Genomic DNA, 57157 nt, shown 5'->3' with positions numbered 1-57157 from the left:
GCGCCTCTGGCGGGTCCGGCGGAACCCGCGGGACCCGCAGGAACAGCGCCGCCGCAGGACCGCAGGACCAGCGCGGCCGGCAGATCCCGCGGAAGACCCTCAGGAACCGTACGACTCGCACGACACCCCGGAGCCCAGCGTGCAGACGAACACCCTCATCACCCGACTCCTGGTCGCTCTCGGGGGCTGCGCCGTGGCGTTCTTCGTCATCCTGGGGGTGATGGCGGTGCTGCCCCGCGCCATTCAGGACTCCCTCCCGCCCGGTGTCCTCGGCGGAGCCGTCGTGGTGCTGGGGGTGGCGGCCGCGCGCCGCTTCACCCGGCGGGCGCGTTAGCCTCGACCGATGACGTCCGAACGGCCGGAGGCCCCCACCATGGCGCAGATCCCCACCTCACTCGTGGCCGCAGCCGGCCTCGTCGGCGGCTACGCCACCGCCCGCTGGACCGGCAGGCGCCCCCTCGGCGGCGTGGTCCTCGCAGCCGCCGGCACCATCGCCGCCCGCGAATGGCACCGCCGCACGGCCCCGACGACGACGGCCCTCCTCGGCGCGGCCTACATCGCCGCCTTCGCGGCCTCCCACCCCCTGGCCAAGAAGATCGGCCCCTGGCCCGCGGTCTTCACAGCCGCCACCACGATGGCCGCAGCCGCCCACACCACAGCCGACCGCTAGCCCACCAACCATGGCTTCGACCTCGCCGAAGCACAGACCGTTCTGTCAGAGGGCGGCGCAAGAATGATGGCGTGAAGCCCTTGGAGACGACGCCCGCCATCCGTGCCCGGATGAGCCTGCAGAAGAGCCGGGACACCCAGGTGGAGGTCGCGCTGCGGCGCGCTCTCCATGCTGCGGGTCTGCGATACCGCGTACATCGGCGCCCTGTGAAGGGTGTACGTCGGGAGGCCGACATCGTCTTCGGCCCGGCCCGCGTCGCGGTCTTTGTCGACGGGTGCTTCTGGCACGGTTGCCCGGAGCACGCGACGTGGCCGAAACGCAATGCGGAGTTCTGGCGGTCCAAGATCGAGGGTAATCGCGGCCGGGACGTCGACACAGACGCCAAGTTGGCCGAGGCCGGTTGGCTCGCGGTTCGGGTATGGGAGCACGAGAGCGCCGAAGAGGCCGCTGCCAGGGTTCAGGAGATCGTGCGGAGGCGGCGGACCACTGGCTGAGGCGAGCGGGTGGGGCGGGTACCGCAGGGTGCGCCCGCCCCACGCTCGAATCGGGCCGACGAAGCGGCCGGGTACGGCCGGAAGAGGCTCCTGGGTCGGGCGAAGCCGTCGATAGGCCCGGCTCACGCCCCGCCTATCGCCCCTCGCCGTGACATTCCGCGTACGGCTTGCCCGAGGTGCACCAGCAGGGGTTGGTGGGGGTGGGGGGCCAGGGGGTGGCTTTGCCGCGGGCGGCGAGGGTGGTGGCGTATTCGGCCAGCAGGGACGGGGAGGCCGGGGAGGTTTTCTCCGAGGCCGCGAAGGCCTCGTAGGAGGGGACGCTCGCGGTGACGATGCCGAGGTTCGTGGTGCCCGAGGCGGCCAGGGCGCGCAGCGAGGTCTCGATCTCCCTCAGGTGGGCCTCGTGCGAGGCGTACTCCGTGGCGAGGGTGGGGTACGAGGTGAGGAGCTCGGCCAGTTCGCGTGCGGGCCAGTGGAGGATCGCCACCGGGAACGGGCGGGAGAGGGCCGCGCGGCGGTCGCCCAGTTCGGCGCGCAGGCGGGCGATCTCGGCGCGCAGTTCGGCGGGGTCGTCGGAGCCGAGCGCCCAGATGCGCTTCGGGTCGTGGAGCTCGTCCAGGGGGATCGGGCCGATGTGACGGGTGTCGGCGACCATGTCCCAGTCGTCGTGCGGGCGCCCGAGGAGGCGGCGTACCCGGTGGCGGCCGGTCAGGAGGGCGGTGGTGCCCCGGGTGAGGGGGTCGTCCTCCGTGATGAGGAGGGTCGCCGCTTCGGTGAAGCACTCGTGCGAGGCCTCCAACTCGTCGTGGGCCTCCAGGGCTTCGGCGATGACCTCCCACGGCGCCGGGTCCTTGGGCGAGGCGGCGCGGATGCCCTGGATGAGGGCGCGGGCCTCCGGCTCGTGGCCGTACTCCCAGAGGTTCGCCGCCTGCAGGGCCTTGATCAGGTGGGGGTCGGAAGGCGAGGAGGACAGGAGTTGGTCGTAGAGGGCGCTCGCCCGGTCGCGTGCGTCGGCCAGTTCGAGGTGGGCCGCGGCCTGGAGGAGCAAGGGCTCCTGGTCCTCGGGGTAGCGGGTCGCCGTGCGGATGAGGCGCTCGGCTTCGGCGATGTGCTCGGCAGGCGTGTCGGGGCGCATGGTTCACACCGTACTGCCGCTGGTCAGTTGACGGGGGAGGACTTAAGGTGCCGCCCGTGCGGGATCACATACCTGTGGTGGTTCAGGGGAGCGGCCGGCGGGCGCGCCGGGCCGGTCTCGTGGGGGTGCTGTGGGCGGCCGCCGAGCTGACCGTCACCGTGGGCGTGGTGGTGTTGTTGCTGGTGGTGTACCAGGTGTGGTGGACCAACCGGCAGGCCGCGGCCGCCGCGCAGGATCGGGTCCAGGCACTGGAGCGGGACTGGGGGCAGCATCCCGCATCCGACCCGTCTGACCCGTCCGATGCCTCTGAGGCACCTGACGCACCCCGCGCACCTGATCTTCCGGAGTCCGCCGCGAGCGTTCCCGGACCTGTGGCGGGTCCTGTCCCCGTACCCGGCCCCGCCGGGCCGCCCCGGTCCGCCGCCGCGCCGCCGCGGGACCGGGCGTACGCCGTCCTGCGCATCCCGCGCCTGGGGCTCGTCGTCCCCATCGCGCAGGGGATCGACAAGCGGACCGTCCTCGACAAGGGATACGTCGGGCAGTACCCCGGGACCGCCGGGCCCGGGGAGCGGGGGAACTTCGCGCTGGCCGGCCACCGCAACACCCACGGTGAGCCCTTCCGGTACGTCAACCGGCTGCGGGCGGGCGACGAGCTGATCGTCGAAGTACGGGGGCGCAGGTTCACGTACGTGGTCGGGAAGACGCTGGGCGAGACGACCGAGCGGGACACCGGGGTGATCGCGCCCGTGCCGCGGAGCGTGGTCAAGCCGGACCAGGGGTACGCAGAGCCCGGCTCGTACATCACCCTCACCACCTGCACGCCCGAGTACAGCTCCAAGTACCGGCTGGTGGTCTGGGGGACCCTCAAGCCGGCCTGACCCCCAAGGTCGTCCCTGACCCGTTCCGTTGTCAGTGGGGCCGGTTACCATCGAACGCGTACGTGAACGCGCGTGCCGGAGTCGGTTGAGTGGAGAGGGGGAGGTCCGTATGGCCAACGTGTTCGCCCGGGCCTCGCGAGCCCTCGCCGTGCTGCTCCCGCTCGTGCTGCTCGGGGGAGTCATCGGGCTGTTCGCCGGCGAGAGCGGGCTGGGCGCCGTCGTGGTGGCCCTCGCGGCCACCGTCGCCGTGGGCACCGAGGCCCTGGCCGCCGCCACGCGGCTCGTGCGGCCCGTGCCGCCGCACCGCATACGCACCGCGATACGTGATCGCGAGCAGCGCACGGCGTTCCTGCCGCAGCGCGATCCCGACGCCTCGGGCCGGTCCCGGCCCCGGGCACCCGGCCGTGCCCTTCCGACGGCCGCGTAGGGGCGCGCAGTACATCCTGTTGTCGTGCTTGTTCTCGCCTTCTGCTGACTGATCACTGTTGTCGCCCCTCGCGGGTCGTCACGCCGAAATGCACCTCTTTCGACGTTCGACGAGACCCTTCGGAGGGCCCACGTGTCCGTTTTCACCCACCTTGTTGCTGAGCTGGGCCGGCTTCTGGAGCCGGTACTGGCCCAGTCCGCGACCGCTGCCGCGATCGTGCTGTTCACCGTGCTCGTACGGCTCGCCCTGCACCCGCTGAGCCGGGCCGCCTTCCGCGGGGCGACCCCGGCGGCGGGGTGCCTGCCGCTGCTGCTCCAGCTGCCCGTGTTCTTCGTGATGTACCAGGCGTTCTCCTCCTCGAAGGTCGGCGGCGAGGCCAACGAGCTCCTCGGACACCGGCTGTTCGCCGCGCCGCTGGGCTCGCGGTGGACCGAGGCGCTGGGGGAGGGCGGCCCGTTCGGGGCGCAGGGTCTGGTGTTCCTCGGGCTGTTCGCGGCGATCGCGGTGGTCGCCGCCTGGAGCGCGGTACGGGGCCGCAAGGCGGCGGCCGTGGCCGCTGCCGCTGCCTCCACCGCGACACCGGCCGGCCGCGGCAAGGCCAAGCCGGGGGCGGCGAAGGCCAACGCGGGCGCCAAGCCGGGGGCGAAGTCGGGCGCCAAGGCGCGCGCCAACGCGGGCGCCAAGGCGGGGGCCAGGGCCGGGGTCGTGGCCGAGGTGACCGCCGAGCAGCAGGAGGTCATGCGCAAGCTGGGCGGCGTACTGCCCCTGCTCTCGTTCGGGACGCTGATCACGGCCGCCGTGGTGCCGCTGGCCGCCGGGCTGTACCTGCTGACCACCACCGCGTGGTCGGTCGCGGAGCGCGTCTGGCTGCAGCACCGCAAGGAGCGGGCCGAGCGCGCGGAGCAGGCCGGCCAGGCGGCACAGGTGGAGCAGATGGCGTAGGCGGCGTAGGCGGCGTCGGTGGAGAGGCGGAGCAGGTGGAGCAGGTGGAGCGGGGGCGGCGGCCGGTGGAGGGGTGCGTTCCAGTCCGTGAACAGGGTCTTGCGGATTGGGTGGACTTCTTGGAGGATCAACCAATCCTCCGATGGCCGCAACCCATCGGCCGGCCTGCGGCAGCCCGTGGGCCGACCACCCACGACCACGGGAGAATGCCCATGAAGCTGCTGCGTGTCGGACCCGTCGGGTCGGAACGCCCCGCGCTGCTCGACCAGGACGGGACCCTGCGCGACCTCTCCGGCCTGATCACGGATGTGGACGGCGGCCTGCTGGCCGACGACTCCGTGTTGTCCCGGGTGCGGGACGCGGCCGGGTCCGGTGAGCTTCCGGTGCTGGGCGCCGAAGGGCTCCGGATCGGTGCGCCCGTCGGCCGCATCGGCAAGGTCGTGGGCATCGGCCTCAACTACTTCGGCCACGCGGCCGAGATCGGCGCGGAGCCGCCGGCCGAGCCGATCCTGTTCCTCAAGGCCCCGGACACCGTGGTCGGCCCCGACGACACCGTGCTGATCCCGCGCGGCAGCGTGAAGACCGACTGGGAGGCCGAACTCGGCGTCGTCATCGGCAGCACCGCCCGCTACCTGTCCTCCGCCGAGGAGGGCCTCGCCCACGTCGGCGGCTACGTGCTGGTCAACGACGTCTCGGAGCGCGAGTTCCAGATCGAGCGCGGGGGCACCTGGGACAAGGGCAAGAACTGCGAGACCTTCACCCCGCTCGGCCCCTGGCTGGTCACGGCCGACGAGGTCCCGGACCCGCAGGTCCTGGACGTGAAGCTGTGGGTCAACGGCGAGCTGAAGCAGGACGGCAACACCTCGGACCAGATCTTCCCTGTCGGCGAGGTCGTCCGGTACCTGAGCCAGTTCATGACCCTCTACCCCGGCGACGTCATCGTCACGGGTACGCCGGGCGGCGTGGCCATGGGCCAGCCGGAGCCGAAGCCGTACCTGCGGGCCGGTGACGTCGTGGAGGTGGCGATCGAGGGCCTGGGCCGTCAGCGCCAGGAGTTCAAGAACGCCTAGAAGCACCCGAAACGGGGGGCGGGACTGCCATCGGCGGTCCCGCCCCCCTTTCGCTGGCGCGGGGTCCTTCACTCCGAACCGGACGGTGCGGCGGGAATCTCCACCACCACACCCTCGAGGGACGACTTGCGCGCTGCCTCCAGTACGTCGAGACAGTGCGCGGCCTCGTGCGCCGTGACCGGGGCCGGCCCGCCCGTGCGCAGCGCGGCCGCCACCGCCGCGTAGTACGCCGGGTAGTCGCCCGGCTCGGTCGGCAGCGGGGTCCCGCCGCCGGTCAGCGGGGACTCCCCGGAACCCACCCGCCCCCACAGGTGCGGAGGCTCCTCGCCCCAGGGCGTCTCGCCGTCCGGCCGCAGCCCCTCGCGCAGGGCGCCTTCCTGCGGGTCGAGTCCGTACTTCACGTAGCCGGCCCGCGAACCCAGCACCCGGAACCGCGGTCCCAGCTGGGCGGTGGTGGCGCTGACGTAGAAGTGGGAGCGGACCCCGTTCGCGTGCGTGACGGCGATGAAGGTGTCGTCGTCGGTCTCGGCGCCCGGGCGGCGCGCGTCGGTCTCCGCGTAGACCCGTACGGCCGGACCGAAGAGCACGAGCGCCTGGTCCACGACGTGGCTGCCCAGGTCGTACAGCAGGCCGCCGATCTCCTCCGGGGCGCCCGACTCGCGCCAGCCGCCCTTCAGCTGCGGGCGCCAGCGCTCGAAACGGGACTCGAAGCGCTGGACGTCGCCGAGCTCGCCCTCCGCGAGGAGGCGCTGGAGCGTGAGGAAGTCGTTGTCCCAGCGGCGGTTCTGGAAGACGGAGAGGAAGGTCCCGCTGCGGTCCGCGAGGGCGGCCAGCGCGCGGGCCTCGGCGGCGGTGGCGGCGAGCGGCTTGTCCACGACCACCGGGATCCCGGCTTCGAGGGCGGTGGTGGCGAGCGGGACGTGCGTCCGGTTGGGGGAGGCGACCACGACGAGGTCGAGGTCCCGGTCCCACAACTCGTCGGCGCCGGCGGCGATGTGGACGTCGGGGAACTCCGCGCGGGCCTGGGCCTGGCGGCCCGGGTCGGAGGTGACGACGGTGTCGAGGGCGAGTCCGTCCGTGGCGGCCACGAGGGGGGCGTGGAAGACGGAGCCGGCGAGTCCGTAGCCGATGAGGCCGACGCGGAGGGGTGCGGGGGAGGCGGGGGAGGTGGGGGAGGTGGGGGAGGAAGGGGAGGCGGGGTTGCTCATGGAACCACTTTGGCAACAGTGTTGTAGAAGTGCAAGGAAGGTGGACAATGGGCTCGTGAACAGGGCGAGCGGTGACGGGCGCGGCGGGGTGAACCTGCCGGCGCTGCGCGGGTACAACGAGGCGCTGATGCTGGATCTGCTGCGCGGCGCGGGCCCGGCAGGCCTGGGCCGCGCCGAGCTCGCGGCCCGTACGGGACTGACCCCGCAGGCCGTCAGCAAGATCACGGCCCGGCTCGGCGCGGACGGGCTGGTGGCCGAGGCCGGGCGAGCCGCGTCCACCGGCGGCAAACCGCGCACCCTGCTCCGGCTGGTGCCGGACGTCCATCACGCCGCCGGAGTGCACCTGGACCGCGACGAGCTCCGGGCGGTACGGGTGGACCTGGCGGGCCGCGTCGTGGCCGAGAGCGGTGGCCCGCTGGACTTCGGGGCCGGCCCGGAGGCGGTGGTGGAGGCCGTCGTACGGGCGGTCGCGCGGGTCGGAGACCCGGCCGGCCTGCCGCTCCTGGGCGTCGGGGTGGCCGCACCGGGGCCGCTCGACCACCGGGCCGGGACGATGGGGCGGGTGACGGGGTTCCCGAGCTGGAAGGGGTTTCCGCTGCGGGGGGTGCTGGAGCGGCGCCTGGGCCTGCCGGTGCTGCTGGACAAGGACACGAACGCCGGCGCGGCCGCGGCTGCCGGGGCGTGGCTCAGGGCCGCCTGGCCGGGTGCGGGTGCCGGTGCCGGGCGTGGCGCGGGGGCCGGGGGTGGCGGGCTCGGCGCGGACGCCGCGCCGGATGGGTATGCGTACGCGTATCCGTTCGCCGACCAAGGGCCCCGCACCTGCGTGTACCTGCACTTCGGCACCGGGCTCGGCGCAGGGTTGTGGCTGGGAGGCGAGGTCTACCGCGGTGAACGCTCGGCGGCGGGGGAATTTGGGCACCAGGTGCTCCTGCTGGACGGCCCGCCGTGCCGGTGCGGGGCGCGCGGCTGTGTGGAGGCGCTGTGCCTGGAGGCGGTGGCCCGAGGCGATCTTCCCGAGGCGGCCCGGATCCTCGGCGAGGCTGCGGCCAATCTGGTCGCGCTGCTGGATGTGGACCGGGTGCTGCTCGGCGGGCGTGTGGTGGAGGCGACGCCGGGGATCTTCCTGGAGAGGGTGCGGTCGGCGATGGCCCTCCGAGGGTGGGGGGCGGGAGTCTTCGTCGCGCTCGCGGAGGTGGGGGTGGCGGAGGGGGCGGCGGAGCTGGTGCTGGGCCCTGTGTTCGGGCGAACGTAGCGGATCGCGGACCGTGGACCGTGGCCTGGTCCCGCTATGGATGGCCGGGGTCAAAGATCGGGGGCTCAAGCGCCGACGGGGCTGGACCGGTGCGGGGTGGCTGCGCCGCTCGGGCGGGGCTTTGGGCGGGGTCGGGCTTCGGGTGGGGGTCGGTTGGGGTGGGGGCGGGCGCGCGCCGGGGCGTCTCCTCGGGCGCCGAACGTGACGAGGGGTCGGACAGCTCGGCGGCAGTGCGTTCGACGCCCTGCGGGGATCACCCCGACACACACCCACCCCCACCCCAACCGCCCCGGCTGCTACCCGCACCCCTGCACCCTTCGGCTTCGCCGCACCATCCAGCCTCCGCCACACAAATTCAGCCCTAGCCGCACCCATTCAGCCTCGCCGGCGATTGAGGCGCGGGGTCCGGGGCGGAGCCCCGATCTTTGAGCCGCACTGGCCAGCCGCGCCGCAGCACGGCCTTGGCCGTATCTTGCGCAAGTTCAGCCTCGCCGGCGTTTGAGGCGCGGGGGCTGGGGCGGAGCCATGCGCGGGTGGAGCGGGCAAAGGGCCGTGCCCCCGGGATTTCGGGGGCACGGCCCTTTGGCGTGGTGCGGCTGCGGTCGGGTTCAGACCGTGGTGATGACCTCGTCGAACGACAGGCGCGGGGAGCGCGGGAACCCGGCGTCCTCGCCCGGCTTGCCGATGTTGACGACCATCAGCGGGGTGTGGTCGGCGTCCAGGAACTCCTTCTGGATGCCACCGAAGTCCGCGCCGGTCATCGGACCCGCGGCCAGACCGGCGGCGCGCACGCCGACGATGAAGTACGCGGCCTGCAGGGCGGCGTTCAGCAGCGCGGACTGCTCGCGGACCGGGCGCTCGGCGAAGAAGAGGTCCTTGGCCTGCGGGAAGTGCGGCAGCAGCTGCGGGAGCTCCTCGTGGAACTCGTTGTCCGCGGAGAGGATCGCGACCAGCGGCGCGGCGGCGGTCTTCGCCGCGTTGCCCTCGGCCATGTGCTTCACGAGGCGCTCGCGGGCCTCGGGGGAGCGGACCAGCGTGATGCGCAGCGGCGTCTGGTTGAACGCGGTGGGGCCGAACTTCACCAGGTCGTAGATCGCCTGGACCTGCTCCTCGGTGACCGGCTCGTCCGAGAACGAGTTGGCCGTGCGGGCCTCGCGGAACAGCAGGTCCTGCGCGGCGGAGTCAAGAACGAGAGACATCGGAAAGCCTTCTTCCATACGGAGGTGAAGCGATGTCCCCGACTCTACGGCCGAAGTAGATGAATTTTCAACTAAATGACCCTGAGGGTGACCGGGATCACTCCTCCTCGGCCGGCTCGCGCGCCGCCAGCGCCGAGTCCAGCCGGGCCCGGGCGCCCTCCAGCCAGTGCCGGCAGACCTTCGCCAGCTCCTCGCCGCGCTCCCAGAGCGCCAGCGAGTCCTCCAGCGAGGTCCCGCCCGCCTCCAGCTTGCGGACGACCTCAATGAGCTCGTCGCGGGCCTGCTCGTATCCCAGCGCCGTCTCGGCCTCTGCCATTCCCTTTTCCACCCTATGTGTGTAGTGCAACCAGTTCGTTGCGGCCGTGTGTCGTCTTTCCGGGTGCCCGCTGCCCGCTGCCCGCCGCCCGCTACTCGGGTGGGGCGACCCGTACGGAGAAGGTGCCCTCCGCCACCCGCGCCCGCAGCACCTCGTCCGCCGCGAGCTCCTGCGGGGAGCGCACCACATGGCCGTCGGCCCGCTGCAGTACGGCGTACCCGCGCTCCAGGGTCGCGGCCGGGGACAGCGCCACCACCCGGGCGAGGGTGTGGGCGAGCTCCGAGTCGGCCCGGTCCAGCAGGTGCCCGAGCGTGCGCCGGCTGCGCGCCAGCAGCGCGTCCAGCTCGTCCTCCCGGATCTCCACCATCCGCTGCGGGTGGACGAAGACCGGCCGGGCGAGGGCGTGGGCGAGCCCCCGCTCCTCCCTGTCGAGCAGCCCGGTCACCGCACGCAGCCCCCGGGCCTGCAGCTGGCGTACGCGCTCCAGTTCCTCGCCCACGTCCGGGACCACCTTCTTCGCGGCGTCCGTGGGCGTGGAGGCCCGTACGTCCGCGACCAGGTCCAGCAGTGGGGAGTCCGGCTCGTGGCCGATCGCCGAGACGACGGGCGTGCGGGCCGCCGCGACGGCGCGGACGAGCTCCTCGTCGGAGAAGGGCAGCAGGTCCTCGACGCTGCCGCCGCCGCGCGCCACGATGATCACGTCGACCTCGTCCAGGTCGTCGAGCTCCTTGACCGCCTGGACCACCTGCGGCACCGCGTGCACGCCCTGGACGGCCACGTTCCGCACCTCGAAGCGGACCGCGGGCCACCGGCGGCGGGCGTTCTCCAGTACGTCGCGCTCGGCGGCCGAGGCCCGGCCGACCACCAGCCCGATCAGCTGCGGCAGGAAGGGCAGCGGCTTCTTGCGCTCCAGCGCGAAGAGCCCCTCGGAGGCCAGCGACCGCTTGAGCCGCTCCAGCCGGGCGAGGAGCTCCCCGATGCCGACGGGCCGTATCTCCGTGGCCCGCAGGGACAGCTGCCCGCGCGGGGCGTACCACTCGGGCTTGGCCAGCAGAACGACCCGCGCACCCTCCGAGACCACGTCCGCGACCTCGTCGAAGACCTGGCGGAAGCAGGTCACGCTGACCGAGATGTCGTGCGAGGGGTCGCGCAGCGTCAGGAAGACGACCCCCGCTCCCGGCCGCCGTGAGAGCTGCGTGATCTGCCCCTCCACCCACACCTGACCGAGCCGCTCGATCCAGCCCCCGATGAGCCGCGACACCTGGCCTACCGGCAGCGGCGCCTCGGCCGACGTATTCAGACCCATGCACGCAGGCTAACGGGCGCCGCTGACAGCGTCTCAGGCCCGGGGCGGGTGTCGGACCCCGGCCCCGCGCAATCCCGCGCTCCGCCGGGCGCCCTTGGGACACCGGGTGCGCTTGAGTCACCGGGTACGCACGAGGCACGGCGCGCCGAGTCGGCCGAGCCCGGGCCGGGCCCCGGGGCCACGCCGCCGGCACCGGCCGGCGCGGGTTCGCTCGGCGCGATCCGGTGGGGCCTTGGGCTCGGGCGCGGCGGGTGCGGGCCGGGGGCCCGCAGGTCCGCGATGCACGGCACCGGGCGGCGGGGGCGCGCCCTGCGAGATGCGTGCGGCCTGGCCTTGGGTGCGGGCTGGGTGCCTCCAGAGCCCGCGACGCACGGCACCCGCCGGCGCGGGTTCGCCCGGCGCGATCCGGTCGGGCCTTGGGCTCGGGCGCGGCGGGTGCGGGCCGGGTGCCCCCCAGGCCCGCGATGCACGGCACCGGCCGGCGGGGGCGCGCCCGGCGAGCTCCGCGCGAGCCGGGCTAGGCCTCGGGCGTGCGCGAGGCGTCGGGTGAACCGGGTCCGCCCGGCCCACCCCCGTCCCGTTCGGCACCCGTATCCGGCGCTCCCGCACCAGCACTCGCACCCGACGCTCCGGCACCGGCACCGGCACCCGCATCCGGCGCTCCCGCACCGGCACCCGCATCCGGCACACCCGCACCCGGCACACCCGCACCCGCCCCGGCACCCGCACCCGGCACACCCGCACCCGCCCCGGCACCCGCACCCGGCACACCCGCACCCGCCCCGGCACCCGCACCCGGCGCACCCGGTCCGCGTCGGCGGCCGCGTTGGGTGAGGAGGAGGCACAGGCCTGCCGTCAGCCACGCCGCGCCCACCACCTGCGCCGTCCTGGAGGCCTCCACGATCACCGCGACGGTCACCGCCGCGCCGAGCACCGGCATCACCAGGTGCTTCCACCACACCGGCGGGCCCTCCCGCCGCTTCACCACGAACCACCCCACCACCGACGCGTGCAGCAGGGTGAACGCCACCAGCGCCCCGACGTCCACGACGGACACCAGGTGGTCCAGCCCGTCGTCGCGCCGGGCCGCCCACACGGCGGCGACCAGCGTGACGGCGGCCGCCACCAGCAGGGCCGGCCGCGGGGTGCCGTCCGAGGTCCGCGCGAGAGCCCGCGGCAGTCGCCGCTCCCGGGCCATCGCGAACACCAGCCGCCCGGCCGCCGCCTGCCCCGCCAGCGCCGCGAAGGCCGCTCCGATCGCCTTGCTGGCCGCCACGAGGTCGTGCAGCCAGGTGCCGACCGAGGACTCCACCGCGTCGTAGAAGGCCGGGCCCTGCTGTCCCGGATCGGCCGCGAGCTCCGCCGCGGAGACGGGCATGAGCAGGGCCGCCAAATAGCTCTGCGCGACGAACAGCAGCCCCGCCAGCGCCAGGCAGAAGAGCACCGCCCGCGCCACGCGCTCCGAGCCCCCCGTCACCTCCTCGGCGAAGGAGGCGACCGCGTCGAAGCCGAGGTAGGACAGGACCGCCACCGACACCGCGCCCAGGACCGCCGTCAGGGAGAACCCCAGGGAACCGTCCCCGGTCAGCGGCGAGAGCCAGCCGCGCTGCGCCCCGCCCCGGGCCAGCACCGTCACCGCGGCCACCACGAACACCAGCAGCACCGCGATCTCCAGGGCCAGCACGGCGAAGCCCACGCGCGCGGCCGCCCGTACGCCCCACAGGTTGAGCAGGGTGGTGATGACGACGGCCAGGGCCGTCCACACCCACCGGGAGACCTCCGGCACCAGCGCATTCATCGCGATCCCCGAGAAGAGGTACGCGACCGCCGGGATCAGCAGGTAGTCGAGCATCGCCATCCATCCGGCGATCAGCCCCGGCCCCTCGCCCAGGCCCTTGCGGGCGTAGGTGAAGACCGAGCCGGCCTGCGGGGCCACCCGCACCATCTGCGCGTACGAGAACGCCGTGAAGGCCATCGCGACGGTCGCGGCGAGGTAGACGAGGGCGACGGCGCCGTGCGACTTGGCGTCCAGGGTGCCGAAGACCCCGACGGGGGCCATGGGGGCGATGAAGAGCAGCCCGTAGACGACCAGGTCCCGGAAGCCGAGGCTGCGCCGCAGGGGTCCGCCGGGGGCCCGCTCCGGGACCGGCGGCGCCGTACTGGGATCCGTACCCGACACCATCGGCCCTCCGGGGGGACGCCGTGAACACGCTTGCGATCAAGTGTGGGGCGGACGGGGGACGAACGGCCTGCTGGGGACCCCCGTACGATGGAGGGCATGACTGCTGCCGCTTCCCGCCGTGTCCTGCTCGCCGCCCCGCGCGGCTACTGCGCGGGCGTCGACCGAGCCGTGATCGCTGTCGAGAAGGCTCTCGAGCAGTACGGCGCGCCGGTCTACGTCCGCCACGAGATCGTGCACAACAAGTACGTCGTCCAGACGCTGGAGAAGAAGGGCGCCATCTTCGTCGAGCGGACGGAGGAGGTGCCCGAGGGCTCCATCGTGATGTTCTCCGCGCACGGCGTGGCCCCGGTGGTGCACGAGGAGGCGGCGCGCGGCAAGCTCGCGACGATCGACGCCACCTGCCCGCTGGTCACCAAGGTGCACAAGGAAGCCATCCGGTACGCGAACGAGGACTTCGACATCCTCCTCATCGGCCACGAGGGCCACGAGGAGGTCATCGGCACCTCCGGCGAGGCCCCGGACCACATCACGATCGTCGACGGCCCGGACGACGTGGCCAACGTCGAGGTGCGGGACGAGTCGAAGGTCGTCTGGCTGTCGCAGACCACCCTCTCGGTCGACGAGACGATGGAGACGGTCGACGCGCTGAAGACGAAGTTCCCGCTGCTCGTCTCGCCGCCCAGCGACGACATCTGCTACGCCACCTCGAACCGGCAGGCCGCAGTCAAGGTCATGGGCGCCGACTCCGACCTGGTCATCGTGGTCGGCTCGAAGAACTCCTCGAACTCCATCCGGCTGGTCGAGGTCGCGCTCGACGCGGGCGCGGGCGCCGCGTACCTCGTCGACTTCGCGAGCGAGATCGACGAGGCCTGGCTGGAGGGCGTCACCACCGTCGGCCTCACCTCGGGCGCCTCGGTGCCGGAGGTCCTGGTCGAGGAGGTCCTGGAGTGGCTGGCGGCGCGCGGTTACGCGGACGTGGAGATCGTCAAGACCGCCGAGGAGTCGATCGTCTTCTCGCTGCCCAAGGAACTGCGCCGCGATCTGCGGGCCGAGGCTGCCGAACTGGTCGCCGACAAGTAACTCCTTTCGTACGGTATGTCCATGCAGATCTTCGGCGTGGACATCGGCGGATCCGGGATCAAGGGCGCTCCCGTGGACCTGGACCGTGGCGACCTGGCGCAAGAGCGCCACAAAGTACTGACACCGCAGCCGGCCACCCCCGACGGGGTGGCCGGCTGCGTCGTCGAGGTGGTGCGCCACTTCGACTGGGGCGGCCCGGTGGGGGTCACCTTCCCCGGGGTGGTCACGGGCGGCCTCATCCGCACCGCGGCCAACATGGACAAGGGGTGGGTCGGCGTCGAGGCGGCGGACCTCCTCTCGCAGCGTCTGGACGGCAGGCCGGTCACGGTCCTCAACGACGCGGACGCGGCGGGGATCGCGGAGATGGCGTACGGGGCCGGGAAGGGGCGCGACGGCACGGTCATCGTGCTCACGCTGGGCACCGGCATCGGGAGCGCCCTGTTCCGGGACGGCCGGCTGGTGCCGAACACGGAGCTCGGCCACCTGGAGCTGAAGGGCCACGACGCGGAGACGCGGGCGTCGGTGAAGGCCAAGGAGGACCACGAGCTGACCTGGGAGCGCTGGGCGCACCGGGTGCAGAAGTACCTGGAGCACGTGGAGATGCTCTTCTCCCCCGACCTCTTCATCATCGGCGGCGGCGTCAGCCGCAAGCCGGAGAAGTTCCTGCCGCTGATCGAGGACGTCCGGGCCGAGATCGTGCCGGCGAAGCTGCAGAACAACGCGGGGATCGTGGGCGCGGCGATGGCGGCGAAGGGCCGCTAGCGGGGACTGGTCGGGTTAGGAGGTTAGGAGGTGGAGGCGGTCCGGCGGGGGAGCCGCCTCTTCCCGATCAGTACGGCCTTGCGCACGACGACGATCAGCGCGGCGACCAGCGTGCCCGCGTACAGCCAGCCGGCGTGCAGCGACAGGGCGGACACCAGGCCCATCAGCTGCCCGCCGAAGCCGCCGGAGCCGCCCGAGATGGGCCACACCCCGGCGGCGAAGGCGATGGGGGCGCTGATCGGCGCGGTGATCAGGTCGGCGGGCCGGACCCAGAGCGCGGCGGCGGCCGCGACGGGCACGAAGAGCAGCCCGTAGACGAACAGCGAGGAGCCGAAGACCAGCCAGCAGATCCCGGCGACGAGCACCATGGCCGCGCACGCGAACAGTCCGCCCCCGAGCCCGGTCAGCCGGGGCCGGGGCATCCGCACCGCGGCGGGCCGGCGGTCGCCGCCCTGGGCGGGCACGCCCGTCGGCGGCCGTCGGCGCTGGGCCGGGGGTCGCTGGGGGTGAGGGGCCGGTCGCGTCCTGTATTGCTCCACCCCACCAAACTAGGCGGGGAGGGCGCCGGATCGGCTCCTGGACACGCGTACATCCACCGCCACTCATCGGAAAGTAAACTGTCCGGTGGCCCACCTCCGGGCCGCCGCCCCCTCCAGCTACGGGAAGTCGCCAACGTGTCGCTCACGATCGGAATCGTCGGCCTGCCGAATGTCGGCAAGTCGACCCTGTTCAACGCCCTGACCAAGAACGACGTGCTGGCGGCCAACTACCCGTTCGCCACGATCGAGCCGAACGTCGGCGTCGTCGGCGTCCCGGACCAGCGCCTCGGCGTGCTGGCCGGCATCTTCGGCTCGCAGCGGATCCTCCCGGCGACGGTCGACTTCGTCGACATCGCGGGCATCGTCCGCGGCGCCTCGGAGGGCGAGGGCCTCGGCAACAAGTTCCTCGCGAACATCCGCGAGTCGGACGCCATCTGCCAGGTCATCCGCGCCTTCAAGGACGAGAACGTCGTCCACGTCGACGGCAAGGTCTCGCCGAAGGACGACATCGAGACGATCAACACCGAGCTGATCCTCGCCGACCTCCAGTCCATCGAGAAGGCGGTGCCGCGCCTGACGAAGGAGTCCCGTCTCCAGAAGGAGAAGGTCGCGGTCCTGGCCGCCGTCGAGAAGGCCCAGAAGATCCTGGAGGAGGGCCACACCCTCTTCTCCCGCGGCATCACCAAGGGCACGGAGCAGGGCGACCTCCTCCACGAGCTCCACCTCCTCACCACGAAGCCCTTCCTCTACGTCTTCAACGTGGACGAGGACGAGCTGACGGACGAGGCGTTCAAGGCGGAGCAGTCCGCCCTGGTCGCCCCGGCGGAGGCGATCTTCCTGAACGCCAAGCTGGAGGCGGACCTGGTCGAGCTGGACGACGAGGAAGCCCTCGAACTCCTCCAGTCGGTCGGCCAGGAAGAGCCCGGCATGGCCACCCTCGGCCGCGTCGGCTTCGCCACCCTGGGCCTGCAGACCTACCTGACGGCCGGCCCGAAGGAAACCCGCGCCTGGACGATCAAGCAGGGCGCCACCGCCCCCGAGGCCGCCGGCGTGATCCACACCGACTTCCAGCGCGGCTTCATCAAGGCCGAGGTCATCTCCTTCGAGGACCTGGTCGCCTGCGGCTCGGTCGCCGAGGCCCGCTCCAAGGGCAAGGCCCGCATGGAGGGCAAGGACTACGTCATGCAGGACGGCGACGTGGTCGAATTCCGCTTCAACGTCTGATACGTCCGGCGAAAGGCCGTCTGACCTGCGACGGAGTGGGTTGGGCGGCCTTTGCTGTCCGCGCAGAGTCCGCAGCGCCGCTACCGATGTGCTGCGGCTGCGTCCTGACTGCGGCCCCAGACGGCCACCGTCGCCTGGGAGCTGCGGCGGGGCGGCATCGGCCTGGGTAGGAGCTGGCTGGTCGGTCTCGTCGTCGGGCTGCCGTCGGCGCTGCGCGCCTCGCGGCTGGCCGGCGGCGGGGTGCTGTTCATGCTGCATGGGCCCCGCCGCTCCTGCTGCTGCCCGGACTGCCGTACGCCGTCGCCGACGCGCGCGCCGCGAGGCGCCGCCGCCGCAAGGCCGAGGCCGGAGCCGGAGAACCCGAGTGGGGCTGAGTCCGGCCGCCGCCGTGCTCAGAGGCCGCGGACCGCGGCGACCGTGAAGGTGGTGGGGGTGCCCTCGCCGGGGTTCATGGGGCCGCCCTTGTCGAACTGCGAGCGGACCACCAGGGTGCGGCCCGGGGTGTGGGCGAGGGTGGTGGGGATCTGCAGCGACGGGTCCGTGATCGTACGGCTCAGCCGGGCGCGGGTGCCGTCCGCGGAAGTCTGCCAGCGGGTCAGGGTGTTGGTGGTGTTGTGCGCCACCCGCAGGGTGCCGTCGGGGGAGAGGTCCAGGCCGTCGGCGGCCTTCAGGTCGCCGCCGGTGAGGGCGACCCGGCTGAGGGCGCCGGTGCGCAGGTCGATGCGGAAGAGCTCGCCCTCGACCATGTCGACGGTGAGCAGGTAGCGGCCCGCGCGGTCGGAGACGATGCCGTTGAGGCTGAAGCCGCCCGCCGGCCGGGGGCGCAGCACCGGGGTGAGGTCGTAGGCCTCGGTCAGCACGCCGCTGCCGGCGGCCAGCTGGTCCGGGGTCACGCGGTAGACCACCCCGCGCACGCTGTCGGTCAGGTACGCGGTGCCGTCCGGGGTGAGGGTCAGGTCGTTGACGAAGCGGGCGGAAGCCCCCGGGGACACCTCGAAGTGGGCGAGGCGCGCCCCGGTGGCGGTGTCGTAGACCGACACGCCCGCGGTGGAGTCCGTCACCCAGAGGCGGCCGCGGCCGTCGACGCGCAGGCCGTTCGCCGTGTGCCGCCCGTCGGTGCCGGAGGGCAGGAACACCTCCGCCTCGGGCCGGCCGGGGCGGGCCCGGTAGACGGTGCCGTCCGCGTACGAGCCGACGTAGACCGTGCGGGTGCGCGGATCCGTGGCGATGCCCTCCGGGTACACCTTCGCGCCGGGCAGGACGAAGGCCGTGGATATCCGGCCGTCGGTCGCCTGCGCGGGTGCCGCGCCGACGGTGAGGGTCGCGGCCAGGGCCGTGGTGAGGGCCAGGGCCGTGGTGGGCGGGAACTTCTTCTGCGGTGCGCGCATGGAAGGGTGTCCTCTTCTTGATGTGTGAGGACGAAGATAAATTAGAGGTCTAATGCATGCAAGGGTCGTAGGATGCGGGAATGACCTCCATGCCCCCCGAGGAGCGCATCGGCGCGCACATCAAGCGCGCCGAGCAGGCACTTCTCGCGGCGAAGAACGTTGCGTGCAAGCCGGCCGCAGTAACGGTTCCGCAGTACGCCGCGCTGCTCTGGCTGGCCGAGAAGCCCGGCATCTCCGCGGCCGCGCTCGCCCGGCTGTGCGGGGTGACGCCGCCGACCATGAACACCGTTCTGAAGAACCTCCAAGAGCGCGGCCTCATCGAGCGGACCCCGCACGAATGGCACCGCAACGTGCTGGAGACCCGGCTCACCGACGAGGGGCGGGCGGTGATGGAGCTGGCGGACACCGGCGCGGTACGGGTGGAGCGGGCGCTCGCGGCCGCGTTCAGCGCGCAGGAGCGGGAGTTGCTCATCGGGCTGCTCGGGCGGTGCGCGGAAGTGCTCGACGCCCAGCGCTGAGCGCCGTGGTTCCACCGAGATCCCCGCCGCGATTTTGCTCGGATTTGGAACTGTGCTGGGGTTGCGCGCATCAGCACTAGGGGATGCCCAGCCGTTCTGCCCTCGGGGGCAGGCAAGACCGTTCGGAGCGAAGTTCGTGCACCAGTACCCGCAGCACCAGGGCTACCAGGGCTACCAGGGCTACGAGGGCGACGAGGAGCATCAGGAGCAGCAGGCGTACGCGCAGCCCAAGCGCTCCCGGCGCCGAATATGGATCGCCGCGGTGGTCGCCCTCGCGCTCCTGCTCGGCGGCGGCGGGTTCGCCGCCTGGAAGCTCGACTGGTTCTCCGGCAACGGCGAGGCGGTGAGCTTCGGCAAGAACCCGCCCCCGCCACCGGCCGCGGAGAAGTCCGAGCCGGGCGCGCCGGCCACTCCGGCCAAGCCCTCCGGCGACCCGGACGTGCTCATGCCCACCGGCCCGAAGTCCGATTTCAAGCAGACGACCAGGCTCGACGACGGCACGATCATCGCCAGGACCCGCCTCGCGGGCGCGAAGTCCGGCTTCGAGGGCGACGTATGGGTGTGGGCGCCCAAGGAGTACGACGACCCCAAGTACGCCAAGAGCGGCTTCCCGGTCCTCATCGCGCTCCCCGGCGGCAACGGCTTCCCCGCCAACTACTGGTCCGACCGCAGCCTCGGCCTCCAGAAGGCCATCAGCGAGGGCGTCCGGGCCGGTACCAGCCTGCCGTTCGTCGTGATCATGCCGGTGCTCAACCCCGACGCCAAGTACTACTACGACGGCTCCGACATCCCCGGCCAGGCCAAGATGGGCACGTGGATGGCCGAGGACGTCCCGGACTTCGCCAAGGCCAACTTCCGTACGTACAAGTCCCGCGACGGCTGGGCCTTCATGGGCTCCTCCTCCGGCGCCTTCGTCGGCATGAAGACGGTCCTGCAGTACCCGGACCGGTTCAAGGCCGTGATCGCCAGCGGCGGCGAGATCGTGCCCGATTCCCCGCTGTGGAAGGGCCACCAGGCGGAGATGGACGCGAACAACCCCGAGAAGCTCGCGAAGAAGCTGATCGACGGCAACGGCCCCGAGGTCTACATCAACTTCCAGATCGGTACGAAGGAGAGCGGGAAGGAGCGGATGGCGAAGTTCCAGCAGCAGTACGGCAAGGGACCCGTCAAGATCACCATCCGTGACATCCAGAACGGTGAGCACAACGGCTGGCACTACGTCCGGGGCATGAAGGAAGGTTCCCTGGAATGGGTCAGCAAGGTGTTGAAGGGCCCGAAGCCCGAAGCCGGCTGACCCCCGCCCCGGCCCCTCCGCACACCCCCGCCCCGGCCCCCGCCCCGCCCCTCCGGCGACCCTCGCCCCGGCCCCCGCCGCGCCCCCACCGCGGGCGCCGCGCGGGCGCCGCGCGGCCGCCGTTCGAACGCCCCGTGGTGCTCACCACGTCCCGCCCGTCCCAGGCAACCCATCCCGTCGTTCATACCTCTGTAAAGGGTGTAAGGGGGACCGATCGGTCCGACCCGCGCTCCGAGGCGAGCGCCGGAGAAGGAACGGGACAACAACCGTGCAGCATGACCAGCAAGGCGACGGCAGCCCCATGACCAAGGGCAACAGCCGCCGCCCCCACCGCCTGCGCCTGATTCTGATCAGCAGCGGACTCGCGTTCACCCTCGTCGGGGGCGCGGCCGCGTACAAGTTCGGCCTCTTCTCCGACATAGGGGATCCGGTCTCCTTCGGGAAGGTCCAGGCGACGGCGGCGGCCGCCGCCTCCGACGTTCCCCCGGAGGTACGCATGCCCACCGGGCCTGCGGCCCAGTTCGTGCGCACCTACCGGCTGCCCGACGGCACGCAGATCGCCCGGACCACCCTCACCGGCAAGAAGTCCGGCTTCACCGGCGACGTGTGGGTGTGGGTGCCCAAGGAGTACGACGACCCGCGGTACGCCAAGAGCGGCTTCCCGGTCCTGATCTCCCTGCCCGGCGGCCGCGGCTACCCCACGAACTACTGGGGCACCGGTCCCGGCCTCGGCCTGCAGAAGGCCGTGAGCGACGGGGCCAAGGCCGGCAAGAGCCTGCCCTTCATCCTCGTCATGCCGGTGCACAACGCCGACACCAAGCACCACTTCGACGCCTCGGACATCCCCGGAGAGCCCAAGATGGGCACCTGGATGGTCGAAGACGTCCCCGATTTCACGAAGGCCAATTTCCGGACCTTCACCTCCCGCGACGGCTGGGCCTTCATGGGTTCCTCCGCCGGCGGGTTCGGCGCCTTCAAGCACGTTCTGAAGTACCCGGACCGGTTCAAGGCCGCCATCGCCAGCGGGGTCGACATCGTCCCCGACTCCCCGCTGTGGAAGGGGAACACGCAGGCCATGGACGAGAACAACCCCGAGAAGCTCGCCGAGAAGCTGATCAGTGCGGGCGGTCCGGACGTCTACATCAACTTCCAGATCGGCACCGCGGAGAGCGGCCGCGAGAAGGCCGAGAAGTTCATGAACGACTACGGGAGGGGCCCCGTGCACACCCGGCTGCAGGTGATCCAGGATGGTGAGCACAACGGGAAGTCGTACGTGCGCGGTATGAGGGAGGGCGCTCTGGAGTGGATCAGCAAGGTGATGAAGGGACCGACACCCGAGCCCGCCGTGCAATGAGCACGGTGGTGAAGGGCGCCTCCGCGGCCGCCGCCGCGGGAATCGCGACGGTGTGCGCCGTCGCGTTCCTCAAGGCGCCCGGGGAGCGGCCCGTGCTGCCCTTCCCCTCCGTCGGCGTCCTCATGGCGGGCGGCGAGCACTGGTGCACGGCGAGCGTCGTCGACAGCCCGAAGGGCAACGTCGTCGCCACCGCCGCCCACTGCGTGGCCCCCGCCGGCGAGGACGGCCGGCCGGGCGAGGTCGCCCACGACGGCCTCGCCATCGGCGAGCTCTCCTTCGCCCCCGCCTTCTCCGGCGAGGGCGCCGGCACCCAGCCCCTCGGGGTGTGGAAGGTCCGCTCGATCCACGTGGACGACCGCTGGACGAAGTGGGGCGAGGACACCGCCGACTTCGCCTTCCTCACCATCGCGCCGGACGGCGACGGGCGCAGCGTCCAGGACGCGGTCGGCGGCCGCGCCGAGGCCCCGAAGCCCGAATGGACCTCCGGATACGAGCGCGACGTGACCGTCGTCGGCTATCCGGAATCCGAGCACAACCCGCAGAACAAGCCCGTCTCCTGCACGACGCAGACGCGCCACGACGACGACGATCCCGACATGCTCTACATGAGCTGCGCCGGGTTCTGGACGGGGACGAGCGGCAGCCCCTGGATCGCCGACCGGGGCGGGGCCGACCGCGCCGGGCGGCTGATCGGGGTGCTGAGCGGCGGGGACACGGACGTGGACTCCACGGCCGCGCTGTTCGACGAGCACGCGAAGGCCCTGTACGAGAGGGCGGCGCGGGGCTGAGCGGTGCCCGTGCCCGTGCCGGTGCTCGCGCCGGTGCCCGTGCCCGTGCCGGTGATCGTGCTCGCTACTTCTGGCGCTCCGTGCTGACGATCACGCCCACCGCCGCCACGACGATCGCACCGCCGACCACGATCGGCCAGGTCAGGACCTCGCCGAGGATCAGCGCGCCGAGCGCGACGGCCACGACCGGATTGACGTACGCGTACGTGGCCACCAGCGACAGCGGCGCCGCCCGGAGCAGCCACACGTACGAGGTGAAACCGACGAGCGAGCCGAAGAGCACCAGGTAACCCAGGCCCAGCCAGGAGGCGGTGGAGTACGACGCCGGGTCCAGACCGTGGTGCTCGCCGCGCGCCAGGCCGACGAGCACCCCGCCCACCCCGCCGGCGAGCATCTGGTACGCGCTGCCGGTGAAGGGGTTCTCCGGCAGCGTCAGCTTCGACGCCGAGAACGAGCCCAGCGACCACAGGACGGACGCCGCCAGCACCAGCAGCACCCCCGACAGCCGTACCGTCCCGCTGAGGCCCGGACTGGTCAGCACCGCGAGCCCGGCCAGGCCGACGAGGACCCCGCCCAGCGTGCGCAGCGGAGGCCGGTCACCGGTGCTCGCCCGCAGCACCACCAGCCACATCGGCACCGCCGCGATCAGCAGGGCGGCCAGGCCGGACGGCACGGAGGTCTCGGCGAGCACGACCAGGCCGTTGCCGCCGAGGACCAGCAGCAGGCCGACCAGGACCGCCGAGCCGAGCTGCGCGCGGGTGACCTTGAGGGCGCCCGGACCGTACCGCCAGGCGACGGCGCCGGCCAGCAGCAGACCGGCCGTGATGAACCGCGCCCCGGCGGAGAGGAAGGGCGGCATGGTCTCGACGACGATCCGGATGCCGAGGTAGGTCGAGCCCCAGACGACGTAGACGAGGGTGAGGGCGATCCAGACCGCGCCGCTCGTCTTGCCGCGCGCCGCGGCCGTGGCCGCCTTGCCGTCCACCGGAGTCGATGTGCTCATGACCGGATCCTATGGTCGTTGCCCCATGCAGGCTTCCGGATGTCTCAGCCCTTGAGCAGCGCGTTCAGATCGCCGTACGGGAGGGAGTGCGCGAGGGCTCCGTACGTCCCCTCGGAGAGCAGTTCCCCGGCGGCGCGGCGGACCACGGCGTACGCGGCTTCGGCGACCCAGGAGCCGAGGCTGACGCGGGACACGCCGAGCGCGCCGAGCTCGGCGACGGCCGGGGCGTCGGGGCCGAGGAGGACGTTGAGCGGGGCGTCGATGCCCTTGGCGAGCTCGGTGACGGTGGCGGGGTCGAGCACGCCGGGCACGAAGACGCCGGTGGCTCCGGCGCGGAGGTAGGCGGCGGCGCGGGCCAGGGTCTCGTCGAGGCGGGTGGCCGGGTCGCCGAGGCCCCGGAGGTAGGTGTCGACGCGGGCGTTGATGTAGAGGGGGACCCCGGCGGCGTCGGCCGCGGCCCGGGCGGCGGCCAGGCGCTCGGCCATCTCCGCGGGGGTGCGGTGGGGGCCGTCCTCGATGTTGATGCCGACCGCACCGGCGGCGAGCACGCCGGCGACGGTCTCGCCCACGGCGGCGGCGTCGGCGCCGAAGCCGCCCTCGATGTCGGCGGTGACGGGGACGGAGACGGCGGAGACCACGCGGGCGACGAGGTCGAGGGCCCGGTCACGGGCGAGCGCGTCGCCGTCGGGCGAGCCGAGGGACCAGGCGACGCCGGCGCTGGTGGTGGCGACGGCGGGGGCGCCGGTCGCCTCGACGATCCGGGCGCTGGCGACGTCCCAGGCGTTGGCGAGGGCGAGGGGCTTCGCGGGGGTGTGCAGGGCCGCGAACGCGGTGGCCTTGGCGGTGAGGTCGGTCTTCGTGGTCATGGGCCCACTCCACCAGACCGGGCGCGCCCGGGCCCGCGGTTTTCCGACATCAAGGCCGGGCCCGGGGGAACGGGGTTCGGCCCCGCACCCCCTACGGCGCTCCGCGCCCGCGCCTCAAACGCCGGCGGGGCTGAAAGATCGGGGCTCCGCCCCGGGCCCCGGTCCTCAAACGCCGGACGGGCTGAAAGATCGCCGGTGGGGCTGTGCTTCGGCCTACCGGGCCAGGCCCGTTTTCGCGCCCGCGCCGCAGAGGGGGATGACCGCGGTGCGGCCCTGCAGGGGGTCGGAGGGGGCGCCCGGGCCGACCGCCGCCCAGCACGCCGCCGCCGTCGGTTCGACGAAGAGCCCGCGCCGGGCCAGGTCCCGCTGGGCCTCGCGGAGGCGGTCGTCCGGGACCGTCAGGAAGGTGCCGCCGGACTTGCGGACCGCGGCCAGGATCTGCCGGGCGCGCGGCGGGGCGGGGATCGCGATCCCCTCGGCCAGGGTCGGCAGCTGCGGAACCGGATCCGCGTCCTCGGCGCCGGCCGCGAAGGCCGTGGCCAGCGGGGCCACCGCCGCGGCCTGCACCGCGACCAGCGCCGGCGGCCGCACCCCGCGCCTGGCCAGTTCCTCCACGGCCAGCGCGGCCCCCAGCAGCAGGGTCCCGTTGCCGACCGGCAGGACCAGGACCTCCGGCAGTCGCCCGCCCAGCTCCTCCCACACCTCGTACACGTACGTCTTGGTCCCGTGCAGGAAGTACGGGTTGAAGACGTGGCTCGCGTAGAAGACCCCGGGCGCGTCCGCCGCCGTACGCGCGGCCTGCGCGGCGGCCTCGCGCCCGCCGGGGATCACGCGCACGGCCGCCCCGTGCGCCCGCATCTGTTCCGTTTTCTTCTCGGACGTCCCCTCGGGCACGTGGATTTCACAATTGAGCCCGGCCCGGGCGCAGTAGGCCGCGATCGAGGTCCCCGCGTTGCCGCTGCTGTCCGCCACGACGCGTTCCGGAGCCAGCCGCCGGGCCAGCTCCACGAGCATCACGGCGCCCCGGTCCTTGAAGGAGAGCGTCGGCATCAGGAAGTCGAGCTTGGCGTGAACCCGCTCTGCCAGCGGGACCAGCGGAGTGTGACCCTCCGCCAGCGACAGTGAGAACGCCCCCGGCAGGGGCAGGGCGGACCCGTACCGCCACAGCGAATTCGGTCCGGAGGCGGGCTCCAGCGGCGCGGCCGGATCCGGCGTGAAATCGAGGTCCCAGGGCCCGCCGCAGACGGGGCACCCCCAAGGCGCAGTCCGTACGTCCGCGCGTGTACCGTCCTCGGAGCAGACGTAACCGGGGGTTGCGTGCGTCATGTGCGGATCGCCTTCGCTCGATCATGGCCGCTGTATGGCACGGATGTTACGCATCCGTTGTCCTCTTGTGGGTCGCGCCGGGGCTGGGTCAACCTTTCGAAGGCGGCAGCCCGTTGGGCCATCTGCGTTGTCATGGCCACGCTTGCGCGGTGCCGCTCCACCCCCCGCAACGCACCACCTATGAGGAGGACCCGTCACATGCCCGTGATGCGTCACACGAGCCGGAAAATCGCCGGCATCAGCGCGACCGCCGTGGTGGCCCTCGCGCTCGGCTCGGCCGCCGCGCTGCCCGCCTCGGCCGCCGACATCGGCGTGCCGGGCGTGATCCAGAACGCCGGAGCCCCCGGATCCGTCCCCGGCAGCTACATCGTGACCCTGAACGACACCGCCGCCCGCTCGACGGACGCGAGCGGCAAGGCCGTCGCGAAGCGCTACGGGGCGAAGATCGACAAGACGTACCGCGCGGCCCTCAACGGGTACTCCGTCGAGGTCTCCGAGGCGCAGGCCAAGAAGCTCGCCGGTGACCCGGCGGTCAAGTCGGTCGTGCAGAACCGTACCTTCACGGTCAGCGCCACCCAGCCCAACCCGCCGTCCTGGGGTCTGGACCGCGTCGACCAGCGCGCGCTGCCGCTCAACCAGAGCTACACCTACCCGGACCAGGCGGGCGGGGGCGTCACCGCGTACATCATCGACACCGGTGTCCGCATCACGCACCAGGACTTCGGCGGCCGCGCCTCCTACGGCTACGACGCCATCGACAACGACAACACCGCCCAGGACGGCAACGGCCACGGCACGCACGTCGCGGGCACCGTCGCGGGCGGCACGTACGGCGTGGCCAAGAAGGCCAAGATCGTCGGCGTGCGCGTGCTCGACAACAGCGGCTCCGGTACGACGGCCCAGGTCGTCGCGGGCATCGACTGGGTGACCCAGAACGCCGTCAAGCCGGCCGTGGCCAACATGTCCCTCGGCGGCGGCGCGGACTCCGCGCTCGACGCGGCCGTGCGCAACTCCATAGCCTCCGGCATCACCTACGCCGTGGCCGCGGGCAACGAGTCGAGCAACGCCTCCACCAAGTCCCCGGCGCGTGTCACCGAGGCCATCACGGTCGGCGCCACCACCAGCACCGACGCCAAGGCGAGCTACTCCAACTACGGCTCCGTCCTGGACGTCTTCGCGCCGGGCTCCTCCATCACCTCCGCGTGGGGTACGGGCGACACCGCCACCAACACCATCAACGGCACCTCGATGGCCACCCCGCACGTCACGGGCGCGGCCGCCGTCTACCTCTCGCAAAACCCGGCCAGCACCCCGGCCCAGGTGGCCACGGCCCTCGTCAACTCGGCCACCCCGGACCTGGTGACCGGACCGGGCACCGGCTCCCCGAACCGCCTGCTGTACGTCGGCGCCCAGGGCCCCGTCCCGCCGGGCAAGCGCTTCGAGAACACCGCAGACTTCGCGATCAACGACCACGCGACGGTCGAGTCCCCGATCACCGTCAGCGGTGTCACCGGCAACGCCCCGGCGACGCTGAAGGTCCCGGTCGACATCAAGCACACGTACATCGGTGACCTCAAGGTGGACCTGGTCGCGCCCGACGGCACCGTCTACACCCTGCACAACCGTGCCAACGGCGGGGCCGACAACATCGTCAGGACCTTCACCGTGAACGCCTCGGCGGAGACGGCGAACGGTGTCTGGAAGCTGCGCGTGAACGACAACGCGACGGGCGACACCGGGAAGATCGACTCCTGGGCGCTCCAGTTCTGAGCGGTATCCGAGCGCAGTGCGAGCAGTATCCGGGCAGGAGGGGCGGCGGGCACTGACCGCTCCCTGACCAACCGCGGGGGCGACCGGCATGCCGGTCGCCCCCGCTGCGTACTATTCGCGCATTCGTTCGCGCGCATCGTTCGCGCGTGACGCCCCATGCGATGGAGTCCGACCCCGTGAGCACCCCGCCGAGTCCTCCTCCCGGACCGGGCCACTCCTGGCCCCCGCCGTCCCCGCAGCCCGCCTGGGGCCCACCGCCCGGATACGGGCAGCCGCAGCACCCCCCGCCGCTCAACGGTTTCGCGCTCGCCTCCTTCCTGTCCGGGCTGCTGTGCTTCGCGCCGCTCGGCATCGCCTTCGGCATCGCGGCCCTCGTGCAGATCTCGAAGCGGCGCGAGCGCGGCAAGGTCCTCGCGATCACGGGCCTGGCGCTGTCCGTGCTGATGACCGGAGTGCTGGTCTTCGCCGCCGACCGGATCGCCACGGCGGTCGGGGACCGTTTCGACGGACTGGGTGACTACACCGAGGTCGAGGGCGAGCTCACGGACGTCGACGCGCTGCGGGCGGGCGACTGCTTCAACGTCCAGGACGGTGAACTGCTCGACGAGCACCCGCTGATGTACCGGATCGACTGCGCGGAGAAGCACCACGGCGAGGTCACCGCGAAGAAGCGGCTCGACGGGGTGGACGCCCCCGGCTCGGCCGCGGCCGTCCGCGCCTCCGAGGACGCGTGCTGGCAGGCCCAGGACGAGTACGCGATGGACACGTGGGCGCTGCCCGACCACGCGGAGATGTTCTACTACGCGCCGTCGCGCCAGTCCTGGTACCAGGGGGACCGGATGCTGCTCTGCGTGATCGGCACGACCGAGCCGGAGGGGCGCGGCAGCCTGCGCCAGGACTCCGGCAGGCTGGGGCCCGAGCAGGTGGACTTCCTGCGCGCCGCCAACGCCGTCGAGTTCGCCCTGAGCCGGCCCCCCGAGGAGGAGGTCGACGAGGCGCTGGGCGAGCACCAGGCGTGGGCGCGCCGGATCCACGCGGCGCTGGGCGAGGAGGCGAAGGTACTCCGGGGCCACACGGGCCGGCCGGGGCTGGAGAAGGCGGTCCCCGCGCAGCTCAAGGAGATCGAGGCGGCCCGCGCGGAGTGGCTGCGCGCCTCGCAGGCGAGGACGCCGGGGGAGTTCGACAAGCAGTGGGCCCGGGCGCTGGCCTCCCTGTCGTTGGAGACGGAGCAGGCGCTGCGCGGCGCGTACGGGCTTTCGATGGCGGTCCCGCAGTGGCTGGAGGACAGCCAGGAAGGCCCGGAGGACCCGGACGGCGGGCCCGGCCGGGGGCCCTCGACGGAGGCGGCGTGACGTCGTTCCGGTAACGCGCGGTAACGGGTTTGAGTGACCTGGCTTCATCACTTCGGGTGAAACTCTGGCCCTTGCTTGCGGTCTTCAACCGTCGGTTGCCAGGGTGTAGCTGTCTGTCAACCTGATGGGAGTGGCCAGTGACTTTCGGTGAGCAGCCGGCCTATCTACGCGTGGCCGGGGATCTTCGACGGAAGATCGTCGACGGTTCTCTGCCCCCGCACGCCCGGCTCCCCTCCCAGGCCCGCATCCGCGAGGAGTACGGGGTCTCCGACACCGTGGCCCTGGAGGCGCGCAAGGTCCTCATGGCGGAGGGGCTGGTCGAGGGCCGGTCCGGCTCCGGTACGTACGTACGGGAACAGCCGGTCCCGCGGCGGGTGGCCCGCTCCGGCTACCGCACGGGCGGCACGTCGACGCCGTTCCGGCAGGAGCAGGCGGACGCCGGGGCGCGCGGCACGTGGGAGTCGAGCAGCGAACAGGCGGGCGCGCCCGCCGAGATCGCGAAGCGGCTCGGCATCGAGCCGGGGGAGCGGGTGATGCGGACGCGGTACGTCTTCCGCGACGCGGGGGAGGCGATGATGCTGTCGACCTCCTGGGAGCCGCTCGCCGTGACCGGCCGGACCCCGGTGATGCTGCCGGAGGAGGGCCCCCTGGGCGGCTCCGGGGTGGTGGACCGGATGGCCGCGATCGACGTCGTCGTGGACAACGTCGTGGAGGAGGTCGGCGCGCGGCCGGGCCTGGCGGAGGAGCTCGTACAGCTGGGCGGGGTGCCGGGGCACGTGGTGCTGGTGATCGGCCGCACGTACTTCGCCTCCGGGCGCGCGGTGGAAACGGCCGATGTGGTGGTCCCCGCGGACCGCTACCGCCTGTCGTACCACCTCCCGGTCCGCTAGTGCCGTGGCCGGAAAGCGGACACGGGTGTGCGGGGGTGTAACCCCGTCGTGACGAGGGGAGTGGGGGTGTAACCGGCGGGCAACGCCCGAGGGTGACGGGGCGTCACATCGCGGCCCTACCGTCCGGCGGTATGACCGACACCGCCGCCACCCCCGCCACCGCCACGCCGCCGAGCCGTACCTACGCGAAACTCGCCGCCGACGAGAGCCGCGAGGACTACTCGCTCAGATACGCGCCCCACTCCTTCCGCCGCTGGGGCCCCGGCACCGTCGCCGGCACCGCCCTCGGCGGCATCGCCTACCTCGCCGACTTCGCCATCGGCGCCTCCATCGTCTTCGCCTACGGATTCACCAGCGGGGCCGCCGCGATCCTGGCCGCCGCCGTGGTCATCTTCCTGACCGGCATCCCGATCGCGCGCGCGTGCGCCACGTACGGCCTGGACATGGACCTGGTGACGCGCGGCGCGGGCTTCGGGTACTTCGGCTCCACCCTGACCTCCCTCATCTACGCCTCCTTCACCTTCATCTTCTTCGCGCTCGAAGGCTCGATCATGGCCCAGGCCATGCACCAGGCCTTCGGACTGCCCGTCGAGATCGGCTACCTGGTCACGACCCTCATCGTGATCCCCATCGTCTTCCGCGGCATGGGCGCCCTCGCCAAGGTGCAGGCCTGGACCCAGCCGGTCTGGCTGATCGGGCTGGTGCTCCCCTTCGTGGTGCTCGCCTTCCACGCTCCCGACGCGTGGGGCGCCTTCGCCGACTTCGGCGGGACCGAGGGCGCCGGGTCCGGGTTCTCGTGGATCGGCTTCGGGTTCGGGACCGGCATCGCGCTCTCGCTGATCGCACAGATCGGGGAGCAGGCCGACTACCTGCGGTTCATGCCTGCCAAGACCCCGGCCAACAGCCGGAGGTGGAACCTCGCCGTGCTCGCCGCCGGCCCCGGCTGGGTGATCATCGGCGCGGCCAAGCAGCTCGGCGGCGCCTTCCTCGCCTTCGTCGCCCTGGAGGCGGTGGGCAAGACGCACGCCCTGGAGCCGATCGCCCCGCAGATCGAGGCCCTTCGCCCGTGGCTCGGCGGCTTCGCACTGCCCGCCGCCGCGCTCTTCGTGATCGTCTCCCAGATCAAGATCAACGTCACCAACGCGTACAGCGGATCGCTGTCCTGGTCGAACTTCTTCTCCCGCGTCACCCACCGCCACCCCGGCCGGGTCTGGTACATCTTCCTCAACCTCGCCATCGCGCTGACGCTGATGGAGCTGAACATGTTCGCGATGCTCGGCAAGCTGCTGGGCTTCTACTCCAACGTCGGCATCGCCTGGATCGCCGCGGTCGCCGCCGACCTCGTGATCAACAAGCGGCTCGGACTGAGCCCGCCCTACATCGAGTTCAAGCGCGCCTACCTCTACGCCGTGAATCCGGCGGGTTTCGGCTCGATGGTGATCGCCTCGACCGTCTCGATCCTTGCCTTCTTCGGGCTGTTCGGCACCTACGCCGAGGCCTTCTCCACCTTCATCGCCGCCGGACTCGCCCTCCTGCTGTGCCCGTTGATCGCCTGGGTGACCAGGGGGAAGTACTACCTGGCCCGGCCCAACACGGTGACGGGCCCGGGCACCGCCGCCCCGGACATCACCGCCACCCACGCGTGCGCGGTCTGCGAGGCGGCGTACGAACTCCCCGACATCGCCGACTGCCCTGTCCGATCGGGCCCGATCTGTTCCCTGTGCTGCTCCCTCGACGCGACCTGCGGGGACGTCTGCCGGAAGGAGACGCCGGGCGGTGCGGTGATCCTGCCGATGCCTTCGGTGCGCGCCGTCTGAACGGGCGCGCACGGCCCACTCGTACGCATGGCCGGATGCGTACGCCTGCGAGGTACCTCTTCGTGAAAAACCGTATCCGCTGCGTAAAGGTCGGGCGTAAGCTCGGGCATATGCGCAATGCGGTTTCCCGGGCAGGTACGTCGGCGGAGGGTGAAACGCGATGAACGACAGCGGTGCCCTGCTCCCGTGGCTGGTCATACGTCAGGACGACAACGGCAACCGCTACCGGGTGGGCCGGTACGCCACCCGGGCCGAGGCCCAGAAGGTCGCCGACAGCCTCGACGACCGAGGACACAAGCAGCTCTACTGGGTCGAGCGGATCGGTCACACCGCCACGATGAACTGAGCATCCAGTGTTGACATAGGCTCCGCCCATGACTGTACGAGTGGTCGTGGGCGGAGCCCTTTGTCATGAGGGGCGCCTGCTGGCCGCCCGCCGCAGCGCACCGCCGGAGCTCGCCGGACGCTGGGAGCTGCCGGGCGGGAAGGCCGAGCCGGGTGAGTCCGTCCCCGAGGCGCTGGTGCGCGAACTGCGCGAGGAGCTCGGCGTGGAGACCGAGCCGCTGGAGCGCATCCCGGGGGAGTGGCCGCTGAAACCCGGCCTCGTCCTGCACGTGTGGACCGCCCGCCTGCTGTCCGGGGTGCCGGCGCCGCTGGAGGACCACGACGAGCTGCGCTGGCTCGGGCCGCAGGAGCTGGACTCGGTGGACTGGCTCGACCAGGACCGGCCCGCGGTCGCCGAGGCCGGACGCCGGCTGCGCGGGCAGGGGCACGTGGAGGACGTCCCGGACGTCGAACCCCTCGTCGGCCCGGACGGCGCAGGGGGCGGGGGCGCGTGACGCTCTCGCCGTAGGCCGTCCGTGCCACAGTGCGCCGTGGGCGGGGGATCGAGTGGTACGACGCCCCGAATATCGGGTATGTCGCTATTAATCCCTATCTCGTCGCTCTTTCGTCCCAGACGAACCGGACTGGGGTCGCTGCCGGCCCGGGAAGTGATCGGCGTGATCGACACAGAAGGTGAGTGCGCCGAGTGGGCCTTTCCCGCCGAGCCCGGTGCCGTCCGCACCGCCCGCCACGCCGTACGCGGCGCCCTCCACTCCTGGGGCCTGGAAGCCGTCGGTGATGTGACCGTCCTGCTGGTCAGCGAGCTCGTCACCAACTCCCTGCGGTACGCCTCCGGCCCCATCGGGGTCCGCCTGGAGCGGCGCAATCCAGCCGCCGGCAGCCCGGCGGGCGGCCCCGCGCTGCTCGTGGAGGTTTCGGATCCGCTTCCGGATCCGCCCCGCGAGCGAGTCGCCGAGGCGGACGACGAGGGGGGCCGCGGCCTGCACCTCGTCGCCGCCTCCTCGCGGCGCTGGGGGACCCGCCACGGGAAGTCGGGCAAGACAGTGTGGTTCGAATTGGCTCTTCCTGGTGAGTAACAAGGAGAACGGCGGCGGGTGATCCCCCGGCCGAAGCTCCCGGTGACAGCGGGGGCGGGTGCCCGGGGGAGATCACGCGAGATGGCTCGAAATCATCGAGACCGTGCTGTGATCGTGAACGCCGTGCCGTCCGGGGCCGTGGTGCTGAATACTGCGGTCATGGCCGGTCCGGTTGCGGTGAGCTGGAGGGGACGGTCGCGTGAGCGAAATACCTGCGCAGGCACATCAGGCCGACGTGCCTCGGGAGACATGGCACGACGCCCTGTGGCACAGCAGTCCGCCTGGCTCGATATATGACTACATAAAGGTCGCGTCCTTCTCGATCGGGCCCGACGGGTACATCGACCAGTGGAGCCTGCGCGCCGAGGAACTGTTCGGTCTGACGGCCGCACAGGCCGTCGGCCGCGACCCGGTCGACGCCTTCATGCCGCCCGAGCTGCGCCCCGACGCACACCGCAAGGTCGCCGAGATCCTGGACGGCAAGGAGTGGACCGGCCTGATCCCCTTCCGGATCCCGGGTGGCGACGGCGCGCACGGAGTGGCCGAGATCTATGTGATGCCCACCCTGACCGAGACCGCCGAACGGGCCGCGCTGTGCGTCGTCGTCGACGTCCGCGCACTGCGGCGCATCGAGTCGGACCTGGCGGCCTCACAGGCCATATTCGGCCAATCTCCTTTCGGCTTCCTCCTCTTCGGCACGGACCTCACCGTGCAGCGGGCCAACCGCCGCTTCGCCACCGTCTTCGGAGGCGCCGTGGAGGAGCACCGCGGCCGGACCGTGCACGACTACCTGCCGCCGCACGAGGCCGACCGGATGGCGGATGCCCTGCGCCGGGTGCTGGACACCGGGGAATCGGTCACCGACCTGCGGATCACCGGCGCCGCCCCCGGCAGCCGGGAGAACCGCCACTGGTCCATCAACCTCTACCGCGTCCACGGCGGATCCGGCCGCCCCATCGGCGTCGCCGGCATCGGCACCGACGTCACCCGCCGCCACCTCGCCGCCCGCGAGGCCGCCGGGGTACGGCGCAATCTCGCCCTGCTCAACGAGGCCGGGCACCGCATCGGAAACTCCCTCGACCTGGAGACCACCGCCCGGGAACTCCTCGACGTCACCGTCCCCGGCTTCTGCGACCTGGCCGCCGTCGACCTCTACCAGGGGCTGCTCCTCGGCGACGACGACCGGCCCGCACGACCGCAGGGGCCGGGCGTGCCCAGCCTGCCCGGCCAGGGCCCGGCCCGGACCCCGTCCGCCGCGCTGCGCCGGGTGGCCTTCGCCTCCGCCGTCTCGGACGCGCCGCTGTCCGGTCCGGGCGCGCTGGTCTCCGTAGGCGACGTCCACCGGTACCCGGCGGCGTCCCCGGGCGCGCTCGCCCTGCGCACGGCGCGACCGCGGCTGATCGAGGGCGGCGGACCGGAGGACCTCGTGCAGTCCACGCTGGTCGTGCCGATGGTCGCCCACGACACCGTGGTCGGGCTCGCGCAGTTCTCCCGTACGAAGGGCAGCGAACCCTTCGGCGAACGCGACCGGGCGGTGGCCGTGGAACTCGCCGCCCGGGCCGCCGTGTGCATCGACAACGCGCGGCTGTACCGGCGCGAGCACGAGCGGGCCTTGATACTGCAGCGCAGCCTGCTGCCCCCCGGCGACCCGGAGGCCGCCGGCCTGGACATCGCCTGCCGGTACCTGCCGGGGAACGCGGCGACGGAGGTCGGCGGCGACTGGTTCGACGTCATCGAGCTGCCCGGCCACCGCACGGCGCTCGTCGTCGGCGACGTCATGGGCCGGGGGCTGCGGGCCGCCGTCGCCATGGGCGAACTGCGCACCGCCGTACGGACCCTCGCGCTGCTGGACCTCGAACCGGCGGAGGTGCTGACCGCGCTCGACGAGATCGCCCGGGGCCTCGGCGCCCCCGGCGGCTCCCAGCAGGCCTCGCGGGCGGCCCTGCACTCACGGGACGCCGACCGCTCCGAGGTCTACCTCGCCACCTGCGTCTACGCCGTCTACGACCCGGTGACGCGGCGCTGCACGATCGCCAACGCGGGCCACATGCCGCCCGTGCTGGTGGAGCCGCCGGACGAGGGCGGGAAGCCGAGGCCCGCACTGCTCCTGGAGGTGCCGCCCGGGATGCCGCTGGGCGTGGGCGGAGAGCCGTTCGAGGAGGTCGAGGTCGAACTCCCCGAGGGCGCCCTGCTGGCCCTCTACACCGACGGGCTCGTGGAGTCCCGCGACCACCCGCTGGAGGAGGGCCTGCGCGGCCTGCGGGCCGCCCTCGCGGACCCGGTCCGCCCCCTCGAGGACGTCTGCGACCACGTCCTCAACACCCTGGACACCCGGCACGGCGAGGACGACATCGCCCTGCTGATGGCCCGGGTGCAGGGGCTCCCGGTGGACGCGGTGGGGGACTGGCAGTTGCCGCGCGAGGCCCGGTCCGTGGGCCGGGCGCGGGAGCTGGCCCGCGCCAAGCTGCCCGCATGGGGCCTGGAGGGCCTGCTGGACACCACCGAACTGCTGGTCAGCGAACTCGTCACCAACGCGCTGCGGTACGGGGAGGGCGAGATCCGGCTGCGGCTGCTGCTGGACCGGACCCTGGTCTGCGAGGTGTGGGACGCCAACCTGGTGCAGCCGCGCCGGCGGCGGGCCCGCGACACCGACGAGGGCGGCCGGGGCCTCCAGCTCGTGGGCCTGCTGTCCGCCGGGTGGGGCACGCGCCGTACCCACCGCGGCAAGACGGTCTGGTTCGAGCTCCCGCTGCCCGGCGCGGCGGCCGAGGCCGTGGCCGAGCTGTCGGCGGAACAACTGCTGAGCATGTACGGCTGAGCGTGCGCGGCTGAGCGGGACCGCACGGCCGCGCCCCCGGACCCGCCCGGTCCGGGGGGCTGCCGCATGTGACCCCCGATCAGGTCCCCGACGGTTGCGGACCCCGCACGGCGCCGGTCAGCGGGGCCACCGTGCGCCATCCCATCGCCTCGTACAGGGCCCGGCCCTCCGGTGTCGCGCCCAGCACGCCCGCCGTGGCGCCCTGCCCCGCGGCGGCGGCGGTGAGCCCGCGCATGACCAGGCGTCCCAGGCCCCGGCGCTGGTGGGCCGGGTCGGTCTCCACCTGGTCGACGACGGCGCCGAGGCCGGTGACGGCGACCTGGCCGCGCGCGGCGAAGGTGCCGTCGGCGGTGCGCACCAGGACGCGGGTGACGCCGGCGCGGGTCCAGCTGTCCAGCCGGTACCCGCCGGGTGTTCCGGGCAGGGCGCGGGCGGCGGCGTCGGCGTCGGGGAGCGGGGCGGACATCAGGTAGCCGGGTCCGCCGGCGAGCCGCCAGCCGGGAGCGAGCCAGGGCTCCAGCGTCTCCGGCGCGACCAGCGCCTTCAACCAGGCGCCGGGCGCGGTGGCCTGTCCGGCGAGTTCGCGGACGGTCGCCTCCTCGGCGGAGTGCAGGACGTGGCGCATGACGTGTCCGGGCAGGCCGACGTCGATGGTGAAACCCCAGGAACGGGGCACGGGTTCGGCTGCGCCGCGCGAAAGGGTCCAGCCGTGGACCCACGCTCGTGCGGCCTCGGCCGTGTGCGCGTAAGGCAAGGTTCCCCCCGAGTAGGTAACAGACGAACTCGCAGGGTGATTATTACAGCAGGGTGGGCCCTAGGCGGCGCGGCCCTGCTTGAGCGCGGCGAGCCTGGCCTCGATCTCCGAGGACTTCCCGAGGTCTTCCAGGTACTCGAACTGGGCGTCCAGCGAGGACGCGGCCAGCTCCTGCCTGCCCAGCGCCATCGCCTCCTCCCGCCGGACCTTCTCCTCGAAGCGGTTCAGGTCGCTCGTCGGGTCCATGACGTCGATGTTCTTCACCGCGTCCAGCATCGTGTTCTGCGCCTGAGCCGTCCTGGCACGGGCCACCAGCTCGTCCCGCTTCGACTGGAGCTCGACCAGCTTGCCCTTCATCGAGTCCAGACCCGACTTGAGCTTGTCGACGACCTCCGTCTGGGCGGCGATCGTCGGCTCCGCCGTCCTCGCCTCCTTCTCCGACTGCATCTGCCGGCCCAGCGCCACCTTCGCGAGGTTGTCGAACTTGTCGGCGTCCGCCGTCGCCCCCGCCGCCCGCAGCTCGTCCCCCTTCCTGCTCGCCGCGAGGGCCTTGGCACCCCACTCGGAAGCCGCCTCCACGTCCTCCTTGTGGTCCGCCTCCAGCATCCGCAGGTTCCCGATCGTCGTCGCGACGGCCTGCTCCGCCTCCGAGATGTTGTTCGTGTAGTCGCGGATCAGCTGGTCCAGCATCTTCTGCGGGTCCTCCGCTTGGTCCAGCAGCGCGTTGATGTTGGCCTTGGCGAGCTGGGTGACACGGCCGAGGATGGTCTGCTTGCTCATGACTCGTCTCTCCTGATGAGGAAGGGGCTGTCCGTTGCGGTTGCCGCTGCACGTTGCCGTTGCCGTTGCCGTTGCCGGTTCAGAAGCGGCCGCCGCCGCCCATGCGGCCGCGGGTTCCGCCACCGCCGAACGAGCCGGGCCCGCTGCCGCCGCCGAAACCGCCGCCGAAGCCCCCGCCACCGCCGTGGCCCCCGCCGCCCAGCCCGCCCCGCAGGATCTCGCCGAGGATGATCCCGCCGAGCACGGCGCCGCCCTGACCGCCGCCGCGCCGGCCCCCGTACGGGTCCTGGTACGCCCGTACGTCCTGCTCCGCCAGCCGCTGCGCCTCCCGCGCCAGCGCGTCCGCCCGCTGCGCCTGCGCCAGCGCGCCCGACGGATCACCCGCCGCCAGCGCCCCCGCCCGCTCCAGGTGCCGGCCCGCCTCCGCCAGCCGGGTGCGGGCCTGGCTGCCGACCGCGCCTCGGCTGGTCGTGACGTAGTCCGTCGCCGCGCCGATCGCGCTGCGCGCGGAGAGCACGGCCTGGTCGAGCAGGGCCACCGCCCGCTGCCGGCCCGACTCCCGCTCCCGCACCCCGGAAAGGGCCTCGTCGAGGGCCGCGTCGGCCTCCTCGACCCGGCGCAGGGCGTCGATCGGGTCGTACCGGCCCGCCGCCTCCTCCTGTCGTACGGCGGCCAGTACGGCCTCCGCCCGGCCGATCCGCCCGCGCAGGTCGGCCGTCGAGGTGCCCTCCGCGGTACCGGTCAGCAGTCCGCCCGCGTCCGCCAGGTCGGTCTCCGTCTCGGTCAGCGCGCCCGGCAGCTTCCCGGCCGCCTCCGCCAGCTCCTGCGCCCGCCGCTCGACCGCGTCCATCAAGGTCGCCGCCTGGTCCACGGCGGCCTCGGCGGCCCGTACGTGCACGGCCGCCGTACCCCTCTCGCCGCCGTCGAGGGCCGCGTGGGCCAGCCCCAGGTTGGTCGCCGCGAACAGCAGCCGGTCCTTGGCCTGTTCCGGATGGGAGGAGACGGGCGCGGAAGCGGAGTCCGCGTACCGCCGCGTCAGCGCGGTCAGGGTGGCCTCGGCGGTGGTGGCGCGCCCGGTCAGTTCCAGATAGCGCTCCTCCACGGTCGCCAGCGCCTGCGGGGCGTTCTTCTCCAGGTCCCGCAGCCGGTCGAAGTCCGCCGACTCCGCGTCGAGCCGCCGGTTCGCCTCGGTGCAGCGGGCGACGATCTCGTCCAGCATCCGGCGCCGGGCCGCGTCGTCCTCCGGGTAGGCGTCGTCCAGCTGCTGGCGCAGCCGGAAGGCATGGGTCAGCTCGCCCTTGGCGTACTCCACGGCCTCGGTGAAGGGGCCGACCGCCTCGTCGCCGAACTGCGCGGAGGCGAAGCCCAGTTCCTCCGTGCTGGTGCGCACGGCGTCATCCGTCTCCACCAGCAGGGTCTTGGCCCTGGCGTCCAGTTCCGGCAGCGGAAGCCGGTCCGGTGCCCCTTCGGGCCAGCCCGGCCCGGTCGTCGTACCGCGTCCGCCGCCGGCGGCCGTCTTCCGCTTGCGGCGCGTGAACGCGTACGCCGCGAGGGCGCCGGCCGCGCCGACCGCGACCACCGGCAGCACGAAGTCCCCGGCCCCGTCCTCGCCGCTCGCCCCGCCGCCGGGATCGGCCGGGCCGGGGGTGATGGTGGGGACGGGCACGGGCTGCCCGCCGATCACCGCGTTGTAGCCGTTCGCCGCCCCGATCGCGGCGCCCGCCCAGTCGTTCTGCCGCAGCGCCGGCTCGATGGCGTCCCGGGCCACGGCCGCGAGCTTGTCCTCGGTGAAACCGGAATCGACGGCGGCCGAATAGGCGTACTGGCGGGCCCCCGTCGCCACCGCCAGCAGGATGTCGTTCTGGCCGAGCCCGTTCTTCTCGGCGGTGGCGTCGGCCCAGCTCTGGGCGGAGCGCCCGGAGAAGTCGTCCACGTACGCCACGAAGAGCTGGATCCGGCGGTCGGCGTAGAGCTCGTCGAGCGCGGCGGTGACGTCGGCCCGCCGGCCCTCCAGCGCCCCGACCCGGTCGGTGATCTGCCCCTGCCGGGACAGCGTGACGGGGTCCTCGGCCCGTGCGGGCGGCGCCTGGCCCACCCCCCAGCCGCCGAGCGCCAGCAGTGCGGCTGCCAGGGCGAGCCCGGCCCGTACGCGTACCTGGCTCTTCGGCTCGCTTCTCGGCGGGGTCACATTTGGGAGGGTATGAGCGGTTCCCCGTGCCCGCATCCGGAGCAACGCGCAGTGACGCGCCCCGGCCCCTGTCGTTGGCAGACCATGAAGAAGATCATGACTGCGGCCGTGCTCACCCTCGCCGCCCTCAGCCTCGCGGCCCCCGCCCACGCCGACGACGACAGCAACTTCGGCGGCGGGGTGAACGCGGCCAACAACTGGAACTTCACCGCGGCCGCCGTCTGCCTCCAGGAGGTCGCCGTCGTCCCCGTCCTGGGCGACTGGGTGGGCGACCACACCAACAACTGCGCCAACGGCAACGTCATCGACCACTCCGAGCGCTGACCGGCCCGGGGCCGGGACCCCTCCGGAGAGGGTCCCGGCCCCGCACCCGCGACCTCAGCCCCGCCGACGGCCGATCTTGTCGCCCAGCCACACCAGCGGGTCGTACTTGCGGTCCACCGCCCGCTCCTTCAGCGGGATCAGCGCATTGTCGGTGATCTTGATGCCCTCGGGGCAGACCTCCGTACAGCACTTGGTGATGTTGCAGTACCCCAGCCCGTGCTCCTCCTGGGCCGTGCGCTTGCGGTCCAGACCCGCCTCCGAGGCCGCGTCCAGCGGGTGCATGTCCAGCTCCGCCACCCGCATCAGGAAACGCGGACCGGCGAAGGCACTCTTGTTCTCCTCGTGGTCACGCACCACATGGCAGGTGTCCTGGCACAGGAAGCACTCGATGCACTTGCGGAACTCCTGCGAGCGCTCCACGTCCATCTGCTGCATCCGGTACGCGCCCGGCGCCACCCCCTCCGGCGGCACGAAGGCCGGCACCTCCCGCGCCTTCGCGTAGTTGAAGGACACGTCCGTCACCAAGTCGCGGACGACCGGGAACGCACGCAGCGGGGTGACCGTGATCGTCTCGGACCGCTCGAAGGTGGACATCCGCGTCATGCACATCAGCCGCGGCCGGCCGTTGACCTCCGCACTGCACGAACCGCACTTGCCCGCCTTGCAGTTCCAGCGCACCGCGAGGTCCGAGGCCTGGGTGGCCTGGAGCCGGTGGACGATGTCCAGGACCACCTCCCCGTCGTGCACCTCGACGGTGAAGTCCCGCAGTTCCCCGCCCTCCGCGTCGCCCCGCCAGATCCGGAAGCTCGCGTCGTACGTACTCATTCGTACAGCTCCTCTTCGGCGAGGTACTTGACCAGCTCTTCCTTCTCGAAGAGCGCGAGCAGGTCGGGACGGATGGGCTCGGTGCGGGTGCGTTCGAGGACGATCCGGTCCGCCGCCGGATCCGCCGGGGGCGGGTCGACGGGGCGGCACAGCAGGTTCACCGGACGCCAGCCGCGCTCCATCGACGGACAGTCCTCCCGGGTGTGCCCGCCGCGGCTCTCGGTGCGCTCCAGCGCGGCGCGCGCCACGCACTCGCTGACCAGCAGCATGTTCCGCAGGTCCAGGGACAGGTGCCAGCCCGGGTTGAACTGCCGGTGCCCCTCGACCCCGGCCCGGGCGGCCCGCACGCGCAGGGTCGCGAGCCGCTCCAGGGCCTCGGCCATCTCGCCCTCGCGCCGGATGATGCCGACGAGGTCGTTCATCGTCGTCTGGAGCTCCTGGTGGAGGGTGTACGGGTTCTCCGCGCCCTCCGCCGCGTGGAAGGGGGCCAGGGCCTCCGCGGCCGCCGCGTCGACCTCCGCCTGGGAGACCGCGGGCCGCTCACCGGCGGCCGTGGCGTGCTCCGCCGCGTGCAGTCCGGCCCGCCGCCCGAAGACCAGCAGGTCGGAGAGGGAGTTCCCGCCGAGCCGGTTCGAGCCGTGCATCCCGCCCGCGACCTCGCCCGCGGCGAACAGCCCCGACACCCCGACGGTGGCCGCGCTCTCGGAGTCGACCGCGATCCCGCCCATCACGTAGTGGCAGGTCGGGCCCACCTCCATCGGCTCCGCGGTGATGTCCACGTCCGCCAGTTCCTTGAACTGGTGGTACATCGACGGCAGCCGCCGCTTGATCTTCTCGGCGGGCATCCGGGTGGACACGTCGAGGAAGACCCCGCCATGCGGGGAGCCGCGGCCGGCCTTCACCTCCGCGTTGATGGCCCGGGCCACCTCGTCGCGCGGCAGCAGCTCGGGCGGACGCCGGTTGTGGTCCGGGTCCTCGTACCAGCGGTCGCCCTCCGCCTCCGACTCCGCGTACTTCTCCTTGAACACGTCGGGGACGTAGTCGAACATGAAGCGCTTGCCCTCGGAGTTGCGCAGCACCCCGCCGTCGCCGCGCACCGACTCCGTGACGAGGATGCCCTTCACCGACGGGGGCCAGACCATGCCGGTCGGGTGGAACTGCACGAACTCCATGTTCAGCAGGGGCGCGCCCGCGAGCAGGGCCAGCGCGTGGCCGTCGCCGGTGTACTCCCACGAGTTCGACGTGGTCTTGAAGGACTTGCCGATCCCGCCCGTGGCCAGCACCACCGCCGGTGCCTCCAGGACGAAGAACCGCCCGGACTCGCGCTCGTAGCAGAAGGCCCCCGAGACCCTCCCCCCGTCCTTCAGGACCCTGGTGACGGTGCACTCCTGGAAGACCTTGAGCCGGGCCTCGTAGTCCCCGTACTCCTTGAAGTCCTCCTGCTGGAGCGCGACGATCTTCTGCTGGAGGGTGCGGATCAGCTCCAGTCCGGTGCGGTCGCCGACGTGCGCGAGGCGCGGGTACTCGTGGCCGCCGAAGTTGCGCTGGGAGATCTTGCCGTCGGGCGTGCGGTCGAAGAGCGCGCCCCAGGTCTCCAGCTCCCAGACCCGGTCCGGGGCCTCCTTCGCGTGCAGTTCCGCCATCCGCCACTGATTGAGGAACTTGCCCCCGCGCATGGTGTCGCGGAAGTGCACCTGCCAGTTGTCGCCCTCGTTGACGTTGCCCATGGAGGCGGCGATCCCGCCCTCCGCCATCACCGTGTGGGCCTTGCCGAAGAGGGACTTGCAGATCACGGCCGTCCGGGCGCCGCGCTCGCGGGCCTCGATCGCGGCCCGCAGCCCGGCGCCGCCCGCGCCGACCACGACCACGTCCCACTGCTGCCGTTCGACTTGGGCCATGTCAGAAGATCCTCGGGTCGGTGAAGGCGCCGCTGGCCAGCAGGTAGACGTAGAAGTCGCACAGGGCCACGCTGATCAGGGAGGCCCACGCCAGCTGCATGTGACGGGTGTTGAGCCGGCTGACCCAGCCCCAGAGCCGGTAGCGGACCGGGTGCTTCGAGAAGTGCTTGAGCCGGCCGCCCATGATGTGGCGGCAGGAGTGGCAGGACAGCGTGTAGGCCCAGATCAGCGTGATGTTGACCAGGAACAGCAGGGTCCCGAGGCCCATGTGGCCCCACGCGTAGTGCTCGTCGCGGAAGGTCAGCACGGTGTCGTAGGTGAGGATGCCCGCGACCGGGACCGCCGCGTAGAAGAAGTACCGGTGGGCGTTCTGGAGGATCAGCGGGAAGCGGGTCTCGCCGGTGTACTTCGCGTGCGGTTCGGCGACGGCGCAGGCGGGCGGCGAGGCCCAGAAGCCGCGGTAGTAGGCCTTGCGGTAGTAGTAGCAGGTCAGCCGGAACCCGAGCGGGAAGACCAGGATCAGCAGGGCGGGCGACAGGCCCCACCAGCTGCCGAAGACCTCCCAGTTGGGGCCGCCCTTCATGGGGACGCAGTTCTCCGCGAGGCACGGGGAGTAGAAGGGCGAGACGTAGGGGGCCGCGTAGTAGTCGGCGTTGGCGAAGGCCCGCCAGGTCGAGTAGGCGATGAAGGCGAGCAGCCCGGCCGCGGTGACGGCGGGGGAGACCCACCACCGGTCGGTCCGCAGGTGCCGGGCAGTGATCGCGGCCCGGGAGGCGTCGTGGACGCCGCCGGGCCGCTGCCGGGGTGGTTGTGTTCCTGTGGCCAAAGAGGACTCCGGGAGGAGTGATGAGGGGTGGCCCCAGGGGGCCCGGCCGCGAGCGGCCGGGCCGGATGGGGTGTGCGGGAGGTCGTGGGGTCGCGTACGCCGCTCAGGGCGCGCGACGGTCGCGGGCGCCGAGGCCCTCGTCGTCCGAGTCGGTCCACAGCGAGCTGTCGTACGGCGTGTCCGGGACCGTCACCATCCGGGACGGGTCCGGCGGGGACGCCGGCGTCGAGCTCCCGGGCTTGCGCCGCCCGGCCTGCTGCTCCAGCTGCTCGACCTTGCGCGTGAGCTCGTCGAGGTTCCGTCGTACGGCACTCAGATCGTCTTGCAGGGACATGATTTGCCCTCACTTCCGCCAAGCTGCGGTGGCAACGCTCATGTGCGCCTGCGAGTGTCGCGCTTCCCGTCCCCCGTTGTGAAGGGACGTGCAGCGATTGCAGGCGCGCAGGCGTGAACTGTGCGCCCCTCCCTGCCCCCATTCTCATCCCCCTCCCGGGGGACCGCTCCCTCGGCGCGCAAGCCGGATTGGTCCGCACGGGTGGGGTTCGCGGCGTGGCGAGAGGCGGGTGCGAAGGGTGCGGCGGACCGTCGATTTCAGTGGGATCCGGCAACCGGTGTGATCAGCTCCATATACCGCCGAACGTGATCATGCTTCCCCCACGTCCCGCCCCCGGAGGTACCACCCATGTCCCAGCGAAGGCGCAGGTCCTTGGCGCTCCTGACCTCGGGAGTCCTCGCACTGCCGCTCCTCACGGGCTGCGGCGCGGGTGAAGAGGAGGGCGGCCCCGTCGCCGCCGGGCAGGACATCGCCACGACCGCGCGCGAGAAGGTCGTGGACGGGGGTGTGCTGCGGTGGGCCGTGGACGCCCTGCCGGACACCCTGAACACCTTCCAGGCCGACGCGGACGCCACCACCACCCGTATCGCCGGTGCCGTGCTGCCGCAGCTCTTCGTGCTGGACGCCAAGGGGCGGCCCGTGGCCAATCCCGACTACCTGGAGAAGGCCGAGGTCGTCGAGCGGGAGCCCAAGCAGGTCGTCCTTTACAAGCTGAACCAGCAGGCGGTGTGGAGCGACGGACGCGAGATCGGCGCCGCCGATTTCGTGGCCCAGTGGCGGGCCCTGAACGGCAAGGACTCGGCGTACTGGACGGCGCGCAACGCCGGCTACGAGCGGATCGAGAAGATCGAGAAGGGCAAGACCGACCTGGAGGTCCGGGTCACCTTCGCCAAGCCGTACGCCGACTGGCGTTCGCTGTTCAGCCCGCTCTACCCCAAGCAGGTCACGGGCACCCCGGACGCCTTCAACGAGGGCGCCCGCGGCGCTCTGAAGGTCACCGCGGGGCCCTTCGCCCTGGGGGCGATCGACAAGAAGACGGGCACCGCGGCCCTCACCCGCAATCCGCGCTGGTGGGGCCGGCAGGCCAAGCTGGACACGCTGGTCCTGACGGCGGTGCCGCGGGCCGAGCGGGCGGCGGCGCTGGCGGCCGGCAAGCTGGATCTGGCGGAGGTCGACCGCAACGGCGCCGACCGGATCGCGCTGGCCCGCCGGGACGCCGGCAAGGACGGAGCCGGCAAGGACGGCGTGGGCAAGGGCGGGGCGGGCTCGGGCGGCGCCCCGGCCCACGGTCCGGGAGCCGCGATGACCCCGGCGCAGGCCACGCTGTCGTGGGCGGTCGCCTTCGGGACGGACGAGGACAAGGCCGCCGCGGAACGGGAGAGCCGCGACAAGCACGTGGCGGCGGTGAAACGGTACGCCGACGAGCAGACGGCCCTGCGGAACTTCACCGTCCGCAAGTCCCTCGAGCCGGCCTACACCCAGCTCGCGATGAACGGGTCCACCGGCCCGCTGGCGGACGAGCGGGTGCGCCGGGCGGTGGCCCGGGCACTGGACCGCAAGGCGCTGGCCGAGCTCGTGCTGAAGCCGCTGGGCCTGCCCGCGAAGCCCGTGGGCAGCCACGTGGCACTGGCCGGGCAGCGGGCCTACGCCGACAACAGCGACGCCCTCGGCGGTCAGGACATGCAGGCGGCCCAGGCGCTCCTCGCGGACGCGGGCTGGCGCCGGGGTGGCAAGATCACCGAGCCGGCGGGAGCCAAGGCCGGCCCGGAGAGCGCGCCGCAGGACGACGGGAAGACGCCCTCGGGCCCGGGCACCGGAAACGACGGCCTCTACATCGTGGGCCAGGACGACGAGGCCAACGGCGACCCGCGCGCGGCCGCCGCGCAGCGCCCGGCGGGCGCAGGAGGCGAGCGGCGCCTCGCCGCGGCCCCGGGCGGTGCGCATGACCGGCCCTCACCCGTACTGGCCCCCGCCCCCTTCGGCGCCCAGCAGGAGGTCTCCCTCCTCGCCCAGGCGGCCCGGGTGGCGGCCGTCGCCCCCGCCCCCGCCGCCCCCGCCGCCCCCGGCGGCACCGTCGACGACGGCAAGCGCAGCGCGGCCCGCGACGGTGACGGGGCCGATCCGGCCAAGGCCTCTCCGGCCCCGGCGAAGCAGGCCACCCGCACTTCCGGCGCCATGCTCGCCAAGGACGGCAAGGCGCTCACCCTGCGCTTCGTCCTCCCGGCCGGACCCGGCTCGGAGTCCCTGCGCGCGGTCGGCGAGCGGATCGCCCAGATGCTGCGGAAGATCGGGGTGAACACCGAGACGACCAAGGTGGCCGACGACAGCTTCTTCAAGGACCACATCGCCTCGGGCCAGTACGACCTGGCCCTCTACTCCTGGCCGGCGACCGCCTACCCCGCCACCGACGCACGGCCGATCTTCGCCAAGCCGGAGCCGGCCGCGGACGGCTCGCTCCTCGTCGAACAGAACTACACCCGGGTCGGTACCGACCACATCGACCAGCTCTTCGACCAGGCGGTCGGCGAGCTGAACGAGGAGCAGTCCCGCGAGCTGATCCGCAAGGCGGACGCCCGGATCTGGGCCGCCGCCGGCTCCATCCCGCTCTACCAGCGCCCGGAGCTGGTGGCCGTCAAGCCGAGCCTGGCCAACGCCGGCGCCTTCGGCCTCGGCACCCCCCGCTACCAGGACATCGGCTGGAAGAAGCCGCCGACCGCCAAGGACAAGAAGAAGTAGCGTGGGCGAAGAAGTGATGACAAAGGGGTGCCTGTCAGGTTGACCCCCGGGTAGCAAGCTCAGATGTGACTCAAGTCCCTTGCCCGCCGGATCCCCGGCGGGCAAGGTCGTGCCGTACCCATTGACCCGGCCGTTGACCCGCATGATTACCGGCACGATGGGCGGTCCGGGCACCCCACGCAGCACTCGGCCGCGCTCATTCGTCCGGCCTCTTGACAGCCCCCCGGCAGGCGGTTCCCGCCACGCGACGTACCATGGGGTAAGGCCGTGGCAGGTTTTCGCCCGGCCGAGGCGCGCGTGCCAGGCCGTACGCGACGCCATCCACGATCCCGGGAGAAGCGCCGAAGTGCCCACGCGCCACGACATCCGTAACGTCGCCATCGTCGCCCACGTCGACCATGGCAAGACGACCATCGTCGATGCCATGCTCAAGCAGGCCGGTGCCTTCGCCGCCCACCAGCACCTCGACGACCGCATGATGGACTCGAACGACCTGGAGCGTGAGAAGGGCATCACGATCCTCGCCAAGAACACGGCGGTGAAGTATCACCCCAAGGACGGCGGGGCCCCGATCACGATCAACATCATCGACACGCCCGGCCACGCCGACTTCGGTGGTGAGGTCGAGCGCGGTCTGTCGATGGTGGACGCGGTCGTCCTGCTGGTGGACGCCTCGGAGGGTCCGCTGCCCCAGACCCGCTTCGTCCTGCGCAAGGCCCTGCAGGCGAAGATGCCGGTCATCCTCTGCATCAACAAGACCGACCGTCCGGACTCCCGGATCGACGAGGTCGTCAACGAGACGTACGACCTCTTCCTCGACCTGGACGCGGACGAGGACCAGATCGAGTTCCCGATCGTCTACGCCTGCGGCCGTGACGGCGTCGCCTCGCTGACCAAGCCGGAGGACGGCACCGTCCCCGCGGACAGCGACAACCTGGAGCCGTTCTTCTCCACCATCCTGGAGCACGTCCCGGCCCCGGTGTACGACGAGGCCGCCCCCCTCCAGGCCCACGTCACCAACCTGGACGCCGACAACTTCCTCGGCCGCATCGCGCTGCTCCGCGTCGAGCAGGGCGAGCTGCGCAAGGGCCAGACCGTCGCGTGGATCAAGCGTGACGGCTCGATCTCGAACGTCCGCATCACCGAGCTGATGATGACCGAGGCGCTCACCCGCAAGCCGGCCGAGGTGGCGGGCCCGGGTGACATCTGCGCGGTCGCCGGTATCCCCGAGATCATGATCGGTGAGACCCTGGCCGACCCGGAGAACCCGATCGCCCTGCCGCTGATCTCGGTGGACGAGCCGGCGATCTCCATGACCATCGGTACGAACACCTCCCCGATGGTCGGCCGCGGCGGCACCGGCAAGGGCGCGGACGCCAAGTCCGCGGTCAAGGACCGCAAGGTCACCGCCCGCCAGGTCAAGGACCGCCTCGACCGCGAGCTCATCGGTAACGTCTCCCTCCGCGTGCTCGACACCGAGCGTCCGGACGCCTGGGAGGTCCAGGGCCGCGGTGAGCTCGCGCTCGCCATCCTGGTCGAGCAGATGCGCCGCGAGGGCTTCGAGCTGACCATCGGCAAGCCGCAGGTGGTCACCCAGGAGATCGACGGCAAGGTCCACGAGCCGGTCGAGCGCATGACGATCGACGTCCCCGAGGAGCACATGGGCGCGGTCACGCAGCTCATGGGCGTCCGCAAGGGCCGCATGGACAACATGTCGAACCACGGCTCCGGCTGGGTGCGCATGGAGTTCGTCGTTCCGTCGCGCGGTCTCATCGGCTTCCGTACCGAGTTCCTCACCGGTACGCGCGGCACCGGCATCGCCCACTCGATCCACGAGGGCCACGAGCCGTGGTTCGGCCCGCTGGTGACCCGTAACAACGGTTCGCTGGTCGCGGACCGCGCGGGTGCGGTCACGCCGTTCGCGATGATCAACCTCCAGGAGCGCGGTGTCCTGTTCACCGAGCCCGGCACCGAGGTGTACGAGGGCATGATCGTCGGTGAGAACTCGCGCTCCGACGACATGGACGTGAACATCACCAAGGAGAAGAAGCTCACCAACATGCGTGCGGCTTCCGCGGACAACACGGAGAACGTGATTCCGCCCCGCAAGCTCTCCCTGGAGCAGTCCCTGGAGTTCTGCCGCGACGACGAGTGCGTCGAGGTGACCCCGGAGGCGGTCCGCATCCGCAAGGTCGTGCTGGACCAGAAGGAGCGCTCGCGCACCGCGTCGCGCGCCAAGTCGGCCAAGTAGGAGTAAAGACCGTACGCAGCAGGGCCGTTGCGGCGCCCGTCCCGTGGTTTGCTCGGGCGGGCGGCCGCGGCGGAGGCTGCCGGCCGCAGCACTCTGAAATGCAGCAGCCCCTCCCGTCACGGAGTCCGTGTCGGGAGGGGCTGTTCGCTTTTGTCAAGCGGATTTTTGCGTTCTGGTGTCCGCATACCGACCGTGACACTCCGGAAGATGAGCTAACCGTCCGTTTCGCACGTGTCTGTCTCCTATCCGTTTGTCCGGATTTCGGGTTTCTGCCGTGGATCGATGTTGTGAAAACGAGACCACGCAAGTGTGGTTTACGGCCTGGCAGTCCCTGAGGATGGCTCCATTGAGCTCGGGTCAATGGGTCACGCGCTGTGGGGAGCGCGCCGACTCACGAGCACACTATGGGCAGGAATTCGCTCGCCGTCAGGGGTGTCGGCGAGGTTTTTTTGCCCCTCAAGTCGATCAGTGGACTCATGAGGAGGAAACCCATGCGCGGTGCCAAGAGCGCCAAGTGGGTCGTGGGCGCGGTTGTCGTCGCCCTGGCCGCTACCGCCTGTGGCGGCGGTGACGGTGACAGCAAGGACAAGGGCAGCGCTGCCGACGGCGGCGTCTTCCGGTTGGGCAGCACGGAGCCGGACACCATCGACCCGGGGCGTGCCCACGAGTCCACCGGTATCCTGCTCGCCAACGCGCTGTTCACCGGCCTGTACGGCAACACGCCGGACGGCCTGGCCGAGCCCGCGCTCGCCGAGTCGGCGACGTCGGACGAGGGTTGCACCTCCTGGACCTTCAAGATCAAGCCCGACACCAAGTTCTCCAACGGCGAGGTCGTGGACGCCGAGGCGTTCGCCCGCGGTTGGGCCCGTGCCGCGCACAAGGCCGCCGCGTCCGACGTGGCGTACCACTTCGCCGGCATCAAGGGTTACGCCGAGCTGCAGGACGGCTCCGCCAAGACCTTCTCCGGTGTCACCACCCCGGACCCGAACACCATCAAGGTGGACCTGTCCAAGGCGGACTGCGAGTTCGTCCTGAAGACGGCGCACAACGCCTACAGCCCGGTTCCGAAGTCGGCCAAGGTCGGCGAAGAGGACAAGGCGTTCGGCGAGGCCCCCATCGGTAACGGTCCGTTCAAGATGGACGGCACCTGGGAGCACAACAAGGCGATCAACCTCGTCCGCAACGACGACTACTCGCTGACCAAGGCCTCCCTCGCGAAGGTCCAGGTCACGCTCCTCAACGACAAGACCGCGCAGCAGCTCGAGTACGACGGCTTCCAGGCCGGCACCTTCGACTACGCGCACATCCCGACGCCGATGCTCAAGACGGCCGAGGCGAAGTACAAGCCGCAGAACAAGTGGTTCGCCAAGGACACGAACGGCATGAACTTCGTTCTGCCGATCGGTGACAACGGTCCGACGAGCAACAAGGACGCCCGTCTGGCGATCTCCTACGCGATCGACCGTCAGGCCATCGCCAAGGGTGTCTTCCAGGGCTACCAGACCCCGTCGACCACCATCGTGCCGCCGGCGTTCCCGAAGGCGTACCAGAAGGACCTCTGCGTCTCCTGCATCAAGCAGGACGTCGCCAAGGCGAAGGAGCACGCCGAGAAGGGCGGCCTGAAGCCGGGTACCGAGATCAAGTTCAGCTTCAACACCGGTGCGGGCCACGAAGAGTGGGTCCAGGCCATCGCGAAGCAGCTCGAGGACGTCCTCGGCGTCAAGGTCAAGCTGGACGGCAAGGACTTCCCGGGCATGCTCAAGGAGCAGCAGGGTTCCGGCGCCACCGGCGTCTACCGCTTCGCGTGGGGCGCGGACTACCCCACCCCGGAGAACTTCCTGTTCCCGCTGCTGCACTCGGCCTCGATGAACAAGGACGCCGAGGGCAACGTGACCGGTGACAACCGCGTCCGTTACAACAACCCCGAGTTCGACAAGCTGATCGACACGGCCCGCGCCACCAAGGACGAGGCCGCTCGCATCACGATGTACAAGCAGGCCGAGAAGATGGCCATGGACGACATGGCGCTCATCCCGACCTTCAACCGTTCCCAGTTCCGCCTGATGGCGACCGACAAGTTCAACGGTCTGGACGACATCAACTTCAACGAGGACCCGATCCTCGAGAAGATCTCTGTCAAGAAGTAATCGGTTCGGACGGTATATCCGTCAGGAGCGAACGTGCCGCGGCCCCCGGGTGACCGGTGGGCCGCGGCCCCGCTCGGCAGGCCGTATTCACTTCGGCACCCCTCACATCCGCGGGCAACCCCCGCACGCCGAGAGCCGGCCCGTTCCTTGGGCTGGAGGCCGCTGCTCCCAGAAGCGGCCAGGTAGAGAGGCAAAACATGGGAAGGTACGTCGCCCGTCGCCTCGGGCAGATGGTCATAGTCCTCATAGGCGCGACCATGGTTCTGTTCGCGTGTCTGTTCGTACTCCCCGGCGATCCCGTGGGTTCGATCGCGGGCAGCGACAAGGCACGTGACCCCGCAGTGGTCGCGGAACTGAAGGCGCGTTACGGGCTCGACAAGTCGTTGCCCGAGCAGTACGTCAACTACGTCGCGAAGGTTGCCACCGGCGACCTCGGCGAGGACTTCGTGCAGCGCCGCGAGGTTTCCGAGATCCTCGGCCCCAAGCTTCAGAACACGGCGAAGCTGGCCATCCTGGCCATCGTGCTCGTCACCGTGTTCGGTATGGGCGTCGGCATCATCGCCGCGCTCTACAGATACAGCATTCTCGACATGGCCACGACATTTTTTACGACGATGGCCGTCGGCTTCCCCACCTTCGTGATCGGCATGCTGCTCATGAAGTTCTTCGCCGTGGACCTCCAGTGGTTCCCACAGCTCGGCGGAGACAAGCTCGAAGGCATGGTCCTTCCCGCGATCACCCTCGCCATCACCGACATCGCCTTCGTCGCCCGCCTCACCCGCGGCACGATGCTCGAGGTGCTGCGCGCGGACTACGTGAAGACGGCCGTGGCCAAGGGACTCCCGCGACGCCGCGTGCTGTTCAAGCACGTGCTGCGCAACTCGTCCATCCCCGTGGTCACGTACCTGGGTATTTCGTTCGGCGGACTCCTCGGTGGTGCGCTCATCACTGAGGCGATCTTCAACTGGGACGGTGTCGGTCTGGCACTGGTTCAGGCGATTCAGCAGCAGAACAACCCGATCGTCATCGGGGTCGTGACCTACAGCGTCGCGATCTTCGTCGTCCTCAGCCTCATCGTGGACCTGCTGTACGCGGCCCTCGACCCGCGTATCCGCCTCAGCTGACCGCCCCCAAGGAGGATTTCCTCATGTCTGAGCTCGCAACGAGCCCGGCGATCGGGGACGAGAACCCCGTGTCGTCCGCTTCGGCCTCCGCCGAACCCGCACCCAAGCAACTGAGCCAGTGGGGCGAGATCCGGCACCGCTACGTCCAGAACAAGCTGGCCGTCGTCGGTCTCGTGATCATCTCCCTGCTGTTCCTGACGGCGATCTTCGGCGACATGCTCGCCCCGTTCGACCCGGGCGCCCAGGACCTGGAGAACACCCTCGCCTCGCCCAACGGCACGCACTGGATGGGCACCGACGCCCTGGGCCGCGACATGTTCTCGCGCCTCATCGCCGGCACCCGCGTCGCCATGTTCGTCGGCCTCGCCTCGATCTTCTTCGCGGTGCTGATCGGTGTCGCCCTCGGCGCCATCGCCGGTTACTTCGCCGGCTTCGCCGACACCCTGGTCATGCGCGTCGCGGACGTGTTCCTCGCGTTCCCGCTGATGATCGGTGCCGTCGTCATCATCCTGGTCACCGGGCGCGGCATCACCCCGGTGGTCATCTCGCTGGCCATCTTCTCGTGGGCCACCGTGTCCAGGCTGCTGCGCAGCTCGATCCTGTCGGTGCGCGAGATGGACTACGTCCACGCGGCCAAGGCGCTCGGCGCCGGCGGCTGGCGGGTCGTCCGTACGCACATCCTGCCCAACTCGCTGACCGCCGTTCTGGTCTACGCGACCTTCAACGTCGGCACCACGATCGTCGGTGTGGCAGCGCTCTCCTTCCTCGGAGCCGGTGTCCCCGTCGACGTCCCCGAGTGGGGCAACATGCTGGCGGCCGGACAGGGCTTCATCGGCGTCAATGACTACCTGTGGTACTTCCCCAGCCTGTTCGTCGTCGTCACCGTGCTCGGCTTCGCCTTCGTCGGCGACGGCCTGCGTGACGCGCTCGACCCGAAGCTCCGGTAGGGCCGCCCGATGCCCCGAGACAACATCAGCAAGCAGGACGAAGGTGGCGGCGTGACGACGTCGGAGATTCTCAGCGTTGCGGAGACGGGCGGCGGGTCCGCCGTGCCGCTGCTGGAGGTGGACAACCTCCAGGTCGAGTTCAAGACCCGTGACGGGGTCGCCAAGGCCGTCAACGGCGTGAGCTACAGCGTCAACGCCGGCGAGACCCTCGCCGTGCTCGGCGAGTCCGGCTCCGGCAAGTCCGTCACCGCACAGGCGATCATGGGCATTCTCGACACCCCGCCCGGGCGGATCGCCGGCGGCGAGGTGCGCTTCCACGGCAAGGACATCCTCAAGATGTCCGACGAGGAGCGGCGCAAGCTCCGCGGCAACAAGATGGCGATGATCTTCCAGGACGCGCTGTCCTCCCTGAACCCGGTCTATTCGGTGGGCGACCAGCTCGGCGAGATGTTCCGGGTCCACCGCGGCACCTCCAAGAGGGACGCGAAGATCAAGGCCATCGAGCTCATGGACCGGGTGAAGATCCCCGCCGCCAAGGCGCGCGTGGGCGACTACCCGCACCAGTTCTCCGGCGGTATGCGCCAGCGCATCATGATCGCCATGGCGCTGGCCCTGGAGCCGGACCTGATCATCGCCGACGAGCCCACCACGGCCCTCGACGTGACGGTCCAGGCGCAGGTCATGGACCTGCTCGCGGAGCTCCAGCGCGAGATGAACATGGGCCTGATCCTGATCACCCACGACCTCGGCGTCGTCGCCGACGTCGCGGACAAGATCGCCGTCATGTACGCGGGCCGGATCGTCGAGACCGCTCCGGTCCACGAGATCTACAAGCGTCCGTCCCACCCGTACACCCGCGGCCTGCTCGACTCGATCCCGCGCCTGGACCAGAAGGGCCAGGAGCTCTACGCGATCAAGGGTCTGCCGCCCAACCTGCTCCGCATCCCGACGGGCTGCGCCTTCAGCCCCCGCTGTCCCAAGGCGCAGGACATCTGCCGTACGGAGATCCCCGTACTGCACCCCGTCACCGAGCAGGACGGCACCGAACTGCCGGGCCGCGGCAGCGCGTGCCACTTCTGGAAGGAGCAGATCCATGGCTGAGCTCACCAAGAACGCCACCGAGCGCGAGCCGATCCTCCAGGTCCGCAACCTGGTCAAGCACTTCCCGCTGACCCAGGGCATCCTGTTCAAGAAGCAGGTCGGCGCGGTCAAGGCGGTCGACGGGATCTCCTTCGACCTGTACAAGGGCGAGACCCTCGGCATCGTCGGCGAGTCCGGCTGTGGCAAGTCCACGGTCGCCAAGCTCCTGATGAACCTGGAGCGGGCCACCTCCGGCCAGGTGCTCTACAAGGGCGAGGACATCAGCCGGCTGTCCGGCAAGGCCCTCAAGGCCGTCCGCCGCAACATCCAGATGGTGTTCCAGGACCCGTACACCTCGCTGAACCCGCGCATGACGGTCGGCGACATCATCGGCGAGCCCTTCGAGATCCACCCCGAGGTGGCCCCCAAGGGCGACCGGCGCCGCAAGGTCCAGGAGCTCCTGGACGTCGTGGGCCTGAACCCGGAGTACATCAACCGGTACCCGCACCAGTTCTCCGGCGGTCAGCGCCAGCGCATCGGCATCGCCCGCGGCCTGGCCCTGCAGCCCGAGATCATCATCTGCGACGAGCCGGTCTCCGCGCTCGACGTGTCGGTGCAGGCGCAGGTCATCAACCTGATGGAGAAGCTCCAGGACGAGTTCAACCTCTCCTACCTCTTCATCGCGCACGACCTGTCGATCGTCCGGCACATCTCGGACCGCGTCGGCGTCATGTACCTGGGCAAGATGGCCGAGATCGGCTCCGACGCCCAGATCTACGAGCACCCGACGCACCCGTACACCCAGGCGCTGCTCTCCGCCGTCCCGGTCCCCGACCCGGAGGCCCGCGAGGGCCGCGAGCGCATCATCCTGACCGGTGACGTCCCGTCGCCGGCCAACCCGCCGTCGGGCTGCCGCTTCCGCACCCGCTGCTGGAAGGCCCAGGACAAGTGCGCCACCGAGGAGCCGCTGCTGGCGATCCCGGAGCGCTTCAAGGGCCAGAGCGGCCCGGCCGCGCACGAGTCGGCGTGCCACTTCGCGGAGGAGAAGGCCATCCTGGCCGTCTGACCTCCGACGGACCCGTACGTCAACGGCCGGTCCCCGGTGCCTCGCGCACCGGGGACCGGCCGTTTCCGTACGGCTCCCGGAAACCCGGTTGCGGCGCCGGGAGCGCGGCCCGGAGAGTGAGGCAATGACCCTTACCGTACGGCCCGCCGGGCCCGGGGACGCGGCCGACATCTGCGCCCTCCTCAACGCCGTCGACGTGATCGAGATCGGCCGCCCGGAAACCGACCTGGGCACCGTCGAGTCCGACCTCAACGCCCCCGACGTCGACCTGGCCACCGACTCCTGGCTCGCCTTCGAGGACGGCCGGCTCGTGGCCTACGCCCTCGTCTGGGCGGACTCCGGTCCGGGCCGCGTCGACGGCGACCACTACGTCCTGCCCGGCCACGACGAGGCCGCCGTCCTGCTGCTGGAGCGCATGGAGGCCAGGGCCCGGGAGCTGACCGCCGGCTGCGGCGTCCTGCGGCTCCAGCTCAACGTGGAGCCCACCCTCGACCTCGCCCACCTCACCGGGCGCGGTTACCGCACCATCCGCCGCTACCAGGTCATGACCCGCTCCCTGTCGCCGGCCGCCGACCTCCCGCCGGCCGTCCCGGCCGGGCTCACCCTGCGCCACTGCGCCGACGACGAGGCCGACCGCCGCCGGGCCCACGCCCTGATCGAGGAGACCTTCGCGGCGCACTTCGGCCATGTGGACCGCCCGTACGAGAGCTGGCTGGACCACATCGACGGCCGCCGCCTCGACTGGTCCCTGGTCTGGATCGCGAACCTGCCCGGCCACGGCGACGCGGCCGTCCTGCTCAGCCGCGACGACCGCACCAGCATGGCCTGGGTCGGCCACATCGGCGTCGCCAAGGAACTGCGCGGCCGCGGCCTCGGCGGCTTCCTACTGCGCCACTGCTTCGCGGCCTACGCCGCCCGCGGCCGCGACACCATCGGCCTCGGCGTGGACACCCACAACGAAACGGGCGCACTCGGGCTCTACCAGGCGCACGGCATGGGCCCGCACTACGCGGTCGACTCCTGGGAGCTGCCGTTGCACTCGCAGGGGTGACAGGGGCGAGACGCGCGGGTGCAATCGGTCCAACGAGGAGTGTGCGGGACCACACATAGGGTGACATTGGCCCCTAAGTGAGTCTGGGACCCCTAGGAGGCACTCCATGCGCGGAGCCACCCACGCCAAGTGGGCCGCATGTGCGGTGGCCGTCGCCCTCGCGGCGACGGCCTGCGGCGGCGGAAGCGACAGCGGTGGGGGCGGCGGCGACGCGGGGGTCGTCAGCTCTTCGTGGGGTGACCCGCAGAACCCGCTGGAGCCCGCCAACACCAACGAGGTGCAGGGCGGCAAGGTCCTCGACATGCTGTTCCGGGGTCTCAAGCGCTACGACCCGAAGACCGGCGAGGCGAACAACATGCTCGCCGAGAAGATCGAGACGACGGACAGTCAGAACTTCACGATCACGCTGAAGGACGGCTGGAAGTTCAGCAACGACGAGCCGGTCACCTCGCAGTCCTTCGTGGACGCCTGGAACTACGGCGCGGACGTGCGCAACAAGCAGAACAACGCGCCGTTCTTCTCCGACATCGTCGGCTACCAGGACGTGCACCCGGCCTCCGGGGAGCCGAAGGCGAAGACGATGTCCGGCCTGGTGGTGAAGGACGCCAAGACCTTCACCGTCGCCCTCAAGAACAAGTTCTCCACCTGGCCCGAGACCCTCGGCTACCAGGCCTTCTCGCCGCTGCCCAAGGCCTTCTTCACCGACCACACCGGCTGGCTGGACAAGCCCGTCGGCAACGGCCCGTACACGGTGGACTCGTACACCAAGGGCACCGGCATGAAGCTGCGCAAGTGGGACGCGTACCCCGGCGCGGACAAGGCGCAGAACGGCGGCGTGGACCTGAAGGTCTACACCGACAACAACACCGCCTACACCGACCTGATCTCCGGCAACCTCGACCTCGTCGACGACATCCCGGCGCAGCAGCTGAAGAACGTCAAGAACGACCTCGGCGACCGGTACATCAACCAGCCGGCCCTCATCATCCAGACCCTCACCTTCCCGCTGTACGACGCGCAGTGGAACAAGCCGGGCATGGAGAAGGTCCGCCAGGGCATCTCCCGGGCGATCAACCGCGACGAGATCACCAAGCAGATCTTCCGCGAGACCCGGACCCCGGCCAAGGACTGGACCTCGCCGGCGCTCGGCGAGAAGGGCGGCTTCTCCGCCACGGTCTGCGGCGACGCCTGCGTCTACGACCCGGCCGAGGCCAAGAAGCTCATCCAGGAGGGCGGCGGGCTCCCCGGCGGCAAGGTCACGCTGACCTCCAACGTGGACACCGGTTCGCACCGCGACTGGATGGACGCCGTCTGCAACAGCGTCAACAACGCGCTGGGCGAGGGCCCGGTGTGCACGGTCAACCCGATCGGCACCTTCGCCGACTTCCGCAACCAGCAGAGCGCCTTCAAGCTGACCGGCCCCTTCCGCTCCGGCTGGCAGGCCGACTACCCGCTGATCCAGAACTTCCTCCAGCCGCTCTACTACACGGGCGCGTCCTCCAACTACGGGAAGTTCAGCAACCCGGACTTCGACAAG

At 71.6% G+C, this 57157-nt stretch carries 50 protein-coding genes and 1 pseudogene (1 of these 51 running past the window's edge); 33 read left to right on the top strand and 18 right to left on the bottom strand.

Annotation, left to right across the window (positions count from 1 at the left end; all coding sequences use genetic code 11):
* The first annotated feature begins 139 nt into the window (after nucleotides 1-139).
* From ACZ6JT_RS16980 to ACZ6JT_RS16970, 3 genes are all read left to right on the top strand, one after another.
* Complete coding sequence (locus ACZ6JT_RS16980; protein ID WP_469210560.1) at nucleotides 140-334, top strand: hypothetical protein; 195 nt, start codon at nucleotides 140-142, stop codon at nucleotides 332-334.
* A 9-nt stretch (nucleotides 335-343) separates the two neighbouring features.
* On the top strand, nucleotides 344-670 hold the full coding sequence (locus ACZ6JT_RS16975; protein WP_469210558.1) for a hypothetical protein: 327 nt from the start codon (nucleotides 344-346) through the stop codon (nucleotides 668-670).
* 71 nt (nucleotides 671-741) lie between these two features.
* Nucleotides 742-1164, top strand: coding sequence for a very short patch repair endonuclease (locus tag ACZ6JT_RS16970; protein WP_469210556.1), 423 nt, complete (start codon nucleotides 742-744; stop codon nucleotides 1162-1164).
* A 133-nt stretch (nucleotides 1165-1297) separates the two neighbouring features.
* On the opposite strand, the gene ACZ6JT_RS16965 is transcribed toward ACZ6JT_RS16970, so the two are convergent.
* Entirely contained in the window at nucleotides 1298-2299 is a 1002-nt protein-coding gene (locus ACZ6JT_RS16965) for an SEC-C metal-binding domain-containing protein (RefSeq protein WP_469210554.1), read from the bottom strand.
* 56 nt (nucleotides 2300-2355) lie between these two features.
* On the opposite strand from ACZ6JT_RS16965, the gene ACZ6JT_RS16960 reads away from it, so the two are divergent.
* The 4 genes from ACZ6JT_RS16960 (at nucleotide 2356) to ACZ6JT_RS16945 (ending at nucleotide 5616) form a co-directional block, all read left to right on the top strand.
* Entirely contained in the window at nucleotides 2356-3177 is an 822-nt protein-coding gene (locus tag ACZ6JT_RS16960) for a class E sortase (protein ID WP_469210553.1), read from the top strand.
* A 109-nt stretch (nucleotides 3178-3286) separates the two neighbouring features.
* On the top strand, nucleotides 3287-3604 hold the full coding sequence (locus ACZ6JT_RS16955; RefSeq protein ID WP_469210551.1) for a DUF6412 domain-containing protein: 318 nt from the start codon (nucleotides 3287-3289) through the stop codon (nucleotides 3602-3604).
* A 132-nt stretch (nucleotides 3605-3736) separates the two neighbouring features.
* Complete coding sequence (locus ACZ6JT_RS16950) at nucleotides 3737-4546, top strand: YidC/Oxa1 family membrane protein insertase (protein ID WP_469210549.1); 810 nt, start codon at nucleotides 3737-3739, stop codon at nucleotides 4544-4546.
* Between the two features lie 212 nt (nucleotides 4547-4758).
* Nucleotides 4759-5616 (top strand): fumarylacetoacetate hydrolase family protein, encoded by an 858-nt coding sequence (locus tag ACZ6JT_RS16945; protein WP_469210547.1) that lies wholly within the window; start codon nucleotides 4759-4761, stop codon nucleotides 5614-5616.
* A gap of 68 nt (nucleotides 5617-5684) precedes the next feature.
* Here ACZ6JT_RS16945 and ACZ6JT_RS16940 read toward each other — a convergent pair whose 3' ends face one another.
* Nucleotides 5685-6824: a Gfo/Idh/MocA family oxidoreductase gene (locus tag ACZ6JT_RS16940; protein ID WP_469210545.1), complete on the bottom strand. Its 1140-nt coding sequence runs from the start codon at nucleotides 6822-6824 to the stop codon at nucleotides 5685-5687.
* 55 nt (nucleotides 6825-6879) lie between these two features.
* Here ACZ6JT_RS16940 and ACZ6JT_RS16935 point away from each other — a divergent pair, with 55 nt between their 5' ends.
* Nucleotides 6880-8076: an ROK family protein gene (locus ACZ6JT_RS16935; RefSeq protein ID WP_469210543.1), complete on the top strand. Its 1197-nt coding sequence runs from the start codon at nucleotides 6880-6882 to the stop codon at nucleotides 8074-8076.
* 608 nt (nucleotides 8077-8684) lie between these two features.
* Here ACZ6JT_RS16935 and ACZ6JT_RS16930 read toward each other — a convergent pair.
* From ACZ6JT_RS16930 to ACZ6JT_RS16915, 4 genes and pseudogenes are all read right to left on the bottom strand, one after another.
* Nucleotides 8685-9275 (bottom strand): malonic semialdehyde reductase, encoded by a 591-nt coding sequence (locus tag ACZ6JT_RS16930; protein ID WP_469210541.1) that lies wholly within the window; start codon nucleotides 9273-9275, stop codon nucleotides 8685-8687.
* A gap of 97 nt (nucleotides 9276-9372) precedes the next feature.
* Nucleotides 9373-9591, bottom strand: a complete 219-nt coding sequence (locus ACZ6JT_RS16925; protein WP_319723379.1) for an exodeoxyribonuclease VII small subunit — start codon at nucleotides 9589-9591, stop codon at nucleotides 9373-9375.
* A gap of 91 nt (nucleotides 9592-9682) precedes the next feature.
* Nucleotides 9683-10897: an exodeoxyribonuclease VII large subunit gene (gene xseA, locus ACZ6JT_RS16920; protein WP_469210539.1), complete on the bottom strand. Its 1215-nt coding sequence runs from the start codon at nucleotides 10895-10897 to the stop codon at nucleotides 9683-9685.
* Between the two features lie 814 nt (nucleotides 10898-11711).
* Nucleotides 11712-13079, bottom strand: a pseudogene (locus tag ACZ6JT_RS16915) (APC family permease); the annotation flags it as partial.
* Between the two features lie 87 nt (nucleotides 13080-13166).
* Between ACZ6JT_RS16915 and ACZ6JT_RS16910 the strand changes: the two are divergent.
* The gene (locus ACZ6JT_RS16910) at nucleotides 13167-14159 is read left to right on the top strand and encodes a 4-hydroxy-3-methylbut-2-enyl diphosphate reductase (protein WP_327416100.1); all 993 of its coding nucleotides are present in this window, start codon (nucleotides 13167-13169) and stop codon (nucleotides 14157-14159) included.
* Between the two features lie 21 nt (nucleotides 14160-14180).
* Entirely contained in the window at nucleotides 14181-14921 is a 741-nt protein-coding gene (gene ppgK, locus ACZ6JT_RS16905) for a polyphosphate--glucose phosphotransferase (RefSeq protein ID WP_469210537.1), read from the top strand.
* Between the two features lie 23 nt (nucleotides 14922-14944).
* Here the strand turns inward: ppgK and ACZ6JT_RS16900 are convergent, their stop codons facing one another.
* On the bottom strand, nucleotides 14945-15385 hold the full coding sequence (locus ACZ6JT_RS16900) for a DUF6542 domain-containing protein (RefSeq protein WP_469210535.1): 441 nt from the start codon (nucleotides 15383-15385) through the stop codon (nucleotides 14945-14947).
* Nucleotides 15386-15595: 210 nt separating this feature from the next.
* On the opposite strand from ACZ6JT_RS16900, the gene ychF reads away from it, so the two are divergent.
* Nucleotides 15596-16684 carry a redox-regulated ATPase YchF gene (gene ychF, locus ACZ6JT_RS16895; protein ID WP_469210534.1) on the top strand — a complete coding sequence of 363 codons (1089 nt, stop codon included), beginning with the start codon at nucleotides 15596-15598 and terminating at the stop codon, nucleotides 16682-16684.
* Between the two features lie 392 nt (nucleotides 16685-17076).
* Here ychF and ACZ6JT_RS16890 read toward each other — a convergent pair whose 3' ends face one another.
* Entirely contained in the window at nucleotides 17077-18072 is a 996-nt protein-coding gene (locus ACZ6JT_RS16890) for an SMP-30/gluconolactonase/LRE family protein (protein ID WP_469210532.1), read from the bottom strand.
* Between the two features lie 80 nt (nucleotides 18073-18152).
* Between ACZ6JT_RS16890 and ACZ6JT_RS16885 the strand changes: the two genes are divergently transcribed.
* From ACZ6JT_RS16885 to ACZ6JT_RS16870, 4 genes are all read left to right on the top strand, one after another.
* Nucleotides 18153-18590 carry a MarR family winged helix-turn-helix transcriptional regulator gene (locus tag ACZ6JT_RS16885; RefSeq protein ID WP_078893004.1) on the top strand — a complete coding sequence of 146 codons (438 nt, stop codon included), beginning with the start codon at nucleotides 18153-18155 and terminating at the stop codon, nucleotides 18588-18590.
* Between the two features lie 136 nt (nucleotides 18591-18726).
* Nucleotides 18727-19884: an alpha/beta hydrolase gene (locus ACZ6JT_RS16880; protein WP_469210531.1), complete on the top strand. Its 1158-nt coding sequence runs from the start codon at nucleotides 18727-18729 to the stop codon at nucleotides 19882-19884.
* Nucleotides 19885-20152: 268 nt separating this feature from the next.
* On the top strand, nucleotides 20153-21238 hold the full coding sequence (locus tag ACZ6JT_RS16875) for an alpha/beta hydrolase (RefSeq protein WP_469210530.1): 1086 nt from the start codon (nucleotides 20153-20155) through the stop codon (nucleotides 21236-21238).
* Nucleotides 21235-22026, top strand: a complete 792-nt coding sequence (locus tag ACZ6JT_RS16870; protein WP_469210529.1) for a trypsin-like serine peptidase — start codon at nucleotides 21235-21237, stop codon at nucleotides 22024-22026. Before ACZ6JT_RS16875 ends, ACZ6JT_RS16870 begins: the two co-directional genes overlap by 4 nt.
* 64 nt (nucleotides 22027-22090) lie before the next feature.
* Here ACZ6JT_RS16870 and ACZ6JT_RS16865 read toward each other — a convergent pair whose 3' ends face one another.
* The 3 genes from ACZ6JT_RS16865 to ACZ6JT_RS16855 form a co-directional block, all read right to left on the bottom strand.
* Nucleotides 22091-23029: an EamA family transporter gene (locus ACZ6JT_RS16865; RefSeq protein WP_469210527.1), complete on the bottom strand. Its 939-nt coding sequence runs from the start codon at nucleotides 23027-23029 to the stop codon at nucleotides 22091-22093.
* A 44-nt stretch (nucleotides 23030-23073) separates the two neighbouring features.
* A complete protein-coding gene (locus tag ACZ6JT_RS16860) occupies nucleotides 23074-23895 on the bottom strand; it encodes an isocitrate lyase/PEP mutase family protein (RefSeq protein WP_469210525.1) in 822 nt (273 codons plus the stop codon).
* 213 nt (nucleotides 23896-24108) lie between these two features.
* Complete coding sequence (locus tag ACZ6JT_RS16855; protein ID WP_469210523.1) at nucleotides 24109-25221, bottom strand: pyridoxal-phosphate dependent enzyme; 1113 nt, start codon at nucleotides 25219-25221, stop codon at nucleotides 24109-24111.
* Between the two features lie 198 nt (nucleotides 25222-25419).
* Between ACZ6JT_RS16855 and ACZ6JT_RS16850 the strand changes: the two genes are divergently transcribed.
* From ACZ6JT_RS16850 to ACZ6JT_RS16815, 8 genes are all read left to right on the top strand, one after another.
* Nucleotides 25420-26991 carry a S8 family peptidase gene (locus tag ACZ6JT_RS16850; protein WP_469210521.1) on the top strand — a complete coding sequence of 524 codons (1572 nt, stop codon included), beginning with the start codon at nucleotides 25420-25422 and terminating at the stop codon, nucleotides 26989-26991.
* Nucleotides 26992-27137: 146 nt separating this feature from the next.
* On the top strand, nucleotides 27138-28343 hold the full coding sequence (locus ACZ6JT_RS16845) for a DUF4190 domain-containing protein (RefSeq protein WP_469210520.1): 1206 nt from the start codon (nucleotides 27138-27140) through the stop codon (nucleotides 28341-28343).
* Nucleotides 28344-28480: 137 nt separating this feature from the next.
* Complete coding sequence (locus tag ACZ6JT_RS16840; protein ID WP_362859517.1) at nucleotides 28481-29233, top strand: GntR family transcriptional regulator; 753 nt, start codon at nucleotides 28481-28483, stop codon at nucleotides 29231-29233.
* Nucleotides 29234-29364: 131 nt separating this feature from the next.
* The gene (locus tag ACZ6JT_RS16835) at nucleotides 29365-31050 is read left to right on the top strand and encodes a purine-cytosine permease family protein (protein WP_469210518.1); all 1686 of its coding nucleotides are present in this window, start codon (nucleotides 29365-29367) and stop codon (nucleotides 31048-31050) included.
* A gap of 160 nt (nucleotides 31051-31210) precedes the next feature.
* The gene (locus tag ACZ6JT_RS16830; protein ID WP_469210517.1) at nucleotides 31211-31396 is read left to right on the top strand and encodes an SPOR domain-containing protein; all 186 of its coding nucleotides are present in this window, start codon (nucleotides 31211-31213) and stop codon (nucleotides 31394-31396) included.
* A gap of 28 nt (nucleotides 31397-31424) precedes the next feature.
* Nucleotides 31425-31889, top strand: coding sequence for a (deoxy)nucleoside triphosphate pyrophosphohydrolase (locus tag ACZ6JT_RS16825; protein WP_469210515.1), 465 nt, complete (start codon nucleotides 31425-31427; stop codon nucleotides 31887-31889).
* Nucleotides 31890-32042: 153 nt separating this feature from the next.
* Nucleotides 32043-32471 (top strand): ATP-binding protein, encoded by a 429-nt coding sequence (locus ACZ6JT_RS16820; protein ID WP_469210513.1) that lies wholly within the window; start codon nucleotides 32043-32045, stop codon nucleotides 32469-32471.
* 208 nt (nucleotides 32472-32679) lie between these two features.
* Nucleotides 32680-35289: a SpoIIE family protein phosphatase gene (locus ACZ6JT_RS16815; RefSeq protein ID WP_469210730.1), complete on the top strand. Its 2610-nt coding sequence runs from the start codon at nucleotides 32680-32682 to the stop codon at nucleotides 35287-35289.
* Nucleotides 35290-35368: 79 nt separating this feature from the next.
* On the opposite strand, the gene ACZ6JT_RS16810 is transcribed toward ACZ6JT_RS16815, so the two are convergent.
* The 3 genes from ACZ6JT_RS16810 to ACZ6JT_RS16800 all read right to left on the bottom strand — a co-directional run bounded on the left by ACZ6JT_RS16810 (nucleotide 35369) and on the right by ACZ6JT_RS16800 (nucleotide 39047).
* Nucleotides 35369-35965, bottom strand: a complete 597-nt coding sequence (locus ACZ6JT_RS16810) for a GNAT family N-acetyltransferase (RefSeq protein WP_469210511.1) — start codon at nucleotides 35963-35965, stop codon at nucleotides 35369-35371.
* Nucleotides 35966-36103: 138 nt separating this feature from the next.
* Nucleotides 36104-36823 (bottom strand): PspA/IM30 family protein, encoded by a 720-nt coding sequence (locus ACZ6JT_RS16805; RefSeq protein ID WP_469210510.1) that lies wholly within the window; start codon nucleotides 36821-36823, stop codon nucleotides 36104-36106.
* Between the two features lie 79 nt (nucleotides 36824-36902).
* Nucleotides 36903-39047: a TPM domain-containing protein gene (locus ACZ6JT_RS16800; RefSeq protein WP_469210508.1), complete on the bottom strand. Its 2145-nt coding sequence runs from the start codon at nucleotides 39045-39047 to the stop codon at nucleotides 36903-36905.
* A 48-nt stretch (nucleotides 39048-39095) separates the two neighbouring features.
* Here ACZ6JT_RS16800 and ACZ6JT_RS16795 point away from each other — a divergent pair, with 48 nt between their 5' ends.
* Entirely contained in the window at nucleotides 39096-39335 is a 240-nt protein-coding gene (locus ACZ6JT_RS16795; protein WP_469210506.1) for a hypothetical protein, read from the top strand.
* A gap of 54 nt (nucleotides 39336-39389) precedes the next feature.
* Here ACZ6JT_RS16795 and ACZ6JT_RS16790 read toward each other — a convergent pair whose 3' ends face one another.
* The 4 genes from ACZ6JT_RS16790 to ACZ6JT_RS16775 all read right to left on the bottom strand — a co-directional run bounded on the left by ACZ6JT_RS16790 (nucleotide 39390) and on the right by ACZ6JT_RS16775 (nucleotide 43218).
* Nucleotides 39390-40160, bottom strand: coding sequence for a succinate dehydrogenase/fumarate reductase iron-sulfur subunit (locus tag ACZ6JT_RS16790; RefSeq protein WP_469210504.1), 771 nt, complete (start codon nucleotides 40158-40160; stop codon nucleotides 39390-39392).
* On the bottom strand, nucleotides 40157-42058 hold the full coding sequence (locus tag ACZ6JT_RS16785; protein ID WP_469210501.1) for a fumarate reductase/succinate dehydrogenase flavoprotein subunit: 1902 nt from the start codon (nucleotides 42056-42058) through the stop codon (nucleotides 40157-40159). Before ACZ6JT_RS16785 ends, ACZ6JT_RS16790 begins: the two co-directional genes overlap by 4 nt.
* A 1-nt stretch (nucleotide 42059) precedes the next feature.
* A complete protein-coding gene (locus tag ACZ6JT_RS16780; protein ID WP_469210499.1) occupies nucleotides 42060-42884 on the bottom strand; it encodes a hypothetical protein in 825 nt (274 codons plus the stop codon).
* Nucleotides 42885-42987: 103 nt separating this feature from the next.
* The gene (locus ACZ6JT_RS16775; RefSeq protein WP_388828489.1) at nucleotides 42988-43218 is read right to left on the bottom strand and encodes a hypothetical protein; all 231 of its coding nucleotides are present in this window, start codon (nucleotides 43216-43218) and stop codon (nucleotides 42988-42990) included.
* A 348-nt stretch (nucleotides 43219-43566) separates the two neighbouring features.
* Here ACZ6JT_RS16775 and ACZ6JT_RS16770 point away from each other — a divergent pair, with 348 nt between their 5' ends.
* The 9 genes from ACZ6JT_RS16770 to ACZ6JT_RS16730 all read left to right on the top strand — a co-directional run.
* The gene (locus ACZ6JT_RS16770; RefSeq protein WP_469210496.1) at nucleotides 43567-45954 is read left to right on the top strand and encodes an ABC transporter family substrate-binding protein; all 2388 of its coding nucleotides are present in this window, start codon (nucleotides 43567-43569) and stop codon (nucleotides 45952-45954) included.
* Between the two features lie 346 nt (nucleotides 45955-46300).
* On the top strand, nucleotides 46301-48205 hold the full coding sequence (gene typA / locus ACZ6JT_RS16765; protein ID WP_469210494.1) for a translational GTPase TypA: 1905 nt from the start codon (nucleotides 46301-46303) through the stop codon (nucleotides 48203-48205).
* A gap of 491 nt (nucleotides 48206-48696) precedes the next feature.
* Complete coding sequence (locus ACZ6JT_RS16760; protein ID WP_469210493.1) at nucleotides 48697-50352, top strand: peptide ABC transporter substrate-binding protein; 1656 nt, start codon at nucleotides 48697-48699, stop codon at nucleotides 50350-50352.
* Between the two features lie 257 nt (nucleotides 50353-50609).
* Nucleotides 50610-51476, top strand: coding sequence for an ABC transporter permease (locus ACZ6JT_RS16755; protein ID WP_234323603.1), 867 nt, complete (start codon nucleotides 50610-50612; stop codon nucleotides 51474-51476).
* Nucleotides 51477-51499: 23 nt separating this feature from the next.
* Nucleotides 51500-52423 (top strand): ABC transporter permease, encoded by a 924-nt coding sequence (locus ACZ6JT_RS16750; RefSeq protein ID WP_365474788.1) that lies wholly within the window; start codon nucleotides 51500-51502, stop codon nucleotides 52421-52423.
* A 117-nt stretch (nucleotides 52424-52540) separates the two neighbouring features.
* Complete coding sequence (locus ACZ6JT_RS16745; protein WP_376619868.1) at nucleotides 52541-53524, top strand: ABC transporter ATP-binding protein; 984 nt, start codon at nucleotides 52541-52543, stop codon at nucleotides 53522-53524.
* Entirely contained in the window at nucleotides 53517-54569 is a 1053-nt protein-coding gene (locus tag ACZ6JT_RS16740; protein ID WP_469210490.1) for an ABC transporter ATP-binding protein, read from the top strand. Before ACZ6JT_RS16745 ends, ACZ6JT_RS16740 begins: the two co-directional genes overlap by 8 nt.
* Before the next feature lie 124 nt (nucleotides 54570-54693).
* Entirely contained in the window at nucleotides 54694-55620 is a 927-nt protein-coding gene (locus ACZ6JT_RS16735) for a GNAT family N-acetyltransferase (RefSeq protein WP_469210489.1), read from the top strand.
* A 106-nt stretch (nucleotides 55621-55726) separates the two neighbouring features.
* Nucleotides 55727-57157: the 5' portion of a peptide ABC transporter substrate-binding protein gene (locus tag ACZ6JT_RS16730; RefSeq protein ID WP_469210487.1), read on the top strand. The gene runs 201 nt beyond the window's last position; only the first 1431 of its 1632 coding nucleotides appear in the window; its start codon is at nucleotides 55727-55729; its stop codon lies beyond the right edge, outside the window.

This window comes from Streptomyces sp. NPDC046308 (genome assembly GCF_055588065.1).
Note: the sequence above shows the minus strand (reverse complement) of the source record. Positions and strands in the feature narration are given on the sequence as shown.

Coding starts and splice junctions, on each gene's coding strand:
- ACZ6JT_RS16735 (WP_469210489.1), top strand. CDS start 54,694: ATGACCCTTACCGTACGGCCCGCCGGGCCCGGGGACGCGGCCGACATC.
- ACZ6JT_RS16940 (WP_469210545.1), bottom strand. CDS start 6,824: ATGAGCAACCCCGCCTCCCCTTCCTCCCCCACCTCCCCCACCTCCCCC.
- ACZ6JT_RS16750 (WP_365474788.1), top strand. CDS start 51,500: ATGTCTGAGCTCGCAACGAGCCCGGCGATCGGGGACGAGAACCCCGTG.
- ACZ6JT_RS16830 (WP_469210517.1), top strand. CDS start 31,211: ATGAACGACAGCGGTGCCCTGCTCCCGTGGCTGGTCATACGTCAGGAC.
- xseA (WP_469210539.1), bottom strand. CDS start 10,897: ATGGGTCTGAATACGTCGGCCGAGGCGCCGCTGCCGGTAGGCCAGGTG.
- ACZ6JT_RS16945 (WP_469210547.1), top strand. CDS start 4,759: ATGAAGCTGCTGCGTGTCGGACCCGTCGGGTCGGAACGCCCCGCGCTG.
- ACZ6JT_RS16955 (WP_469210551.1), top strand. CDS start 3,287: ATGGCCAACGTGTTCGCCCGGGCCTCGCGAGCCCTCGCCGTGCTGCTC.
- ACZ6JT_RS16890 (WP_469210532.1), bottom strand. CDS start 18,072: ATGCGCGCACCGCAGAAGAAGTTCCCGCCCACCACGGCCCTGGCCCTC.
- ACZ6JT_RS16930 (WP_469210541.1), bottom strand. CDS start 9,275: ATGTCTCTCGTTCTTGACTCCGCCGCGCAGGACCTGCTGTTCCGCGAG.
- ACZ6JT_RS16865 (WP_469210527.1), bottom strand. CDS start 23,029: ATGAGCACATCGACTCCGGTGGACGGCAAGGCGGCCACGGCCGCGGCG.
- ACZ6JT_RS16965 (WP_469210554.1), bottom strand. CDS start 2,299: ATGCGCCCCGACACGCCTGCCGAGCACATCGCCGAAGCCGAGCGCCTC.
- ACZ6JT_RS16775 (WP_388828489.1), bottom strand. CDS start 43,218: ATGTCCCTGCAAGACGATCTGAGTGCCGTACGACGGAACCTCGACGAG.
- ACZ6JT_RS16825 (WP_469210515.1), top strand. CDS start 31,425: ATGACTGTACGAGTGGTCGTGGGCGGAGCCCTTTGTCATGAGGGGCGC.
- ACZ6JT_RS16785 (WP_469210501.1), bottom strand. CDS start 42,058: ATGGCCCAAGTCGAACGGCAGCAGTGGGACGTGGTCGTGGTCGGCGCG.
- ACZ6JT_RS16740 (WP_469210490.1), top strand. CDS start 53,517: ATGGCTGAGCTCACCAAGAACGCCACCGAGCGCGAGCCGATCCTCCAG.
- ACZ6JT_RS16835 (WP_469210518.1), top strand. CDS start 29,365: ATGACCGACACCGCCGCCACCCCCGCCACCGCCACGCCGCCGAGCCGT.
- ACZ6JT_RS16910 (WP_327416100.1), top strand. CDS start 13,167: ATGGAGGGCATGACTGCTGCCGCTTCCCGCCGTGTCCTGCTCGCCGCC.
- ACZ6JT_RS16770 (WP_469210496.1), top strand. CDS start 43,567: ATGTCCCAGCGAAGGCGCAGGTCCTTGGCGCTCCTGACCTCGGGAGTC.
- ACZ6JT_RS16760 (WP_469210493.1), top strand. CDS start 48,697: ATGCGCGGTGCCAAGAGCGCCAAGTGGGTCGTGGGCGCGGTTGTCGTC.
- ACZ6JT_RS16885 (WP_078893004.1), top strand. CDS start 18,153: ATGACCTCCATGCCCCCCGAGGAGCGCATCGGCGCGCACATCAAGCGC.
- ACZ6JT_RS16975 (WP_469210558.1), top strand. CDS start 344: ATGACGTCCGAACGGCCGGAGGCCCCCACCATGGCGCAGATCCCCACC.
- ACZ6JT_RS16925 (WP_319723379.1), bottom strand. CDS start 9,591: ATGGCAGAGGCCGAGACGGCGCTGGGATACGAGCAGGCCCGCGACGAG.
- ACZ6JT_RS16870 (WP_469210529.1), top strand. CDS start 21,235: ATGAGCACGGTGGTGAAGGGCGCCTCCGCGGCCGCCGCCGCGGGAATC.
- ACZ6JT_RS16805 (WP_469210510.1), bottom strand. CDS start 36,823: ATGAGCAAGCAGACCATCCTCGGCCGTGTCACCCAGCTCGCCAAGGCC.
- ACZ6JT_RS16790 (WP_469210504.1), bottom strand. CDS start 40,160: ATGAGTACGTACGACGCGAGCTTCCGGATCTGGCGGGGCGACGCGGAG.
- ACZ6JT_RS16850 (WP_469210521.1), top strand. CDS start 25,420: ATGCCCGTGATGCGTCACACGAGCCGGAAAATCGCCGGCATCAGCGCG.
- ACZ6JT_RS16860 (WP_469210525.1), bottom strand. CDS start 23,895: ATGACCACGAAGACCGACCTCACCGCCAAGGCCACCGCGTTCGCGGCC.
- ACZ6JT_RS16795 (WP_469210506.1), top strand. CDS start 39,096: ATGAAGAAGATCATGACTGCGGCCGTGCTCACCCTCGCCGCCCTCAGC.
- ppgK (WP_469210537.1), top strand. CDS start 14,181: ATGCAGATCTTCGGCGTGGACATCGGCGGATCCGGGATCAAGGGCGCT.
- ACZ6JT_RS16855 (WP_469210523.1), bottom strand. CDS start 25,221: ATGACGCACGCAACCCCCGGTTACGTCTGCTCCGAGGACGGTACACGC.
- ACZ6JT_RS16800 (WP_469210508.1), bottom strand. CDS start 39,047: ATGCGGGCACGGGGAACCGCTCATACCCTCCCAAATGTGACCCCGCCG.
- ACZ6JT_RS16755 (WP_234323603.1), top strand. CDS start 50,610: ATGGTTCTGTTCGCGTGTCTGTTCGTACTCCCCGGCGATCCCGTGGGT.